The following is a 57,671-nucleotide window of genomic DNA, read 5'->3' as shown; positions in this document are numbered from 1 at the left end:
CTGAAAATTATCGGCATTTCAGGGTCAAGAGGACCTGTGCCTTCTTTATATTCTTCGAGCATGAGGTTCGTGGCAATTCCTATGCCTCCCAGGTACTTTTCATAGAGGTCCGGCCTCTCTTCAATATGATAACTCTGACTGGTCAGGTCAATGTAAAGTACGTTTTTAAGACCCGGAATAGCGTACTGCTCTGTTGTCATTCTTCCCCCTCAGTCTCTTTTTTCCCCTCAGCCTCTTTTTTCCCCTCAGTTTCTTTTTTCCCCTCAGTTTCTTTTTTTCCGTAAAGCTCTTTATGGGATGCGGTAGGGCTTTCAGGACCCGTATCCTCAACCGGGCTCGTATCCGTGACTTTTAATTCCCCGCTGTCTTCGACCTCAATCATTTCAAGTACATCATGCGGGCAGAACTTTGTGCAGACCCCGCAGTGCTTGCAGATTACTGCTTTATTTTCCGCATCCAGATGAATTGCGCCTACTATGCAGGCTTCGATACAGTTTCCGCAGCCGTTGCAGATTTCTTTGTTGAAGTTGACGCCTCCCCCTTTCCTTTTGGTCAGCGCGCCAACAGGGCAGGCCCTCATACACGGAGGGTCAACACAGGCATGACAGACAATTGCAGCATAAGGAGTTTCGATTCCGCCGCGAGTCTGGATATTAATTCTGCTGTTTTTCAAAGATATGGTATCGTACCAGGTCCTTGCGCAGGCCATCATGCAGGAATAGCAGCCTATGCAACGGGCCGGGTTTGCAACTTTTAACCTTTTTGCCATTGCGTCCCCACTCTGAATTCCCTTTTCTGGATTCCCTTTTACGAAAAATAGGCTCCTTCAGTTTATATAATCTAGCTCTTATCAGGGCAGGAAGCCTTTGATCCCGGAATAGTAAAATTACGTTTATCTTTTCTCCGGCGGTACAAAGAATGTGTAAAAAAGTTTGTCCCTGAGCATAAATAGAAAGCTATTTATCCTCATTTTACATAAATATTAATGTAAATTCTGGTTTTTTATAATTATAAATTAACTATCGGAGATATTTTACACATATTTATCTGGAGGTTCCCTATGCAGCAGAACATTCTGATAGTTGGCACATATGGTTTACTGTTTCTGTTAATTTTGATAATCGCCATGTTTTTGTTATAACACTAACTCCTCATGGTGTTTTCACGACGATTTCCGGCCTGCCCTGAAACCGACAACGAGAAACGAGATGGCCTGATATTTTTTGGGGCCTCAGCCTGAAAGTACGTATTTGATTTTCCTGTATAATTATCCCTGCGGATCGAGTTCCTGGAAAGCTTCTGCTGAAGAAGTGGTCGAAAAGAAGGAGCTTTTAGGGTCGATTCAATGTATTTTTCAAAAGGATTTTAGGATATTTTTGTTTTCCCGAGATCTTTTACACACCTTATTTTTCGGAAATCTGCCTCATATATTATATACTGATATTCCCCCGATATCCCCTATGCAAAATTATTTTTTTCTCAGGAATTAATTACATCTTGAAGCTCTTGGTAGTTCTCTAGTATTTGGTTGATGTTATTCCCAAAATACTCTTAATGCCATTTCTCAGACTTTTGTTCCGCACTTCAGTGAGGCTAGAGCACGGATTCGGTACATGAATACGTAAGCAGTCTTTACACTGAAAACGTTAGCATGCGGTGCATGAAAACGTAAGCATTCGTTACACTGAAAACTTAATTATGAAAACATCAACCACGTAATGATGGACTACCAAAAAACAAGAACGTTTATTAATAATCGCTCTCGTGCGGACTATTAATTATAAATACTATTTTTTTCTCTATACTACTCTACAGATAGAAAGAGGAAATTAAAGATAACTTTGTTAGATCATAAATTACATATAAAGTAATTCCAAATGTATTTCATGTTTAAAGTACTTCATTAAGTTTCAGAAAATAACTTTTGTTAAGATATGTTCAACACATATGATGTCCTGTTGTGAGTTTAAGATTATAAGATGCGTGAAGCTCTTAACTGAAAACTTGATTCGCTGGAAAAAATAGAGGTAGTTTAGGGAATGACAAAATATGATGTAATTGTTGTCGGGGCTGGCGTAAGCGGGCTTCTGGCTGCGCTGACGCTTTCCAAGCATGGAAAGAAGGTCCTTGTTCTTGAGAAAGAACGGTATCTTGGGGGAAACTGTAACAGCTACATGGTAGACGGGTATCAGGTGGATACAGGAGCACATGCAATAACCCATCTGATTGAAGGCCCCCTTCCGAGGCTGATTGATAATTATTTTGATTTCCTGCCTGTATTTGAGGACTACGGGCACTACTACGTCAGGACTGAAAATTCTTTTACCAAAGTACCTTCGAATCTGAAGGACTTCGTTACTTTTGATGTGCTTCCGAGAAAGGACAGGCTTGTCCTTTCACAGGCCCTTACGAAAGCCCTTACCCTTTCATCTTTCGGAGTGGACCTCTCGGACCAGTCAGTTTATGAATTCCTTCCAAAAAATCTTTGCAAAGACACCTACGACTTTGTGGATACGATCTCAGGTTTTCTTTCTGGCAAGTCAATGAAAGAGACCTCTGCCCAGCGGATTCTTTCCGGCAGCAGTTTTGTCCGGGACAGCATTACACAGGAGCAGTTTGATGCCATGGTCGGAAAGATCGAGCCGAAAAAACGCCAGTCCACGGAGTCTATTCTCTCTTCGATCCTTCCATACCATCTCCATGCTTCCCTGCAAGCCCGCATGGACAGAGTTGCCCGCCCCTTCACATCCCTTGAAAGACTTGCTACAAACAAGGTAAATTATTCCCAGGGATATCCGAGAAAAGGTTTGAAAGCCCTGCTGAATGCCATCCTGTACTCTCTTCCGGAAACAGTCGACATAAAAAAGGAGTGTGAAGTAAAAAGCATCCTGGTGCAGAATGGAAAGATCTCGGGCGTGGAGGCTGATGAAATCTATTCAGCCGATCTTGTTATCTATACAGGCTTTGCAACCGAGCTCCCAGGGCTTGTAAAGGACCTGCCACCGGCTTATAACGAAGAACTTAAAGGAATCGTGCACACTAAAAGCTTGACTGTCTGGCTTGGCTTGAAGGAAGAGCTTCCTGAGTTCAACTATACAGGTTCTGAGATCTGGTTTAAAGACTTTGCCTATTGGGCAATGCCCATCAGCAACTATGACCCTTCACTTGCCCCAAAAGACAGGCAACTGGTAGGTTTTTCCTTCGTAATAGACAAGGAGCAGACTGAAGAGCATGAGCTCAAAAAAGCCTATGACACTATTTTCCGTGCCCTTCCGAATATCGAAAAATACATCGATATGCAGCACGAACAGATTATGATCCCCGAAAAAGCCGCAGTCACAATTGACGGAAAATTTGCGGAGATCCGGACTCCTATCAAAAATCTCTACATCGCAGGCACGGATACGGACAAACGCAGCATGGGAATTACCAGGGCATCGTACTCGATAATCGAGCTTTTAAAAATCCTCAATGAGGATGGAAATCTCCATTAAACATTAAATGTGAACTACCCCCGCCTGCCTTCTGATGAAGGCGAGGAAGGGGACTTCACGCTGTGCCTCCGCGCTCCCGGAGTGAAATTAAAAACGGAAATTCTCTGTTTGTTTTTTAATCTCTATTTTATTCTCTATTTTATTCTCTTTTTTATTCTCTATTTTATTCTCTTTTTTATTCTCTTTTTTACTTTCTCTTTTATCCTCTCTGTTTCCTTTATTCATCTTTTCTGATTTCAGCAAAACTTATACGGGCAGCCAGCCTAATGATGTGAAAAAGAATTGGAAAGAACTTCCGGAGCAGTAATGCATCAAGAATAAATTGAATCTCATAATTCCGGTCTCTGGTGATTGGTAATATGCCTTCTGAAAAAGTGCCTGAAAAGGGCTCGATTTCTGGTTTTGAGCCCCCCTGGTTTTATGCAGCTGAAGAAAGCAGCCTGAAAGAAGGAAAGCTTCTTCACGTTGAACCAGGAGGAAGAAATGTGCTTCTCCTTAAGGCAGAAGGGCAGATCCATGCGTTCTCAAACCTCTGCCCTCACGCCCGATGCCCTATGGATAGGGGCAGGCTGGAGGAATTCACCCTCACATGTCTCTGTCACGGCAGAAGATTTGACGTAAGAACAGGGAAATGCCTGAACGATTCACTGGAACTGAAGCGATATGAATGGAAACTTGAGGGCGGCAGGATTGGAGTGAAAATCGAAGAATAAACCGTAAACCTGATCTTTTCTCCTATTAATTCAGGATTTACTAAATGAATAGTGTATGATTTTCAGGCAGGAGGGAGCAAAATTAGTAGCATTTCAGGGAATAAGGGGGCTTTGAGCCTTGCATGCGGGCTGATCAGTGTAATATTTTCTCTTTCATTCTGGCTTGGGATAGGGAGCCTATTCCTTACATCCTTTGCAATACCCTTTGCCCTTGCAGGCATCATCCTCGCCAGATCACGTCTGAAACAGGTTCAGGACACAACCGCAAAGGCAGGACTTATAGTAAGCGTGTTTGGTTTTTTGCTAAACATTGCAGCATTCATTATGTTTATTTTCTTATTCAGCTGAGGCAAAGGTAATCAAATTCAAATTTTGTCCTTTTTTTGCAAAATATCTCTATATTTTATTTTACGGATTTTTTGCCCAGGTTCTAAAGAGTCCTCAACCAAACATTTGATATATTTTTTCCTGAAATCCCACGTACTTTTAGGGAAAATTATATATATTACAAATAGGTAAAAAGATTCCGTTGACCGGGAAATAAGAAAAGACCTCTTTACCGGACGAAAAACAATGAAACAGAAAGAAGTGATGATGGGATGACAAATACCGAGATTTTTGACAAGCTAACCAACGCGATAGTAACTCAAAACATCGCAGGCTGTGCACAATTAACCCAGGAAGCCCTGAACGCAGGAATTCCGCCTATTGACATTATCACAAAGGGCCTTTCTCCAGGGATGAAAATCGTTGGGGATAAGTTTGAAGCAGCAGAGATCTTTCTGCCCCAGATCATGATGTCCGGAAAAGCCATGAGCAATGCAATGGAAATCCTTAATCCCGAACTTGAGAAAACCAAAGTGGAAGGAGAGGAAACCGGGCTTGCAATCACCTTTGTTGCGGAAGGAGACATTCACGACATCGGACACCGCCTTGTCACCACCATGCTCGGAGCAAACGGGTTTGAGATCCTTGACCTCGGAGTAGATGTCCTCAATGAAACCGTTGTGGAAAAAGCTGCAAAACACAAAGGGCAAAAGGTACTCCTTGTAGGCTCAGCCCTTATGACGACTTCCATGCTCGGCCAGAAAGACCTCATGGACAGGCTCAAGGAAGAAAACCTCAGGGACAGCGTAAAGTGCATGTTCGGAGGAGCCCCGGTATCCATGAAATGGATCGAGGAAATCGGTGCGGATGCAACCGCAGAAAACGCTGCAGAAGCTGCAAAAGTTGCACTTGATGTAATGAAATAATCCTGAAGAGGCCGAAGAACATGACATTCAGAAAATCATTTGATTGCTACGAATTTTACGACAGGGCAAAAGTAGGGGAAAAGTGCACCCAGGACGACTGGGACCTTATGAAGATCCCCATGAAGACAATGGAGCTCAAGCAGAAGTACGGGCTTGACTTCAAAGGAGAGTTTGTCCCAACAGACAAGGACATGATGGGAAAACTCTTCCAGGCAGGATTTGAGATGCTGCTTGAGTGTGGTATTTACTGTACAGACACCCACAGGATCGTAAAGTACACTGAAGACGAAATCTGGGACGCAATCAACAACGTCCAGAAGGAATTCACCCTCGGAACCGGCAGGGACTCAGTCCGTGTCTCCAAGAGAAGTGTCGGTGACAAGAAGAAGCCGATCATCCAGGGTGGTCCTACCGGGTCCCCGATCTCCGAAGAAGTCTTCATGCCTGTCCACATGAGCTACGCCCTGGAAAAGGAAGTAGACACCATTGTAGACGGTGTTATGACCTCGGTCCGCGGAAAGTCCCCTATACCTGGCAGCCCCTATGAAGTCCTGGCAGCAAAGACAGAAACCAGGCTCATCAAACAGGCAGCAGCAATGGCCGGCAGACCCGGCATGGGCATATAGGGCCCAGAGACTTCCCTGTCCGCTCAGGGAAACATTGCATCTGACTGCTATGGCGGCCAGATCGCCTCAGACAGCCACGAAGTCTCCCAGCTCAACGAGCTCAAGATCGACCTCGATGCAATCGCAGTTATCGCCCACTACAAAGGCAACAGCGACATCATCATGGACGAACAGATGCCAATCTTCGGAGGATACGCAGGCGGCATCGAAGAGACCACCATCGTGGACATTGCAACTCACCTCAACGCCATCGTCATGAGCAGCGCAAGCTGGCACCTTGACGGGCCTGTCCACATCCGCTGGGGATCCACCAACACAAGGGAAACCCTCACAATCGCAGGTTGGGCATGCGCAACAATCTCCGAGTTCACAGACATCCTCTCCGGGAACCAGTACTACCCCTGCGCAGGACCATGTACCGAGATGTGCCTCCTCGAAGCCTCTGCTCAGTCCATGACTGACACCGCATCTGGCCGCGAAATTCTCTCAGGTGTCGCAGCCGCAAAAGGTGTCGTAACCGACAAGACCACAGGTATGGAAGCCAGGATGATGGGAGAAGTAGCAAGGGCAACCGCGGGAATGGAAATCTCCGAGGTCAACAAGATCATCAGCAAACTCGTGCCCCTCTACGAGAAGAACTACGCAAGCGCCCCGGCAGGAAAGACCTTCCAGGAATGCTACGACGTAAAGACCATTACTCCAACAGAAGAATACATGCAGATCTATGACGGAGCAAGAAAAAGGCTCGAAGACCTCGGGCTTGTATTCTAAGCCGAAAGTTTAAGTACTTGATCACCAGGAAATTCAGGCCCGGGAGCTCTATTCCCGGATCGATTTTTTTAACGGACCAGTCATTTATCCCAAACCAATCTTTTCTACAGAATCAACCGTTCCAAACCAATCTTTTCTACAGAAAAACCAATCTACTATTTCTTTTGCGGATTAACGGTCTCAAGTTCCAGAGCGGAAGTTTTTAGTATGTTCTTTTTCAGAACCCCTGGTACAGTAATACATGTATTCTAACCCCATACTGTTTGCTACAGGACAGCTTGGGCATATACATCCCTTTTCTTCGTTTATACATCTGCTTTTCTCTATTGTCTCAAAGCAAAATCCGCCTTTTTCCCCACATTCAATCCACGAAGGACAATCAGGGCAGATACACATTAATGTGACCATTTGTTCCTGTTCAACAATTGATGGAATATGCGTTGCTTCCTCCATATAGTTCCCCCTCTGTTCCAAAAACGTCTTCTTACCCTGTTGTAATATTGTCTTCTATTTTTAAAATACCTATCCTGAGTACCGTGAAATTCAGTATAGATGAATGGAGAGAAAGAAAATAACAGGATCAAAAATAAACGCAGTTTAAATCGTCAAGCTTTAAAAGAAAAGATGGAAAGGGTAATTGCTCACGAGCCAACGTTAGGAACGGACAGGAAGAAGGGATTAAACCTATCCTTCTAAAGTAATCGTTTCGATTCTCGTGTGTGTGAAATGTGGTTTTTATTTACTCGCGAGCAACCGGAATATTATTACCGTATAATACTATATATAAGTTTTTTATAAGGAGGATTTGCCCTTTTTTATATATATCTCGGGGATACCAGACAGGATCAAACAATTTTCTTCTTTCCATTTAAGAAAAAGAGGTAGAATTCTTCAGATTACTTTTCTTCTCTCTTTCATAACAAAGCTAATATCCTCACGTATCCATACTTAATTAAGAGCTAATCTGGGGGTATGAAGGATTCTACCGCTTGATGAAGACGAGGCGTTAGAGATAGGGATGACTTCGGTAGATGAAAAAAACGAAGCCAGTATAGTTGAGGTCCTTTACTACCTGTCAGAACTTGCAGTAAAATATGCAAAAGAAGGACTGGAAAGTGATACTAAAAGATTAATCAAACGTATAAAAGAGATCGGAATAGCGTCAGCTCTCGCTGGATTAGAAATGGTTGTTACAAATGCCCTTCTTCTTTATTCCCCTGTTGCAAAAGAGGCTTGCAGGCAAGGGATGGAAAATGCCGTTGTCAATATAGCTCTTGCTATTGGTGAAATCGGAAAGACGGCAGGGGGACAGAAAATGGAGGTTCCCGCAAAGATTGCAGCTTCCTGCCTTGGAGAAATGGGAAATACTGCAGCCTTCACAAGAACCCGAAAAGAAACAATAGCAGTCATTTTCGCTCTAGGGGAAATTGGAAAAAGTGTAACAAATCAAAGCCTGGGGGATGCCGCAAATTGCACAGTGGCTTTACTTGGGGAAACGGGGAAAATTGCGGCAAGCCAGAACTTCGAAGATGCAGCATTAAACGCCGAACTTCTGTTGCAGGAAATAGGGACCGGGGCAATTGAAAAAAACCTTAAAGAAACTGCTGACACAAGTGTGCGTTTACTCGGGGATATTGGGAGGACTGCCGACAGGCAGGGACTTGAAAGGGTACTACTTCAGGCAGCTTATTCTCTTGAAACCATCAAGTTTGATGCCCAGGACCGCTATCTTGTGAGTGCATCTATTATAGCCGAAGTAGCTCTCATGCATTTTGATGATTTAGGTCTCGAAAAGCTGGAAGAAAAACTGAACAAAAATTTGAGAAGAAAGAGAAAGTTTCCTGATATTGATTGAGGAATTTTTTTCGAATCCTTTAAAGGAACAGTCCGGGCAAAAACTCAATGAGTACCTGAACTAAGTATCATCTTGAACTACGCATCATCTGCTTCTATATAGAAGAGGCCTGAATGCCGGCAAGACTGTCTGATATTGAGATGTTTTTCCGGATATAAGAAAATTGGGGTAATCCAAATGTCTATTTTAAACGAAGCCAGAGCAATAGACCTTGGCTTAAGCTCGGTTAAGGATAATGATGAACTGGGTGTACTGAGATCCATAGATTTTTTAACAGAGCAGGGAACGAAATACATAAATAAAGGGCTTGAGCCCGATGCGAAAAGGGCCATAATCAGCATAAGAGACATTGGAAATGCAGCTGCCCTTCAAAAAATGGAACTTGGGGTTTTAATTTCCCTCATTTCCCTGGGGAGGATGGCTGAGGCCGCAAGAGAACAGAAAATGTCCGATACGGGTTTCAGTATAATTTACTCTCTCCATGCAGTAGGAAAGTCCGCAGTTGGACAGGAAATGGAAGCGGCAGTCAGGATCGCAGTTGCTTACCTCGGAGAGATTGCAAGCTCCGCGTCCCTTCACCAGATGAAAAGAGAATCTCTCGTATCTTCTCTTGCGATAGGAGATATAGGAAAAGAAACATCCAGGCAAAAGATATCCAGGGTTCCGGAGAACGGAGGCCTTCTTTCTCCTGCATCAGGCATACTTCAGTCTCTCCCTCTGGCCAGGGATGAGCCATTCTTCTCTGATGAACTTCAGGGTACTCTGGGCTTCCTTATGGAACACAGGGGAGATATCTATTCTCTCCAGCATATGCCTGTTTCTTCTGAACCCCAGTTTATTAATACCGATTTCAGAAATTTTGAAAATATTATTATAAAGGCTGCTGATGCACTTGGAACGATAATGCTTGAGCCAAAAGAAAAGTTTCTGGTAAGTTATATGCTTGTAGCAAAACTTTCTATTGAAACTTTTAATGGTTCTGAGTACCTACACGAAGCCGAATCCTTTGAATGAGTGAGTTTGACTGAAAAGGCCGGGTTTCCAACCCTTAACTTAAATTTTTTCACTTTTTTACGCGACATACCGGTTTTCCTGAAACTTTAAAGGCGGTTTTTATTAATTCTCTATGAAAAGCTGCTGCTCAGGTCACCGACAGCCTCAAACCTCGGGAGTCTAATAAAGAAGTATCTCCGTTACAAAATAGCAACACTAATAATCTCCTAATTTCATAGAGTAAGCCAGGCAATATCATCCTGAATATTAAGTTTACAAACTGAATTATTTTATGCTGTGTAATGATCTTAAACTAACATTCTGGCATAAAATGTATAACAATGACTATATGAATATGCAGGAAAACGGGCTTGAAGCTTGAATACGCTTGAAGCTTGTAATAATATAGACTTATAAAGAGGGGCAAAAATAATGATCACATTAAACGAGGCAGAGGCAGTCGACGTAGGTTTATCTTCAGTTGAGGAAAAAAATGAGAACAAAGTTTTCCAGGCCCTGGATTCTCTTACAGGGATTGCAGAAGATTTCCTCTCTGAAAATGAAGAGGCAGATGCCGGGAGGGTTATTCTCTCAATTTCGGATATCGCACAGGCAGCTGTACAGGAAGGAATGGAACTTGTTACGATCAACTCAATCCTTGCCCTCGGGAAACTGGCAAGAATGGCAGCAAAAAAAGGATACGGAACCGTTCTGAACAGGACAATGGTAGAAACAGGAAAGCTGGGGAGAACGGCAGCTTCAAATTCGCTTGAAGCAGGTTCAAAGGTAGCTGCTACTACCATGATGGAAATCTGGAACCTTTCCTCTCCTGAGAAGAAAGATCAGGAAGAAATTGTTGCTTTTTCCCTGCTCTTAAGAGATATCGGGTCTGCTGCTGCAGTGCAGGGTATGGAAGACGCTTTGCTTAACGCAATAACCTGTCTTGGAGAGGTCGGAAAAAAGGTAGCCTCAGAAAGCCTTGAGGACGAAACTATCAGCGCCCTTCTGCTGCTTGAGGAAATAGGTAAGCTTGCTGCAGAAAAATACTTTGACAAGGCGCTGAGTTCAGTAGCCCTTTCGATTGAAGATACAGGAAAGCTTTCTTTGAAGAACAAGCTTCATGAGGCTGCACTCCAGAGCCAGTGGGCGCTTGAAACCTTAAAAGTACAGGCTGAAGAAAAAGTCCTGACCAATTCTCCTATTGTTACGGAAATGGCTCTTGACAGCTTTAAATTCCCAGGAGTCACGGAAACCGGTGAAAACACCGGGAAACTTCAGGAGATAAAGGAGCTGCAGAAAAAGGTTTATTCAAGCCTATAATTAGGAAGAGCCCCTTAAATACCACTTTTTATATTTTCTTTTTTTTCTTTTTTTCTTTTCTTTTCTTTTCTTTTCTTTTCATTTAATTTCTTTTCTTTTCATTTATTTTCATTTCATTTCTTTTTTTAACTTATTTTGTATTCCCTTTATGAGTTCATATCATTTCAAATCAAATATTATTAAACAAGATTTTTATTCCAATTCCTGTTTTTGCAGTCCGGCTTTTAATTTAATGAATATATACCAGTAAAATACGAAACAGTAATAACCTGTGGGTTCATAAATTATAATAACGGCTTGAAACTGGAGGCTAAATTTGCTTTTAACAGAAGAAATCCTTCTGCTTGAGCCTGGGCTTGAGGCGGTTAGGGCTCGAGAAGAGGCTCGGCTTTTCAGGGTAATAGATGAACTGGGTGAGCTTGGGATGAGATTTTTTTCAGGTCGGCTCTCGCAGGGGGTAACAGGCGAGACAATCGCGTGCATAAAATCCCTGGGGATGGCTGCGGCTGAGGAAAATATGACAGATGGCGTTCTTAACGCGGCAGCTTCCCTCGGGCTGATCGGGCAGGAAGCAGCAAGAAACGGGGCTAATGAAGCAGTGCTGGAGACTGCTCTTGCTCTAAAAGCTCTGGGGGAAAAAACAGCTGATATGGAAACGATTTTTTCTCTTCGGCTGATAGCTATCTCCCTTAAAGAAGTCGGAAAAGAGGCGGTCAGGCAGGGAATGGAAAAGGAAGCTATAAAAAGCCAGTTTTGTTTAAAGGAACTCCATAATTCTTGCATAGGCTCGGAAAATGAATTTGAAACCTTCAATGAAGATTTTTTTTCTTTAATCAGGGATATTGGAAGATGCGCTGCAGATGCGGGTCTTGAAAAAGCTGCAATAAATGCCGCAGCCCTGATGGAAGATTTTTAATTTACTCTAAAAGATCTTGTCTAGATGCTGTAAAAGCAACTCTTTATTCGTTTTTAAACCCGGACTAAATCCAGAGGATACTCCTTCCGTTTTTAATGCCAATCCAATATTATTCTTCAGATACCCATACAAAAATAATTTAGTCTGAGAGGGGAAAGGTAAGGAGTTGAACCCTTTCCCCTGCCATGGAGGTTGTGTTGTTTTTACTCACAAGGGGAAATATTTCAGAACCCCGGATGAGTTTTTTATTCGTATGATATATATTATGCAAGAAATGTATTTAACTCTTTTCCTTTAATAATAATGTTAGACTGTTTGGATTAATTAGTCCGATACCTTTTTAGAGAACCGAATAGATAAACCATATATAAAAACCCATGACCCTATAAAATCATTTATATACAAAATAAAGTTATTACCTCACTTTTAAATAAATATTCGGTCTTTTATTAGTCGGCCAATCTAATTCGGAATATCCGTAAAGGCACCTCATGTCTTTTGTCCTGCGCTTTGCAGAGCTGAAGCCGGCCTTCCACTTGACGAGGGAACAACCTAAGCTTTGGATTATGTTTCATTGAGGCTTCAAAAAGTTATTTACTTGATTTTCAGGGTTACATACATCTCTTTTTATCATAAATGCCTGAAAACTCTCTATAAATTTCCAAAAATATAGGAAGACTAATATCAGAGTATACCGATATAAATAATTTAATTATTAAAACCGGTATTTATAACAGGATTTGACTGGAAAGGGGTTTAAACATGTTCTCACTGAACGAACAAAAAGCTATTGAACTTGGAGAATCTGGAGAAAAAGCTGTAAGGGAACAAAACGAATATGACGCGCTCCAGTATATTGAGTACCTTCGGGAATTCAGCGAAGAGCTGATAATGGCAAACCTGGAGACAGATTTAAAAAGGGCTATAATCTCACTTCGGAATATAGGTAATAAAGCCGTCCAGAAGAAGCTTGATACCGTTGCAGCTAATACGATACAGGTCCTTAAAAGCCTTGCAGAACCTGCGCTTGAGAAAAACCTTTCAAATGCCATGTGGTCTTTTTCAAAAGCTGTGCAGGAGATAGGGAAAGGGGCAGTGCAGTTTCAGATGCTTGAACCTGCAAAAAATGCAGTGGAGGCACTCGAGGCTATAGGATCAGGAGCCGTTGCAAAGAGAATGGAAGTTGTAACCCTCTGGACTACCCTGGTACTTGAGGAGATGAGTTACCTGGCAGACAGGCAGCAGCTCGAAGACCTCAGCAATATGGCAAAAACTGCAAGAGAAGGAATTATAAAGGCCTCGGAGGAAGGGAAGTTCGTTACAAGGGAACAGATCGAAAAGTATCCTCAGCTTATCGCCCAGACAGTAGGTGAATTCGCAGAACTTCAGAACCTTCAGCCCGCAGGTTACGAAGGCAGGCCCAATGAGGAATTCACAGAAGATGAATTTTTCGAAGAAGAAGCTGAGGAAGAAGAAAGTGAAGGCGAGGCAGAAGAACCTGAAGCCGGAGCTTCTGAAAAGGAAAAATAATAACTACGTGGGTTAGACTACCAGTGGGTTAGCAAAGTTATTAGCTAACAGAATTATCAGCTAACAGAATTATCAGCTAAATAAATACAAGTCCGACAGAAAAATTTAGGGCTGTTTTAAACAGCCTGCTGTCTTTTTTTAAAGTTCCTTGAAATTTCCAGAAATCTTTCTATTATTTTCAACCCTTCAGGAGTAAGCACGGACTCAGGGTGGAATTGCAGGCCGTAGATAGGATATTCTGCGTGTTCGACTGCCATGATGGTCCCGTCTTCTGCTCGTGCAGTAACCTTTATTCCGGGAGCCGGTTTCTCGATCTCAAGTGAATGGTAGCGGCCTGCTTCAAATTGCTCTTTAAGTGGTGTAAAGAGCGCCGATTCCGTATGCAGGACCCTTGAACTTTTTCCGTGTACCGGTCCCACTTTACTTCTCCTGACAGGTCCCCCAAAGGCTACATTGATTGCCTGGTGCCCCAGACAAACTCCCAGAAGAGGGATTTCCCTGCCCATTTCCCTGATGATCTCCAGGCAGTTTCCTATATCCTTCGGGTCCGAAGGGTTTCCGGGTCCGGGAGAAATTACCAGGGCATCAGGCTTTATTTCTCGAAGTTCTTCTAAGGTTACTGTGTTGGGAAGGACCAGGGTATCTTTTTCAAAATACGAAATGTAGTCTACCAGGTTCCACACAAAGGAGTCCTTGTTGTTAATGAAAACAATCTTCACCTGAAAACACCTCCTGAAGCTTTTTCTCCCGGATTTTTACTTCCAGGAGTTCTTTTCCCTGAATTTCCCTGCCCTGAAATCTCCCTCATTAAATGTATTTCCATATATCTCATCTCAAATTTTCATATATCTCAAATTTTCATATATCTCAAATTTTCATATATTTCATCTCAGAGTTCTCCGCCGATAGCCGCAAGCATTGCTGCCATCTTTCGCTCAGTCTCCCTGAACTCATATGCGGGATCGGAATCGGCAACAATGCCTGCTCCTGCCTGCACTGAAGCCTTTTTGCCCTGTACAAGCACGGTCCGGATAACAATTGCAAAATCAGCATCCCCGTTCCAGCTATAGTACCCAACCCCACCACCGTAGATTCCTCTTGGAGTTGTTTCAAGTTCGGAAATAATCTCCATTGCGCGGATTTTCGGAGCCCCTGAAAGCGTCCCTGCCGGAAATACTGCCCTGAAAGCGTCGAACTGGTCGCATTCGGGCCTCAGGGTTCCCGAAACCGTACTTTCTATGTGCTGGACATGGGAATACTTCAGGACTTTCATGAAGTCGGAAACCTTTACCGAGCCGCTTTCCGAAACCATCCGGACATCGTTTCGTCCGAGGTCAACAAGCATTACATGTTCTGCTCTTTCCTTCTCGTCGTTGAGCATGTGTGAAGCCAGAGCTTCATCTTCAGCTTCGGACTTTCCCCTCGGGCAGGTGCCTGCAATGGGGTTTATTATAACAGTGCTTTTGTGTACGGTCAGCAGGGTCTCAGGGCTTGCCCCTACAATTGCAAGGTCTCCAAACTCAAAGATATACATGTAAGGGCTGGGGTTGATTGCCCGGAGCTGCATGTAAAGCTCAAACGAAGACTGCTCCAGTTCGAACTCGCATTCCCTGGAAAGGACTACCTGGAAAATATCCCCTGCAAAAATATGTTCTTTCGCCTGGAGTACGGACTCCTCAAATCCCGCCTGGTCAACGCTACAGACCTGTACGCGTGGACCTGATGCCGTCGATGGGCTCGAAACTTTTGCTCCTGAAACAATTGCTTTTTCGGTTGATGCTTTTGCTATATCTTCCGGCAGGTGAGCTCCCTTAATTCTGGAGCAGAGCCTTTCTGCCTCTGAAAGCGCTTCTTCGTACACTTTTCCTGCATCCGACCCCGGGCTTACGAAGGGGGTGACAACTATGTAGACCTCTTCAGTCAGGTGGTCGAAGACAAAACTTTTTGAAACGAGCAGGTACTGAAGTTCGGGGATGTCGGACTCAAAGCCTTTCTCGACCCCAAGCCAGCTGTCATAGATTGCATCGTACGCTGTATAGCCGATAGCCCCTCCCAGGAAGGTCTGCCTCTCAAAACGTCTGGAATTAAAAAGTTCTATCCCGTTTGCCGGAGGAAAAGCCAGGCGAAGGGCATCGAAAACATCTTTTCCCTCTGGAATTGCAGCTGTAAACTTTTCCGGACCTTCATTTTTCTTCGCTTCTTTATTCTCTGCGGTTTCCGGTCCGCAGACTTCCTCCATCTTTGCGCAGATCGCTTCAAAGAGAGGAGAAGCTTTTGGGTTAAGGAGCTCAAGGGAAATTTTTCGGTCACTTATTTTCAGCACGGCATCGGGGTCGTTTCCAACAAAGGAGTATCTTGCCCTGCTTTCCTGTTTTTCAACGGACTCCAGCAGGTAGGAGTAGCCTGTTGTCCCTGAAACCCGCAGGGCCCCGTAAAGTTCGAGGGGAGAGCAGGCAGGGGAACATCCAGCCTCAACTTTTGCAAAGAGCTGGACCAGGCCCGGCCTTTCGAGCCCGGAGACAAGTTCCAGAAATTCATCTTTTCCAAGGTCAAAGGAAAGCATCGGTACACCTCACTTCTTCAATAAACTTCCTGATTTTCACAGCATCTTTTTTTCCGCAGGTCTCTACCCCTGAAGCCGTGTCCACAGCATAGGGAGAAACTGCCCTGATAGCTTCCTGCACGTTTTCGGGTTTGAGCCCGCCGGCAAGGATCAGGGGAAGTTCTGTTTCTTCTGCAATTCTCCGGCTCAGGTCCCAGTCATGAACAAAGCCTGTACCGCCAGCTTTTCCGGCAACCCCTGAGTCCAGAAGCACGCTGTCAACAGCTCCGCTTTCTTCCAGCTCGCGGACCTCTTCAAGAAGTCGCTTTACAAGGTCCTGGAGTTTAGAAGCTCCCCGCCCGGCAGGCACAGAAAGGGTTTTTATGATGGGGATGTCTGCTTTTTCCCTTATGACTTCAAGTTCGAGAAGGGGCAGACTGGAGTGGATCTGCACTATGTCCGGCCTTACTTTATCGATAAGTTCCAGGGCGCAGGTGGAATTTTCAGGCATTATGACCATTACCGAATCAAGGAATTTCGGGACTTTTGATATAAGGGCAGCAGCGGTGTCCGAATCGAGTTTCCTCGGGCTTTCCACAGGGACTTCCGTGATAAAACCCACGGCATCAGCTCCGTAAAGGGCTGCAAGTTCCATATCTTCAGGACTGCGGATCCCGCAGATTTTTACCCGGGTTTTCGGACTTGTTTTCATGCCCTTTCCCCGGAAGCCGGGCTTAACACAGACGTGTCGGAAGAGGCAAGAAGCGCTTTTCCCGAGCTAGATCCCTCTTTTTTGCCCTGCCTGGAAATTTCGGCAGTGAAATTCCGGAACTGGTTGAACTTGACCATTACTTTCCCGCTGTCAATCGCATCTTCGGCAATGGGGATTGCCTGCCGGATTGAGCCCACTATCCCGCTCACATACAGGGCTGCGGCTGCGTTCAGGATAACAAGGTCCCTCTTGGGCCCTTTCTGTCCCTTAAAAATGCAGAGGAGGTCACGGGCATTTTCTTTCGGGGAACCGCCTTTGATTTCATCGGGCTTTGCCCGCAGCATGCCGAGAGCTTCAGGAGTCAGAGTGTATGTGGAAACTTTTCCGTCCTTTAATTCGGCAACGTAGGTCTCGCCCACGTTTGAGATCTCATCCATCCCGTCTCCGTTCACCACAAGAGCGTGTTCGGCCCCGAGCTCAGCAAGAGCATAAGCTATCGGCTCACAGAGGCTTTTATCAAAAACTCCTACGACCTGCCCTTTCGCTCCTGCCGGATTGGTCAGGGGTCCAAGGATATTGAAAACCGTCCTTACTCCAAGCTTTTTCCTGACCCCTGCAACCCGCTTCATGGCAGGGTGGAAAACCGGGGCAAACATGAACCCTATGCCTATCTCTTCTATAGTCTTCCTGACAAGTTCCGGGGCAAGATCCACTTTGATCCCGAGGGCTTCAAGCACATCCGAACTTCCGGACATTGAGGTGGCAGCCCTGTTTCCGTGTTTGGCTACAGGGACTCCGACTGCTGCAGTCACAATTGCAGCTGCTGTTGAGACATTGATGGTGTTAAGCCCGTCTCCTCCTGTCCCGACGACGTCCACAAGCCTGAAAGGAACGTCCGGCCGGATCATATTGGCGACTTTCTTCATTCCCTTTACAAAGCCTGTGATTTCTTCGGGTTTTTCCCCTTTTGCCTTGAGGGCGAGCAGAAATTTCCCTATCTCCTCATCCCCTGCTGTGCTCAGAATCTCGCCCAGTGCGGCTTCGGCTTCTTCTGAACTCAGGTCGCAGCCTTCTTCCAATTTTTTAATATATACTTTCATTCCCTGCATTCTTCTGCCCCCTCTGAAATTCCTGTTTCAATTTGCTTCAAGTATGCCGGATTTGAGTTCCCTCACGAGGGCTTCCAGCTTTTCGTTTACATCATTTCCTTCTTCGATGATCCTGACAAAAGCCGAGCCGACAATTACAGCGTCTGCTCCAGCTTTTCTGACTTCTGCAGCCTGCTTTCCGGTTGAGATCCCAAAGCCCACGGCTTTCGGAATATCGGTTTTTACCCTGGAAAGCAATTCTTTTGTGGAACCTGAAACATCCGCCCTGGTTCCCGTAACCCCAAGCCTTGAAACCAGGTAGATGAAGCCCGAGCCTCTCTGCAGTATCTTCAGGATTCTTGCATCGGTCGTTGTAGGTGCAACCAGAAAGATCAGGTCAAGCCCGTGTTTCTCACAGCTATTCTTCAGATCAGCTGCTTCTTCTACCGGGATGTCGGGGATGATCAGTCCGCTTATTCCTGCTTCTGCGGCATGGGCTACGAATTTTACCACTCCGTACCTGAACACCGGATTGTAATAGGTCATGCACACAAGAGGGACTTCAACCTCAAGGGCTCTGACAAGCTCGAAGTAACGTTCAATATCCATGCCAGCTGCAAGTGCCCTCTGTCCTGCTGCCTGGATGGTTGGCCCGTCAGCCACGGGGTCTGAAAACGGGAAACCGAGTTCGATAATATCCGCGCCCCCGTTTGCCAGGGCTTTTACAACCCCGGCGGTTGCTTCTGCAGAGGGGTCTCCTGCCATTACATAGCCGATCAGGGCACCTTCTTTTTTCTCCCTGAGTTCGCTGAATTTTTCTGAAATTTTTTGCCTTCTACTTTGCCTTCTAAGTTCAGTTTCCATTTGCCTTTCCATTTTAGATCCCTCTCTTCAGGCTCAGGACAGTTTCCAGGTCCTTGTCCCCTCTTCCAGAAAGGTTTACAACCACAAACTCTCCAAGTTCCCCGGATTCGGCAGCTTTTTTAAGGTAGGCAAGGGCATGTGAGGATTCAAGGGCAGGAATGATTCCTTCGAGCCGGCTCAGTTCGTGGAAAGCTTCAAGCGCTTCATCATCTGTGACATAGCGGGCTGTAACCCTGCCGCTCTCCGAAAGGTAAGCCAGTTCCGGACCTACTCCTGAGTAGTCAAGTCCTGCTGATATGGATTCGGACTCAAGGATCTGCCCGTTTTTGTCCTGCAGCACCTTTGTCCGGGCCCCGTGCAGGATCCCTTCTTCTCCGGCACAGAGAGAAGCTGAGTGGAGAGCTGCTTTTTCCGTACACTTCAGGGCTTTTCCCCCGGCTTCTACGGCAATCAGTTTGACCTCTCTGTCTTCGACAAAGGGATGGAAACTTCCCATGGCATTGCTCCCGCCGCCTGCACAGGCGATGATAGAGTCAGGCAGCCTGCCTTCTTTTTCCATTGCCTGCTCCTTTATTTCACGCCCGATCACGCTCTGGAAATCCCTTACGATCATCGGGTAGGGATGGGGGCCAACCACTGAACCGATCAGGTAGTGGGTGTTTCCTATGTTGGTGACCCAGTCCCGCATCGCCTCGTTGATTGCATCTTTGAGGGTTTTTGAGCCTGTCTCTACGGCTTTTACCTCGGTCCCCATGAGTTCCATCCTGTATGCGTTCATCTGCTGGCGTTTGACGTCTTTTGCCCCCATGTAGACGATAGTCTCAAACCCGAGAGTCGCTCCCACCATGGCAGTTGCAGTCCCATGTTGCCCGGCACCTGTTTCGGCGATCAGCCTGGTCTTTCCCATGAACTTTGCAAGCAGGGCCTGTCCGAGAGCATTGTTGAGCTTGTGGGCGCCCCCATGCACCAGGTCTTCCCGCTTGAGATAGACCTTTGTCCCGTATTTCTTGCTCAGGTTCCGGGCAAAGTAAAGGGGCGTTTCCCTGCCCCCAAAGTCCCTCAGGTAATGGTCAAGCTCTGCAAGGAATTCAGGGTCGTTTTTGTACTTCTCATACCCCGCTTCCAGCTCTTCCAGGGCCGGCATGAGGACTTCGGGTACGTACTGCCCTCCGAATTTCCCGTACTTTCCTTTTACCTGAGATTCTGAAACTTCAGTTCCTGTCAATTTGATTACTCCCTTGTATCTTGATTTCTGATTTTGTGATTCCTGAATTTTTAATTCCTGAATTCTTGATTCCTGAGTTGTGATTCCTGAGTTGTGATTCCTGATTTGTGATTTGTGATTTTATGAAACAGAATTATTACCTTAGTTTTGAAATGAAAGCGGATTTTTCGACCTTATTTCCACAGGCCGAAAGTTCCTGAAAGTCAAGGAAAAGCAGTTGTTAACGCCAGCAAAAGCTCTGGACGAATTCTTTAGTTTTCTCAAAAACGGAGTCACTTTCCATAAGTGAAGACCCTATAAGCACAGCATCTGCCCCTGCCTGCATCACGCGCCTGGCATCTTCGGGACTGTTCATCCCGCTCTCGCTTATAATGATATGGCTGGTCCCGTGATCCAGGTCGTATTCCCTGATGAGTGGGGCAAGCTCTTCAGTGGTTGCCAGGTCGATTTTAAGGGTCTCAAAGTTCCGGTTATTAATCCCGATGAGCTTTGTGCCGGTTTCCAGTGCAAGTTCAAGCTCTTCCCTGTTGTGAACTTCAACCAGCGGCTCAAAGCCCTTTTCAAGAGCAAGATCAACAAAGGCGTCCAGCTCTTTTCCCAGGATGCCTGCAATCAGGAGTATGAGGTCGCTTCCTGCTTCCTCAAGCTGCAGCCTGTCAATAATGAAATCCTTCCTCAGAACCGGTAAACAAACTGTTTTCCTGACCGCGTTCAGGTTTTCAAGTGAGCCCCGAAACACTCCTGGTTCAGTAAGGACCGAAATTGCAACAGCTCCGGCTTCCTCCATCTCCCATGCAAGCTCAGCAGCCACTGCCGGGGGTATATCCCTGAAGCTCTTTCCAGGGGATGCGGGCTTGACTTCCGCAATTACCGGCACCCGCCCGTCTGCTCTTACAGCTGCTACAGCTGCAATAAAGTCCCTTTTCTGGAACTGCAGCTGCGGGTCTTCCTTCTGGACGTCGGCCCCAAAAGCCTGGACCCGGGTCTTTGTTGTGTTGAGGATGTGGAGGATCGAGTCGTGCATATATAATCACTGGTGTATAGTTATGTACAATAATGACTAATACCGTACTTGTTATAAAAAGGTTTTGGATGAGGAGAAGACACGGTGGGTTTAATAAATTCTTATAATTATATATTTCTAGTTTTATATATATCTATGTTTGTAGATAGTATTAAATAAAAAAAGTATGTAAGTTTTGATGTTAAGTAAATTTGCTAAGTGCCTTAATGTAATCGAAGTAACTGGGGAAAGGAAATGGCTAAATTTTTGAATACAACAGGAATTTCCTATAATTTAACAGAGATTATCAAAAATGCGAAGCAGGAAGTCTTTATAATAAGCCCATATTTGAAGATAAACCATCAGATTAAAGATTTAATTGAAGATCAAAACAGAATGAAAATTGATGTAAAAATAGTTTATGGGAAAAATGAACTGCAGCCTGATGAGAATAATTGGCTTAAACAACTTAATTCCGTTCGTACCGGGTTTTGTAAGGACTTACATGCTAAATGCTATTTAAATGAAAATGAGGCAATTGTCACCTCAATGAATCTGTACGAGTATTCACAGGTCAATAATTATGAAATGGGAATATATGTGACAAAAGATGAAGACCCAAAACTATATTCAGATATTTGTGAGCACGCGAGATGGTTATTCAGGAAAAGTGAAGAAATTAAAGTAACAGTTGAAAAAGTGGCGCCAAGAGATAGTGAGATCGGCGATCGGGTTTCAAGGTCAAACGAACTATCAAAAGTAAACGGACAATTGAAAGCAGAAGAGAAAATAGAAAGTGAAAAAGAAATAACAACTTATGATAGTAACTCAAATGACCTGAATCTTTTCGAGAGATTGAGAATACTTCGAAGTAAAGTTGCAGAACAGGAAAAAGTACCTGCGTACTATATATTTACGGATAAAACTCTTGAAGAAATATGCTCTAAGATTCCAAAGAACTCTGACGAGTTTTTAAGTATTACAGGAGTGGGGCAAAAGAAACTTGAGAGGTATGGATCGGCTTTTCTCCGGGAAATTGCAAACTACTATAAAAAGGACCTGATCAGTGATTCTGGATCATGCATTCGTTGTGGGGAAAAAATAAGGTCTAATCCAAATGAACCGTTTTGTAGCGATTGTTATAATTCATGGGCTAGATTTGGAAATCCAAAGTATAAGGAAAAGTATTGTCATAAATGCGGCAAACCGACAGACACTTCTAAAGAGAAACCTGTGTGTTATCAATGCTTTAAAAATGGTTTGTAACAAATGGATTTTAGTTTTACAACAGACATTCCGCAGATGTACACAGATGTAGAATTCATTTGCCGATTTGCCCACTATCCTTCATTATAGGGGAAATTAGTTTTTAAGCTACTGCCATATTGGGAAAAATAGGTGGTATTTTTGTGGACTTCTGCGGAAGGTGGGTTACAAGGTAAATTCACTAAGAGCCTATCCGAAAAGTGCTGTGACCTACTGACCTTTACAAATGGCAATATGAATAACCAGAACGTCTAGTCGGATATTAGATATCTATTCTAACTCTTAACTATTCCATAATTGACTGTTACCATAGGCTGTTAATAGCCATGTTTCTCCATTTCTTTGAGTATCACTGAACTAATATCCGTGAAATTCTGAATCCCACCGGTCCAGGCAGCCATCATCATGGCGTCAGTTATCTCTGCTCTGGTAGCTCCGAATTGATGAAGCTTTTGCAAGATTTTGACTGCACTGTCTGTGTTGTTGTTGGAACAGGCAATAGCAAAGACCGTCAGGTGCTTCTGCTTAATGGAAAGTCCGCCTTCTCTCTCAGCCCATATAGCTTTATAAAAGCCTGCAAGCCCTTCGCCAAAATCCTCATTTATCTTTTCAGCGTACACAACAGACCTGGGCGCAAAGCCCTTTATTTCCTTGATTTCGTGAATATTCTTCCCCATAATTATCCTGTTTCAATACGAGATAATCGGATAAAACAATATCTTTACAACTTTTCATGGATCTGACTTTTCGGATAGGCCCTAAAATGATGAGTTTCAACTACAAGTGGAATTCATATCTTCAGTAAATCCCCATGCACCCTCAACCACTCTTTCCGTTCTTCATAGTCCGGCAGGATTTTCTGTACCTCGTTCCAGAAAGCCTTTGAGTGATCTTTATATTTTGTGTGGCAGAGTTCGTGGATGACCACATAGTCTATGATCGACATTTTAGCCATAACAAACCGCCAGTTGAACCTCAACTGGTTTCTATTCTGGTGAGAATACAAACTGTATGCTAAAATTCAGTGTGTTTAAAAAATTAGCAGACGAAAAGCCAATTGCACCAACAGACTACTGAATTTTGCTCATGATTTCTGAACAGTTGGTACTTGAGTTCTATTATTCCCTAAGGGTGAAGTCTCCGTATTTGTTGTTGATCTTATCACAAACTCAAAATTGATTCATTATAGACCGTGGGCAGTCGATCTAATGACATGATAATAATAAAACTGAACCAAAAAAAATTGTATATAGAAACTTCGATGTGGCTACATATTGGAAAAAAGTAAGTGGAAATAATACAGTCACATTTGGTACATTTAGATGAGTCTATTTTGTCTGGCTCAAAGACTTTTTAAAATATTATCTTTTAGTAGATATTAAATTTGCTCATGTTTATATAGTTATAGAAATATATCAAATTAATTTTATAATAATATTTACAGGATTTATGCAGCTATAATGCTGATTATCAGCATTATAAAGACTTAGAATGTTCAAATAAAAAGGTTATCGTAATTCCTGATGAGTTTAATTTAATTTTTTAAATGCGAAGTTCTATATTGAATATCTAAACCGGGGTGGATTATGGCTCGTCTTTTCCTTATGAAATCAAGAACTACTTTCATCATAGTATCAATGGTAGTGCTGGTCTATCTTTTATGCGGTACCAGTCGAGGTGATAATTGGGTAAAATACGATGATCCATACTTTGGATTCTCAATTGAGCACCCTCCTGGATGGACCGCGAAAATGGATTCCAACAACCACATTATAATCACCAGTCCATATGGAGACTCTACCGTAGTGATTTACCCATTCATTTCGAAAGCAAATATGAATGCTTCAGACTACGTGAATATGTACCCGAGCGCCTCAGGCTACGTAAACACATATTTCAGCGATATTAATTTGAATTCTGATTATGAGGGGATTGCCCCGGGAGTTGTGAGGCAATTAAATAGTAACACGCCTGGCTTAGATCAGGCTGTTGGCTCAATAAATTACACCCGTGCTTCAGATGGGACTCTCTTGAAGGAGGTAGTCCTTGTCAGCATCTATCAGCAAAGTGGGATGTTCTATTCAATCAGGGCTCCTGAGGATAATTTCGAGGCAATGAAAGGAACTCTGACTCAGATACTCCAAACATTATATTTTACTGAGCCATCGTATGTTCAGTGGCTTGAACCCAAGGAGAATGCCTTTACAATGGAAGTTCCGGAAGGATGGAATGTAATTGGAGGAATTGAAAGGTATCCTACTGGAAACATTGGTCTATCTGAAGGCTCTAGAGGAGCTATAGAAGCCACTTCTACAGATGGGATCACCATCACCTGGGGCGATGTTTATTTGCCATATTTCTTCCAGACTCCTTCCCAATTAAGTCAGCAATTAGGTTTCATCGAGGGTGACCTAATGTCAAACCGGGTAATGCTTTTGCGCAAAATGAGTGGGGCTGAATTTAGCAGGTGGTATGTTGAAAATTATCTGGCACAGGCGTATGGCTATACCAACATAGTTATTACACAAAACCAAGATCTGCCTGAGAAATCCCAAGCATTTAACGATTTTTACATCAAATCTGGGTTTCCTATGAACCAAAACGTAGGAGAAGTATATTTCACATGTTCTAAAAATGGAGAGACACTAAACGGATATTACTTAGCAAGCATCAACTCAGTTAACTCGGGGATGGGGTACGAAACATGGGACGTGCAAGGAATATATGGCTATGTAGCACCTGCATCTAAAGATAACGTAGCTAGTTTAGTACTGGCTCATATGGTCTCCTCATCCAAACCCAATATTAGTTGGTTTAACAACGAAATGAATAATGCGATGAGAAATGCAGAGATCTTTATGAGTACTAATAACGAGATTTCAAATATAATTATGGAAAGATACCAGACCACCAGTCAAACACAGGATGAGATTTTCCGTCATTTTGATAATTTCATTCTTGGGCAAACTGACGTGATAAACGAGAACGGTGAGACCTTTAAGGTGGAGGCAGGCCATAATTACTACTGGCGAAGGGGGGATGTCGTCGTTGAAACAGAGACTTACGACCGTCCTGACACCGATTTCGAGCCGTTAATGGAGTTTTAAAATATCTAACATGAGTTTAGTCATTCATGGGTCCGATCCAGGATCCTGAATGATTTGATTATTTTTTACTTCTTGAGACTCCAGTCACAATGAACTGCAGGACAAAATCATGGAGGGGTGCTATAAAACCACTCCTAACACCGCTCGTAAAAATGTTAATCGGGCATCTATAGACAATTGAAAATTCATATCTTCAGTAAATCCCCATGCACCCTCAACCACTCTTTCCGTTCTTCATAGTCCGGCAGGATTTTCTGTACCTCGTTCCAGAAAGCCTTTGAGTGGTCTTTATATTTAGTGTGGCAGAGTTCGTGGACGACCACATAGTCGATAATTGACATTTTAGCCATAACAACCCGCCAGTTGAACCTGAGCTGGTTTGTCTTTGAGCAATTCCCCCACTTGTTTTTCAGGGGCTGAACTTTGATAAGAGACGGTTTCTCTTCAAAGTATTTCAAATACATTCTGGCCCTCTGGTTGAGAACCTTCTCCGCTTTTTCGTGGTAAAAATTGATGAACAAGGGCTGTATGATTCGGGGATAGTCAGATTCCGGGACGCTTGCAGGTACATGAGCTATGAATTTGCTGTGGGTAAAGGTCAGGGTTGGAACTATTTCTTCATTTACCTGTACTACTTTTAACCTGTAGTGCTTGCCTTTGTACGGAAATTTTTCTCCGCTTACGAATTCTTTCCGGGTCTCGTTTCTTATGACCTCGTTCATTTTATCGAGGTTGATTATAATCCAGCTGGCTTTCCGTCGAAGGTTTAAGGCAACCTTTTCTTTGCTCATGCTGCCGGGGGCTTTGACTGTAAACCCGGATTCCAGATCAATTACTAACTCAATGGTTTTCTGCCGGGAAGAATAGATTAAGCGGTAATCAACGAGAGTGTTTCCTATCTTTATCTGTTCCATTCTCGATTCCATTTTTTATTTCAATCTCTTTCTCATTAATCCTTTTATTCTCGGTCCCATTTACAGAAGGTTCCTGGCAAGGTTGAGAATATTATGGCTTTCCCTTTCAGCCGTTTCGACGTCAAAATCAATTTTATATAATTCCCTTTTGATCGTTTTAAGCATTATCTTTTGCTGTTCGGGTTTTTGCCTCCAGTCAATTACTGCAAGCCCGGTTAAGGCTGAAAAAAGTGGGAGAGAAACGCCTGCAAGCTTTTTCTCGTCCTCTTCTATAAGGTGTATGGAAGGGTGCATGGAAGGGTGCAAGGAAGCTTTTTCGGCTCCGGCATGAAGCTGGATATAAGCAGCCCTGACCATCTGGAAAACTGCAAATTCTTCCCTGCTCATGCCGTGTTTTCTTGCAACAACATCGACATCAAGCTCGGCTTTGATTTTGTCAAGTTTGGTCAGGAAATCTGTGGTGGAAATAAGCTCCTGTTCGTGCTCTGCAATCAGTTTTTCGAGCTTTTCGCGGAGGGAGGTGTAGTAAATAGGGTTTGTGTTAAGAAGGTTGCTGATCGTGGTCCTGACCTTGTGCTGGATAAGGCTTGCTTTTGCTTTTGCCGAGGTCTTTTTGTTGACGATGTCATTGAACTCGGAGGAGTAAATGGAAACAGGTTCATGGAAGACCTTGATGCCGTTTGATTCGAGGTATTCGTGGATCAGGACCTTGGCTTTGGGGACAGCTTCAAGCACACTCGGGGCTTTTATGCTGTAGTTTGTCCGCATTGCGTTGTAAATCCTGCCGTAGAGGTAGACGTCCTGCCTGAAGCGGTTTGCTTCGGGATTGGGGATGATGTTGTTTACAAGGGCAACAAATTCCTTGAAAGCCCTTTCAAACCTGATCCGCGCATCTTCGGCGCTCAGGACATCAAGCACGCACCTGTCTACGTATTCAGCAGAATCATAGGTTGTGGGCACGGCTTTGAAGAACCGTTTTACCTTGTTTGCCGCCTGCTCGGCTTTCGGGACATCATCCATAAGGTGTTCAAGGTAGCCTGCAATGTCCCCTTCGTTGAAGATGTCAAGGGCTTCTTTGAGCCGCTTTGAAATCCCGCAGTAGTCGATAATCAGGCCGTAGGTTTTGTTGTCGGTATAGGGGCGGTTCACCCTTGCAACTGCCTGCATGAGATTGTGTTCCCGGAGCGGCTTATCAAGGTACATGACCTGCTCGATTGGCGCATCAAAGCCGGTTAAGAGCATGTCGCAGACAATCAGGAAAGCCAGTTTATTCTCTTCATCAAACGGGTTCCTGAACTTTTTAATTATCTGCCTCTGCTGGGCTTTTGTCCTGTAGTACTTCCGGATTTCGGCGTGAGGGTCATCTTTTGGGCTTGAGGAAATGATGATTTCCGATTCAGGAGCCCCGAGTTCGTCCAGAATCCGTTTGTAGGTAACGGCTGCATCCCTTGATGGGGTCACGATCTGCGCCTTGAAGCCTTCGAGCCTGACAGCAGTTGTGTAGTGTTCGAGAATATCTTTGCAGATGACCCTTATCCTGTCCTCGTCTTCGGCAATCGTTTTGTATTTTCCGGCTTTTTCCTTGATGGCTTCCTGCTCAAGGTCAGTGTAATCAGCAAATTCTGAATCAAAAGCAACATCAAGCTCGCTTCCCAGGATATGGACTTTCGGAAGCCTTGCCTGATATTTGATCTGGACGGTTGCCCCGTCAGCTATGGACTGCTTCGGCAGGTATCTGTCAATATAATCTCCAAATTCCCTGCGCGTGGATTTATCGTTTTTATCAATGGGAGTGCCGGTAAAGCCGATGAATAAGGCTTTCGGAATTGCCGTCCTCATATTCAAAGCCCAGCCCAGGCTGGTGCTTACCCTATCATCCTCTTTGTTTTCCTTCGCAGCCGTTTTCCCGTATCCTGCTTTCCCGTACTGGCTCCGGTGGGCTTCGTCAGCAAAGACAATGATGTTTTCCGAGCGGGACAGTTCAGGGTAAGTCTCGCCGTTTTTCGAGGTAAATTTCTGGATCGTGGTAAAAAGAGTCTTTCCAGTGGGGGTTTTCAGCTCGTCTTTTAGCTGCTCCACGCTTTCCACTGGCACGGGATTCGGGAAGCTGCAATTCTTAAACGTGCCTGAGATCTGAGAATCAAGGTCATTCCTATCCGTTACAATCAGGATGCAGGGATTTTCAAGCGAAGTCCCCGGCACTTTTTCAATCCTGCGGATTTTCAGAGCCGTATAGGTCATGGTAAGCGACTTTCCGCTCCCCTGCGTATGCCAGATTACCCCGCCTTTGCCCTCTGCCATCCGTTCAAGGATTTTATTGCTTGCAATGTACTGGTTGTACCGGCAGAGTTTTTTATTCACACCGTTGTTTTCGGTCTCAAAAACAATGTAACTCCTGAGAATGTCCAGGAAATTCTCCTTTGAAAAAAGCGAGTACAGCAGAATATCCTGTGCAGGCAGCAGGCGGCTCTCCAGTATTTCCTGTTCCGCCAGAATTTCCTGCTTATCCTGCCCCTCCTGCTCTTCCGGTACTTTCTGCCCCTCCGGTACTTTCTGCCCCTCCGACCCCTTTTTTCCAAGTCTCTCAGCCAGTTCCCTTTCGTTTAAAGGATAAGGCTTCTTCCACTCAAGGAAGTATTTTGCAGGCGAAAAAGTGGAAGCATAAGTCGCCCTGTAACGCGCAAGCGCAACAAGGATCTGGTTCGGGTAAAAGAACTGCTCGTTCTTCTCCCTGTACCCGAAAAGCTGGGAAATTGCCTCGTCAATCGGCTCCTGCAAGTTCGGGCTTTTGCACTCAAGCACAGCCAGCGGAATCCCGTTTACAAAAACCACAAGGTCAGGAATGATCGTAAAATCATTATTCTTAACATAAAACTGGTTGACAACCGTAAACTCGTTCTTCCCAGGCTCATCAAAATCAATAAACTTGACAGTCTGCGACTTTTTCCCGAATCCCAGGTCCTGCTTGAAACTGGTATAATTGACCAGCTTGTAATACAGCAGCTCATTAGCCTCAACAAGAGATGCCGCCTGTACAACAGTAATCTCCCTGACCGCCTTATTCAGCCCGACCTCATCAAGCCAGGGATTTATCTCCTGAATCTTCCGTTTCAGGATGTCCAGCAAAAAGAACTGCTGCGGCTCTTTTTTCAGCTTTTTCCCGTCAAGGTAGTTGTACCCCAGCTTATCAAATAAATCAAGAGCCGGTTTTTCCACAAGCGTGTATTCATCAATCTGGAGCTGGGATTCGTCTGCCATTATACGCACACTCTTACTTTTCCTGCCCGAATTGCGCTTCGGGAGCACGCGTCCTTCTCACTACGTTCGAGAGGACAAAAGCTTAAATTTGCCATTACACACACACTCTGACTTTTCCTGTAAGAAGATCCTGCATAAGTCCTTTTTTAAGTTCTTGAAGCCTGGTTAAGTAGTTCTGGTTGTCCCGGATCTGGGAATCCACTTTTGAGAGGATAGAGGTGATTTTTTGCTGTTCTTCTTTTTGAGGTAAAGCAATTTTGAAGTTATTTATATTTTCAAGACTTAGATTTGCTTGTGCTGATTGCACATTTATCCTATCAATATGCTTTTGAATTTGAGGTCCTTTTAAATAGAAATAAACATATTTTATGTCTTTTTTTTGATCTTCTTTTAGTCTAATTATCGCTAAAGCTTGATTTGTATTTGCGGGGAGAATTTCAGAATTTACTATTGCAACTCTACCTAGAGCTCCTGCAATTGAAAAAAGTAAATCTCTGTCTTTTAAGATTGATCTTTTGAGTGCTTTGTTTGCATTCTCACTGATATGAGAAAACATATTTAGCAAGAAATTACCACTTGCACTAATACTTTCAATTTTTACAAAATTGATGCCTGTGTTTTGATAAGAAAACCCAACAGTAGTTGGAGTAGTTCCTTTAGTAATCAATTCGCAAAGAACTCCTAATTTTTCTATGCTCCATTCTTCCGGTATCTCTCCAAGTTCCGTTTTCTTAAACTTCGTATGCCCAATACCTTTTGTAAGCAGTTTCTGCATCAGACCTTTTTTTAAGATTTCAGTTTTCTCAATAATCTGCTCTGTCTGTTCGATTTGTTCATCGACTTTTGAGAGGATGGAGGCGATTTTTTGTTGTTCTTTTAAAGTAGGAAGAATAATATTACATCTCTTTATATTTTCAGCATTAACATTTTGGTTAGAAGCCCCTTGAATCATTTTAAATAACTCTTTACGAAATATATCCCCATTAAAATACCTTATAAAGAATTCATTGTCAGTTACCTCTTGGTTAAATTTGAACTTAATTATGTATGATCCAAAAATGGTTTCTTCGTTATTTCTCACAAGGCCAACTCTTCCAATAGCGCCACTTCTGGCAAAGGCAAAATCTCCCGATTCTAGTTTATAATTTTCATAATCTGTTTTAGAGATATTTAGAGAGGGCATAGTTTCATTTTTGATGTTTCCTCGGTTATCTATATCTGTAATCCTAAGAAATTTTACTCCATTTTCAACATACTTTTCTTTTGTATAGTATCCTTGTTTATGGAAATCCGTTATTTCTTTAAGGCTTATAACTTCCCAATCTTCCGGAATCACTCCTAATTCCGTTTTCTTATAGCCTTCAGGAACTAAAATATTTTTTGTCATTTACAATACCCTTTTCCACTTCAAATCTGAATTCGCCAGTCAGTGCTTGGCGAATTTAAAACTTTACTAAGTTGACTGTTATTTATCTTAATTCGTCACGCAGTGCGTGATGAATTTAAAAACTTACAAAGCTGGCTACCCGTCCTCTTTAATTCTTAATAGATTGTTAACTGCTGGATTGTCAGTAAATTCTTTATTTTTTGATGCTTTCTTTTACAGGGCTTCTAATTTTTTCGTTTTTGTCTTCTCAAAGTCGTTATGTTCCAGCCGCGCTGAGGCGCGGGACAAGAACGACCGAAAGAAGCTATTCAGGTTGCTCCGGAATAGTTATTTCTCTAAAATTCGTCAAGCGGTGCCTGGTGAATTTATAATTTTAAAGTGTCCGTGCGCTCTCCTCTCAATTGGCCACGCAGTGAGTGACCAATTTAATATTTCCCAAAATGAGCCCAAAATTAAGAGATTTCTCATTCATCTTCATTCCTCGTACCCTAAGTCCTTCAAATAAGCCTGCATTTCATTATAAGACTCGTCCCTCTGCCTGATAAGCTCTTTTAATTCTTCGTTGACCGCCGCTACGTCAATTTCAGGTTCGGCTTCGGAGGTGTCCACATACAGGGAAACGTTCAGGTTGTAATCATTTTCGACAATGCTCTCTTTCCCGACAACTGCACAGAACTTTTCAATATCTTCAAAGCCGTCGAAAGCCGAGACAATCTTTTCAACATTGCTGTCCCGCAGGAAGTTCTGGGCTTTTCCTTCTTCATATTCGGAAGAAGCATCGATGAAGAGAATTTTTCCTTTTCTTTCCGGGCGTTTGTTTTTGTTGAAGATTAAAATCGTGCCCGGGCTGCCTGTGTTATAGAAAAGGTTCTGGGGGAGGGCGAGGACAGCTTCGATCTGGTCATCGTCAACATAGCCCTGGCGGGAGACTTTCTCCTGCCCGCCGCGGAAGAGGACCCCGTTGTCAAGCACAATTCCAAGCACGCCCGCCGAGTTCAGGGTTGCTGTCATGTGCTGAATCCACATCCAGTCGGCGGAAGAGGCAGACGGGAGCGCGTATTTCACACGGGAATAGGGGTCGCCTTTGGCGAGCCAGTCTCTTGACCACTCTTTCTGGTTCCACATCGGGTTGGCTAAAACGCGGTCGAAAACCATCAGTTCGCCGTTGTCCAGCAGCTTGGGGTCGGCCATCGTGTCGCCTTTCTCGATCCGCGCGTCGAGGATGTCGTGCAGGAGCATGTTCATCTTGCAGATGGCCCAGGTGTTGAGGTTCTTTTCCTGCCCGAAAAGGGAGATTTTGTCCTGGTTTTTGCCGTGTTCCTGCAAATAGTGGATACATTCGATAAGCATGCCGCCTGAGCCGCATGTGGGGTCGCAGATCCGCATATCCTCGGCGGGCTTGACCAGCTTTACAAGGAGCCTGACCACTTCTTCGGGGGTGTAGAATTCTCCGCCTTTCTTTCCGGCATCGTCTGCAAAGTGTTTGATCAGGTATTCGTAGGACCGTCCCAGCATGTCCTTATTTTCAAGGGAATGGTTTGCCAGGTTGTATTTTCCGAAATGGGTGATAAGCTTCTGGAGGACGGCATCGGAAATGCGTCCCTTGTCGTTAAAATCAATCGCGATCAGGACGCCTTCAAGGGAGCTGTTTTCGTGTTCCAGAGCTTCAAAGGCTTTGTTTATAGCCTCACCTATGTCAGAGGACTTCTTTTCAAGTTCGGACCAGCGAGCGCGAGGAGGGACAAAGAAGCTACCTCCATGCTCTATCGGGTCGGATAGGGCAATCTCCTGTGCTTTGGCTTCAGGCATGCCGTCTTTTACAAGTTCTTCCGTAACCCGACTGACGTTTTCCTCAAACTGGTCAGAGAGCCTTTTTAGAAAAAGCATTCCGAAAATGTAGTGCTTGTATTCGGAACTGTCAATTGAGCCGCGCAGGATGTCTGCGGCTTTGAAAAGGTGAGTGTTTAATTCGTTAAGGGTTAAAGGCATGTTTTTTGGTCCTGTTCTGGTGAGAATGAAAACTGTGTGCTAAAATGTTGTATGTTGGGTGACGGAGTTAGAATCAAATTGGAATTGAATAATATGACAATCTCTTATTAATAATCCAGTAAAAAGCTTGCGATTCCGTTTTACCTTTTCAAGATTGAAGCTCTTCTTTAAAACTCTCCTTTAAAGCTCTTCTCGCAAGCATTAAAACAATCAGTATAATTATTATATTTATTTTTAAGGAAGTGCGGTTGAAGTATTCATTTTTTTCGCGAAAAGCCATTGGACTCAAGCCGCGCCGGATTGCTGGAATAAAAACGTGAGGGGGTTATTCAGGTCCCCCTGAATAATATATCACTAACCACGGAAACCGCAGAAAGCACGGAAATCTCTGTACCCATAAATTGGTCCTCTTGAGCGCAGCGAAAAGGACCGCGTACTGTTGCACTTGCAGTGCAACTCCCAGAAAATCTCCGATTTCCTGAGATCCCGAGGCGCAATTCGGGATCACAAAAATCAGTAAAATCTCACAGATCCCCTCTTCCTTATTCAGCCTCAGATGTTGTCATAAGTCGTAACCATTGCCTTTGTCACCCGGAACAGATCTTCAAGGATCGGTGTTGTGCCCTCAGGCTGCCCGAGGGTCGCATTTGCAGCATCGAGCATATCCTGCGGGTATACAAGGCTTGCGTTCAGGTCCGCAATAGCACCGTCGAAGGTATGCATAGTGGAATTTGCTTTACTCATGTTTGTGGGATCTTCCACGAAAACAATCGTTGAGTCCACTGTTTCTATGCCTGTAGACGTTCCCTCTATTGTGGGCTGCAGGAAAGGATATTCTGCAGAGTGGTCATTGAGGGTTCCATTTATAAGGTTCAGGTTGAGGTCAAGCAGGCGAAGCATGGACCCGAGAAAACGGAGGCCCAGGCCCAGCTCCTGTTCAACGACTTCGGTTTCGTTATATGAAGCCGTAGAGTTATCTATCGGATTTATTTCCGCGGTTTCATTATCAAGAATCGTTCCAGTTTCAAAAGTTGTTTCTGCTGAAGCCGGAAGCACGGACAGAGTGATGAAGAGTCCTGCGGCTATCCACAGGTAAAAAACCTGTAACCAATTCATAACAATTTCCCCCACTGTCGTTTATCGGAACTTAACGGAACGGAACTTAATGGAACGTATTTTCTTCCCCATTAAAAAATAAACCAGCTTGTCTATAAAAAAGTAAGTATTCATATAAAATAATCGAGTGAGTCGAGGGGCCGTGGAGGACAATATAGTGCAGAGTTTGTATAATTTTGTTCATGTTTCGTAAAAGTTAAACCACTGTATACTGAAAGTTTAGAAAATAAAGTATCGAGTACGCCATCAATAAACCGTTCAGGCATCTTAAATCAGGAACAATAATCAGGAGTTTAGACATTTTATCTCTTTGACTTTTGCATCCCGAAATGCCCGAAGTCCCGGACTCTCTCCTGCCTGAGAAAAGCGAAAAGGACTGAGAACTGTTGAAGGTATAATGAATGCAACTAAAAAAATGAAAAGCTGGAACTTTGTAAAGTAGTCCTCTTGAGCGCAGCGAAAAGGACAGCGCACTGCAGAGCCGCAACTCTGCTGGCGAAGCATTTACATGTAAGGCGAGCATACAATGCACAAAAAGCCAACAAAAAGACAGGCACACATAAAAATAAGGTTAAATCAGGTTAAAAAAACCGGAAGAGGAACAGAAATGGCTGTATGGAAGGGAAAGAAAGTGGTTCTGCACACCACTATGGGTGACATCACTCTTGAACTGTTTGAAGACATGCCGATTACGGCAGGAAACTTTGCAAAACTTGTGGACAAGGGCTTCTACGACGGCGTGATTTTCCACAGGATAATTGACAAATTCATGATCCAGGGCGGAGATCCGACAGGAACAGGCATGGGAGGACCCGGCTATGAGATCCCGGACGAGTTTACGAAACACAACCGGAACGACAAGGGCACGATTTCAATGGCAAATGCAGGCGCGAACACAGGCGGGAGCCAGTTCTTCATTAACCTTGTAAATAACACCCACCTTGACAAAAAGCACCCCGTTTTCGGAAAGGTTGTAGAAGGCATGGATGTTGTCGAAGCCATGGGAAAGGTAAAGGTCGACCGCCAGGACCGCCCGAAAACCGAAGTGAAAATCGTGAAGGCTGAACTGGTCTGAAGACTTTTCTATCTTCAGGTCAACCCTTATTTTTTATTTTTTATCCGTGGGGAATCGATTTCCGTAACGGCCTATGATGATTTCAGTTTTGCATCCTCAGATTTTAGGATTTTGGATTACGTTTTAGGATTTTGGATTACGTTTTAGGATTTTGGATTACGTTTTAGGATTTTGGATTACGTTTTAGGATTCAGGATGATTTTTAAGGGTCATGGATTCTACTTATTTGTTAAAATTCTTTTTAGGATTACACTCTCTAACTATTTGTTCTAATCATGTTTAGGATCATGGATTCTAACTATTTGTTCTGATTATATTTTCTCATCAGCCATTCTTATCATGTTTTCTAACCGAGTTTTCGGATAGAATGATAAAAAATCCCGTATAATTATGGAATAGTATTTCTTTTTAGCGAAAAACACCGAAACCTGCTTTTACAGAAGCCTGAGGAGATTCACGGGAGAAACGATTTAGGTGCTGGATACTGAGGAAGGATGGGATGCTCTGATTGCCGAAGCTCTTAAAGCCAGGTATCTGCGCGAAGGGGAGAAAGGCTGGGAGGACATCTGTGAAAGGGTGGCAAAAGCAATTGCAACGGGTGAAGAAGAATATCTGGAATTCAAAGACCTTATGGTCCGTAAAATCTTTCTTCCGAGTTCGCCCACGCTTATGAACGCAGGTACGGAACTGGGCCAGCTAGCCGCATGTTTTGTAGTCCCTGTAGAGGACAGTGTCGAGGAAATTTTTGATGCCCTCAAAACCGCAGCACTTATCCAGAAGACCGGAGGAGGGACCGGGTTTGACTTCTCAAAAGTACGGCCAAAAGGTTCTCAGGCCCTTTGCGTTGACGGGGTTGCCAGCGGCCCGCTCTCTTTCATGAAGCTCTTCAACGAGGCAACGGAAGTCATCAAGCAGTTTGGCAGGCGCAGAGGCGCAAATATAGGAATCCTGGACGTTTCCCATGACGACCTCATACCTTTCATCAGGGCCAAGCACGTTGAAGGAAACTTCAGGAATTTCAACCTCTCAGTAATGGTCCCTGATGCTTTTATCAAGCTTGTTGAAGCAGGCAGCACTGGGGAAGTCTGGAACCCCCGAACAGGCGCAACGGTTGGGGCCATCTTCTCCGAAATCGTTGATGGAGTATGGAGAAACGGGGAACCGGGCGTTCTCTTCTATGACCGTATAAACAGGGATAACTTCACCCCGAAACTTGGGAACATCACTGCCACAAACCCCTGCGGAGAAGAGCCTCTCCTGCCCTATGAATCCTGCAACCTGGGCAGCATTAACCTTTCCCTTTTTGTTGTGGACGGAAAAATCAACTGGGATTCTCTGAGGGAAACCGCCGGAAAAGCTGTCCGTTTCCTGGATAATGAAATTGACATAAATGTGTACCCTGTCCCGGAGATTGGGGAGGCAACCAGAAAGACAAGGAAAATCGGGCTTGGGGTTATGGGATTTCATGATATGCTTTTGAACCTGGGGCTGCCCTATGACTCACCAGAAGCTCTCGAGCTTGCAGAAAAGCTTATGGAACAGATTAGCCGGGCTGCAGTCCGGGAATCAAGAAAACTTGCGGCAGAAAAAGAACCTTTTCCGGAATATGAAAACTCCACCTGGGAACTTCCAATGAGAAACGCCGCATTGACTGCAATTGCCCCGACCGGAACTATCAGTATTCTTGCAGGTTGTTCTGCAGGGATTGAACCTGTTTTCAGCTGGGTTTACAGGCGGACCCGTACAGTGGGAAAAGAATTCCTGCTTGTTCACCCCCTCTTTGAAGCACATTTTAAGCCAGAGCTTTCGGAACCTGATTACCTCCGGCTCCTTGAGCATGTCTACACACACGGCACCCTGCAGGACATAAAAGACCCGAAAATAGTGAGCGAAGACGAAAAAAGGCTCTTCAGGTCAGCCCTTGATATTAGCTGGAAGACTCATATTGATGTACAGGCGGCCTTTCAGCGCCACTGCCATGCAGGGATCTCAAAGACCATCAACATGCCTGCAGATGCCAAAAAGGAAGATATTGAGAAAGCTCTGATTTACGCCTGGAAGCAGGGATTAAAGGGGCTTACAATCTACAGGACCGGAAGCAGACAGCATGTGGTTCTCAACTTGAAAAAGTCAGGAAACTAATTCAGGAAACTAATTCAGGAAACTAATTCAGGAAACTAATTCAGGAAACTGAACTGTCTCTGGCAGGGTAATTTTGGAGTATTGGCCTCCCACTGCAAAATAAAAATACCCTTCAGAACAAGTTCCTTAAGATTTTTAAGAAGTATTATACTACTAGAATTATAGTTATCTCACTAAAAATATATATACATTCGTCCCTCCAGAATATATATGACTGTTTCTGTGACTGCTGCCTCCAAACACCACCTTGAACTGCTCACTGCGTGTGTTATATATGGTACCGTCGGAATTTTCATGGAATGGCTCAAGGATATGTCTGTAGGTTCGATTATTTTCTACAGGGTCCTTTTCGGGCTTTCAGCCATACTATGTTATCTTGCAATTACCGGAAACCTCGGTCAGCTCTCTTTGAAAAGGAAGAAAAAGTACCTCCTTCTTCTGGGAATTCTATACGTTTCACAGATGTTTTCCTACTATTCTGCAATCCGATACCTGGGAGCTTCTTCTGCTGTCCTTCTCCTGTATACTGATCCTATATACCTGACTTTCCTTGCACCCGTTCTTCTAGGTGAAAAGAATACTGGAAAAACTATTCTTGCTCTTTTCCTGGGTCTGGTAGGCGTCTTCTACGTAACAAGGCCTGAAGGCGGTTTTGAACAGCTTGAATTTGGAAGCAGCTATCTGAAAGGTGTAATCTTCGGGCTCGTAGGAGGCCTCTTCAGCAGTGGAGTCATAATATCCGTCCGCTTCCTCAGGGACGAGTATAACGGCCTTACCCAGCTTGTCTGGCAGAGTGTAATCAGTCTGGCCTTCCTCTCTCCTTTCGCAATCTCCCTTCCAGGGCAGGTACTCGCTGCAAACCTTCCTGCCCTCATGCTCTTCGGCTTCCTCATCACCGGTGTAGGTGCAGTGTTCTATATAAGAGGCGTTGCGGGCGTAAGCGCCATTACAGGCAGCGTCCTCACCCTTCTTGAGCCGGTTTCCTGTATATTTTTTGATCACACCGTTCTGGGAAGCCCTGTTCACAGCGGGATGCTTATAGGTTCCTTCTTTATCCTTGCAGCAGCAATCGTAGTAAGCCTGGATAACTCTGTTTTCCTGAAGAAGTTGATTTTCGGGGAAAAGATGGGAGCGCGCAAAAAGATACCTTTCTGGAAAAAAGAACTTTTAAGGGTACAGGGTAAATAAGTACCCTGTTTTCTTTTTTATAATTACGGATTTCTTCCATACAGATTTCTTCCATACAGATTTCTACCATACAGATTTCTACCAGTTTTTCCCTTTTCCAAAAAATATATATCTGCAGTCTTTTATTTCCAGAATGTGGCAGTGCAGGAAAACTCTTTCAAGCCGTACTCCGAGGTCATAACAGGCAGTATCATTTATGGTACTATAGGAGTTTTTCTGGACAGGGTCCAGGACATGTCCGTAGGGTCCATTCTCTTCTGCAGGCTCTTTTTCGGGTTATGCATGATTTTCTTTTATCTGCTGATGAGCGGAAGCCTTGAACAGCTCAGACCTGGCAGGAACAGAAAATATCTTCTGCTGCTGGGTTTTCTAAATGCTGTAACAGGCATATGCTATTTCTCGGCCATAAGGTACAGCGGAATTTCCGTTGCTGTCCTGCTCCTTTATACGGCTCCTGTATATGTCAATCTGCTTGCTCCTTTAATCCTTGGAGAAAGAAGCAGCAGCAAAAGCCTTCTGCCTCTTTTCATCTCAGTTGCAGGGGTATTACTCATTACCCGTCCCGGAGAGGTCCTGGCAAGCCTGAGTACAGGGTCCGATTTTATGAAAGGCCTGTTATTCGGCCTGCTTTCAGGGCTCTCCTTTGGCACCACCATAATCACGATCCGCTACCTTAGGCATGACTATACAGGGATATCCCAGACTTTCTGGCTGACCGGAATAAGCCTTCTCTTTATGCTGCCGTCTGCCCTTTCGACCCCCATCCCTGTCTACTTTAGAAACTTCAGTACTCTGCTTCTCTTCGGTTTGACCATTACACTTGCTGCCATTCTCTACCTCAAAGGAATTTCGGGCATAAGGGCGCAGACAGGCAGCATTCTTGCCCTGCTAGAACCTGTATCGGGAATTTTCTTTGACACTGCCGTCCTGAGAAACCCTCTCTATATCTCGACTTTTCTGGGCTGTGTCCTCATCCTGACAGCGGCTTATCTTGTGAGCCAGGCCAGGGACGCAGAAGAAGTCCCTGAAGATTCCCTCCCCTCATCGCTTGCCTGATTTATTCTGTCCCTTTTCGTGAAAGAAAGCTTCCAGAGGTGCGACCGTCGGAAGGGAGAGGTCCTCTCCTGCCCTGTACCCGTAGAGTTCCTGAAGCTCCACAGCAAAGGAATGCATGAAAAGCGCATTGGGGATGTCCATTGGACAGAGTTCCTCGCACTGCCCGCAGTTGATGCAGGAATCCGCAACAAGGGAATAGCGAAGCGTGTGGAACGCAAAAGCGGGAGGGACCTTTCCGGAAGCGTCTACTGTAAAATCGGAGGGTTTTGCATGGGGGAGGGCAGGACAGACTTCAATGCAGGTGTAGCACTTGATGCAGCGGGAAGTTTCATTTATTAGCTGTTTCAGGCGAGCCTTCCCCTCTCCCAGCGCCCGGAAGTCTTTTTCCCTCCATTCCTCAGCCAGGTTCAGCATCGACTGCTCTATTTTACCCCGGACCTCCAGCCCTTTCGGAACGGGCAAAGAGGCTTCGATAGCTCCTGAGGCTTCAGCTTTTTCAAGCAGCTCTGCACCCTTTGCGCTGCAGACCTCAACAAAAGTTGCTTCCGTGCCAATAACACCCCATTCCCCACAGGCAAGGTCAGCCTGTCTTGGGATTTTCAGCTTGCAACGCCTGCAGTTACTCCTGCGCCCATAGCCTTCCTCTTCAAGTTCGTCCATGGGCACTGAAAATTCCCCTTCAGGAGTCTTGAAGATGAACTTCCCCTTTGAAATCCTTTCCTTTTCAACCGAATCAGGGTCCACTGCAAACTTTTCTGCAGCCATTTTCCTTGCCATTTCCGGACTGACCGAACCTCCGCAGTTCAGCCCCAGCATGAGGATATTTTCCAGCCTGACCTCTCCCCGCTTTGCAAGCTCGTAAAGCCCCATTACATCGCAGCCTTTCAGGGCAACTGCAACCTTCAGGTCCTTTGCCCCACCCAGGTAACTGCTGAAAAGCCTGGAGAGAAGAAGAGTCCCACAATGCAGGGAACCCGAAATGTCCGAAATTTCCGCCGGGTCTGTGATCAGCACCGGAACAGCGTCGTAGAGGTCTGCACCTTTCCTTACCCCAAGTACTGCGTCCACGCTTCCGCTTTCAAGGGCGAACTTCAAAAGGGCTGATACCGCACCCCCGGACTCGCCTTTTTCCAGGAACTCCCGGTCACAGGCCCGGACATAAAACTTGTCTCCTTTCAAAGGTTTCAAAGTTTTCCCTCCACCGTTTCTACTTGCTCTACCTGTTCTACTTGCTCTACCTGTTCTAATGGTTCTACCTGTTCTAATGGCTCTATTTTCTCTACCCTGACTGCACAGGCCTTGTACTCCGGAATCTTTGCCACGGGGTCAAGGGCTCCGCTGGTCAGCAGGTTGGCCGCACATTCCTTAAAATGGAAGGGGATGAAAACAACCCCAGGTTTTATGTCTTCCGTAACCATCGCAGGGATTTCGATTTTCCCCCTCCGGGAAAGTACGCGGACTTTTTCCCGGTTACTGACTCCAAGTTTTTCCGCATCCTCCGGGTGAAGCTCCACCCAGCCGGTCCTGACTTCGGAATCCAGGGTTTCTGACCTGCGTGTCATGGTCCCGGTGTGCCAGTGCCAGATATTCCTTCCTGTGGTAAGGATGAGGGGATATTCCGCATCCGGGACTTCGGCAGGAGGCTTCCATTCAACGGCGGAAAACTCCCCCAGTCCGTCAGGGGTGGCAAATTTTTCGGTATGCAGGATGGGCGTTCCCGGATGGGACCTGTCCGGGCAGGGCCACTGGAGAGAGTCAGGGTTTTCAAGGCGCTCGTAGCTCATACCCCCATACAGGGGAACAACCTTTGCAATTTCCTCAAAAATCTCAGCTTCATTCAGGTAGGAAAACTGAGGCCTGTACCCCATACGCCCGGCAAGTTCGCAGATAATGCGCCAGTCTGCTTTAGCCTCTCCCGGCGGGTCAAGGGCTTTTCGGAGCCGCTGGACACGGCGCTCGGTGCTGGTCTGAGTCCCGTGTTTTTCTGCATAACAGGCTGCAGGCAGGACGACATCAGCAAACTTTGCAGTCTCGCTCAGGAAAATGTCCTGTACGACCAGAAAGTCCAGGTGTTCCAGGGCTTTTTTGACCCTGTTAAGGTCCGGGTCCGAGAGCATGAAATTTTCTCCCATAACGTACATGCACCTTACCGGCGATGTCCCTTCCGCAAGCTCTTCCATCAGCTCTGTGACCGTGACTCCCGCTTTTTCAGGAAGTCCGCCAACTCCCCAGATAGATTCCATCTTCCTGCGGACTTCAGGACCTGAAACCTTCTGATACCCGGGATACACGTCCGGAAGGCATCCCATGTCACAGGCGCCCTGTACGTTGTTCTGCCCCCGCAGGGGGTTGACCCCTCCTCCGGGAACGCCAAGGTTTCCGGTCAGCAGCATCAGGTTTGCCGTGGACTTCACATTGTCTACCCCCACCGTATGCTGGGTAATTCCCATGGAGTAGAGAAGTGCAGAAGGCTTTGAGTGGGCGATCCACTTAGCTGCGGTTTTTAAGTCTTCCTCAGGCACTCCTGTGATTTTCGATACATTAGGCAGGGAATAGGCCTCCTGCATGACAACGGTTTTCATTACTTCAAAATTTTTTGTCCTTTTCGCGATGAATGCCGAATCTTCCCAGCCGTTTGCTATGATGTGGTGCATGAGCCCGTTCAGGAGAGCCACGTCTGTTCCCGAGTACATGGAAAGGTAGAGGTCCGCCTGTTTTGCCGTGGGTGTGAAGCGGGGGTCCGCATAGATGATTTTAGCTCCCTTCTTCTTTGCAAGAATTATCCTCCTGCCTATAAGGGGGTGCTGCTCAAAGGTATTGCTCCCGATAATGAAGATGCATTTAGACTCTTCCAGGTCCGCAATTGAATTCGTCATGGCTCCAGAACCGAAAACTGCAGCAAGGCCAGCGACTGTAGAGGAGTGGCAGAGCCTTGCACAGTGGTCAATGTTGGAAGTCTTAAGGACAACCCGGGCAAATTTCTGCATAAGGTAGTTGTCCTCGTTTGAGGTTTTTGCCGAAGAGAGACAGGCAATTTCCTCATGGAGAAAAGTAGTGAACTTCCCTGCAACCAGGGTCAAAGCTTCTTTCCAGCTCGTTTCCGCAAGCTGCCCATTTTTCCTGACCAGCGGCTTTACAAGCCGGTCCTTGCTGTGGATGAACTCGTGGGCATACCTGCCCTTCTGGCAAAGCTTCCCTGAATTGACAGGAGCCCGGTACCAGGGCTCGATACCTGCAACCCTTTTGTCCTTAACCACAAGATTAAAACCACATCCTGTTCCGCAGTAGGGACAGGTTGTGGGGACATATTTCAATTCCATGTTCTTCCTCCCCTTAAGATGATGGATCTGATAAGCTGTTAATCATGAATATTGATTAATCCTTCATAAAAGAGTTAATCTGGCAGTAAAGATAGGATCAGGAGTAAAAATAGGATCAGGAATAAAGATCGGATCAGGAGTAAAAATAGGATCAGGAATAAAGATGGGATCAGGAATAAAGATGCAGAAATGATCGTTCGGTAAAAATTTGAAACTGTATTGTGAATTTTCAGTCTATCTAGAGTCTCTGATACTTTGCGGGAATCTTACCGGGCTCGATCAGCCTGTTTGGATTCCAGAGCTTCTCCTTATTCCCGGCTTTTGCCTTTCTGCCCAAAAACTCTTTACTTAAGAAACCCTCTATTTTGAACATAAAAGTTATGAAAATGCAGGAAAAGCATGACAGACGGAAGCCCAATTATAGAGCTTAAGAACCTGACCAAAGTTTATAAAAACGGAGTGGAGTTTCGCGCGCTCGACAATGCAAACCTGAAAATTAAAAAAGGGGAATTTGTTGCAATTGTAGGGCCTTCTGGTTCAGGTAAAAGCACACTTATGCATCTCATAGGTCTGCTCGACACACCCAGTTCAGGCACCCTCCTGATAGACGGCAATGACGTGACTAAAATGTCGGATAAGGAGCGTTCCGGGATGAGAAACAGGATGCTCGGCTTTGTCTTCCAGTATCACCACCTGCTTCCGGATTTCACTGCTCTGGAAAACGTAATGATGCCGCTCTTGATTGCGGGAAAGAGTAAGGACGAAGCAAAGGATATTGCCGAAAAACTTCTGAAAGAGGTAGGGCTTGAAGACAGGATGGACCACAGGCCAGGAGAACTCTCCGGAGGGCAGAACCAGAGGGTTGCGGTAGCCCGGGCTCTTAGTTGTTCTCCGGCAATCGTACTTGGGGATGAGCCCACAGGCAACCTGGATACTAAAGCAGGAGATTTGATCTATGAACTGCTCCGCAAACTGAACAAGGAATATAACCAGACCTTTATTGTGGTAACCCATAATGAGGAACTGGCCGGAAAAGCCGATAGGATAATCAGAATTGTAGACGGAAAAATAACGGATCAGTGAGGGGGAAATAATGGAGTACTCAAAAGGAAGGATAGGCAGGGTCTTTACTGTCAGGGTTGACCACGGGGATGACCTTCTCCTGGAACTTATTAAACTTGCAGAAATGGAGAAGATCGAATCAGCTGTGTTTATGCTGCTTGGCGCGCTGAGGAAAGGAAAGCTTGTTACAGGCCCGAAAGAAAACAAAAGGCCTCCGGAACCTGTCTGGTCTGGCTTTAATGATGCCCATGAGATTCTCGGGATAGGAGATATTTTCCAGGAGAACGGAAAGCCCAAAATACACCTTCATGCAGGAACAGCCAGGGGAGACAGCATTAAACTGGGGTGCCTGAGAGGTGAAAGCGAAGTTTTTATGGTTGTTGAGGTATTCATTTTCGAGTTGGAAGGAATTTCTGCCAGAAGGGTAATGGATGCGGAGCAGGGCTTTGCTCCTGTGAGCTTTGTGAATGTCCCTGATCAGGAATGACGCATTGAATAGAGTAAGCGTTAAAAGGGCTCGATAATTGGAGTAATTAAAGCTGAAAACGATTTATGGAAAATAAGATCTGGCAGATCTCCTTACATTTATTTTTTGTGAACTTATTTTTTGTGAACTTATTTTTTGTGAACTTATTTTTTGTGAACTTAATTGCGGTGAATTTAATTTTGCAGTATAATTTCCAGTTCCCTTAGCCTTTTGAGCGCGATCATTTTCTCGTTGTTGTATTTTAAAAATTCCTCTTCGAGAATCTGTACTATCTGTGGGAACGGTACTGTTAACTGGTAGTACTTCACAGGTCTGCCTTTTCCCTTATTCTTTTTTTCGGACCTTTCATCCACCCAGCCCCTATCCCTGAGAGGGCGCATAGCTACACTCACTTCAGGCTGCCTGAGCCCGGAAACAAGTTCGATATGAAGAGATCTGAGTTCTCTGCAGTCTTTTAAGCACACGATTGCGGTGGCCTCTGTCCTCGGGAGTCCCAGGCTCTGGAGCTTATCAATAATTGAATACTCTTTTTCGGTTAAATTAACTGGAGAATCGTCGGTCATCGAGAATGAATAATACTTTCAGGTTTATATATTTTATGTAGATAAAATTATTTTTTTAATAAATGGAGTATTGTCAGTAAGTAAAAAAGGCATCTAACCCTAGTAAGGCTTTTTTTCTGGAGTTTTTATATAAAAGACTGTGGGGATTCATCTTAAGAAAAAAATGTACCCTGTAGTTTTAACCAAAACCTTTAAAGCAAGTGTTTGCAGGAATAAAACATCCTTTAAGTAGGAAATAGGCTTTCCAGAAACAAAGAGATAGTTTTTGCCATATAGAATATTGAGGCTCCTGAAAGTTGGAAATTAGCCTTTCTGAGAAATGAAATACCCGGTTTTGAGCGCAGGGATATCTTCAATTCTTTAAGAGGGGAAAATTCACTCAAAAAGAAGAAAGAGTAAATCCTTAAAATCTGGACTCCTTAAATACTGCTGCTCTAAGGTAGACAGGATACTGGAAGCGTGAAATAGAGGAGTCTCTTCTATAAGAAACACGGGTATAATTCAGGTAAATTGATTAATTCAAACCGGATAAACAGTTAAATACCATTCGGACATGTAACGGTTAAGTTAAGTAAAAGTCAAGTTCAAATAACAGAATATATCTATAGATAGATCAGAGATTTAGAAAGGGTGAAATGATGTCGTATATCGGTTTACAGCAGGATTCTGGAGAATATAAGATCCAAAAGATACATGCTCGGGAGATCCTGGACTCAAGGGGAAATCCCACTATTGAAGTTGATGTGTTTACACCGAAGGGATTTGGCAGAGCAAGTGTCCCTTCAGGAGCTTCCACGGGTACGAACGAAGCCCTTGAACTGCGCGATGCAGACCCCAACAGGTACGGTGGAAAGGGAGTCCAGACTGCAGTCAAGAACGTAAATACCGTTATCCAGAAGGAATTGCTTGGACTTGATGTGCGAAACCAGCGGGAAATCGATGAGCTGATGATCGAGCTCGACGAAACCGAAAATAAAGCAAATCTCGGAGCCAACTCAATTCTTGGCGTATCCATGGCGGTTGCAAAGGCTGCAGCTGACTCCCTTAACATGCCCCTTTACCGCTACTTCGGCGGTTCTAATGCTTTTACCCTTCCTGTACCCACAATGAATGTCCTGAACGGAGGCAAGCATGCAGGAAATGAGCTTGCAATCCAGGAGTTCATGATTCAACCCAAAGGCGCAGACACCTTCTACGAGGCCCTGCAAATCGGGACAGAGATCTACCAGACCCTGGGGAAGTTTCTGGAGAAAAAATACGGACGCTCTTCTATTAACGTGGGCTATGAAGGCGGGTATGCTCCCAAAATGAGCGAGTCTACAGAAGCTCTTGACGCCCTCGTACAGGCAATTGAAGAAGCAGGTTATACTGAATCCGAGGTTACAATAGGGCTTGATGCGGCAGCAACCGAGTTTTATGAAGATGAATTATACGCAATTGATGGAAAGAAACTGGCTGCTCCGGAACTGCTTGACTACTATGTAGAGCTTGTAAACTCTTATCCCATCCTTTCTATCGAAGACCCCTTCCAGGAAGAAGCCTTTGATGATTTTGAAGCCCTTACCAATGAACTCTGGGACACGATCATTGTAGGTGACGACCTCTTTGTCACAAACATAGAAAGGCTCTCAAAAGGCGTGGATATGGGAGCAGCAAATGCCCTTCTCCTCAAAGTCAACCAGATCGGCTCAATCTCCGAAGCCTTTGATGCCGCAAGCATGGCTTCCAGAAACGGCTACACCGTAATCGTAAGCCACCGCTCTGCCGAAACCGAAGACACCACCATCTCAGATCTCGCAGTTGCCATCGGTGCAGAAATGATCAAGACCGGAGCTCCGGCCCGTGGCGAGAGGACTGCAAAATACAACCAGCTCCTCAGGATTGAAGAAGATCTCGGTGAAGTTGCACATTACGTGCAGCTCTAACCCTTTTTTTAGTTAACTTTTTAACTTTATTATTTATTTTTTATCTGTTCTATTCACTTTTTTAACTTTTGCCCCCTTAGTCCTTAATCTTTTAGCTCTATTAATCTTTTAGCTCTATTTTTCATTGATTCCTGATTTTTTTAGTATTTTTATGGTTTCTGAATTCTGGCAGTTCATGAGAAACCGGTTATGAGAAACCGGTAAATACTGCTACGGTACTGCCTGAATATCATTATCCTCCGTTCCGGTCCCGAGTCGAAAAGCGGCTGGAGTCCCCCTTTTTGATGAAATGGAAAAGCGAAAATGCCCCTGCTTGTTCGAAAAGTACTTCTCTTTACCCCAGAAACCGGTTTAAATCCATGCATTATAGGATGCCTCCGCCAGCTTGCATTTCTACCTATTAGTTAATTACAGGTGTTCTCAGTAGTTTTCATTGTATTTTCCGTCTCTTTTTTCCCGGTATCAGAAACAGATTTATAATCAGCCCTCTAAAAGTGAATACAGAAGTCTAAAGATCTGAAAATCCTAACAATTTAGAATCCCTTGAAGTTCAAATATCTCAAAGCTTTGAAATGTTGAGCAAATTGAACTTTCCTGATACTTTGAAGGTTTGAGGCTGCCTGAAAATTCAGATAATCTGGTCGGGTCCAGGAGTTTATCCAGATGTATGAACTGAGAATCGCTTTGAGGCAGGTATTATCCAGAAGAAGACAGACCCTTTTTGCCATACTTGCTGTTGCTCTGGCAGTCGCCGTGATCACGGTAATGATGGCAATGCTGTCTGGTTTCCAGGATGAACTTGTAACCTCAAGTATTGAAAACAATCCACATATTGTTATCAATCCTCAAGATGAAGAGGAAGAGTTCATCCACCTTTACAGGCATACATCTGCCCGAATTGCTGAAAAGGAAGGAGTTATAGCCGTATCCCCTAAATACCTGGGCCAGGCGGCTCTTGAATACAGGGACAACGCAGAAGGGGTTTCTCTTCAGGGAGTTGACCCTGTGGCTGAAGAGAATGTTATGAGGGTAAGTGAGGATGTTGTAGAAGGGGACCTCATGACCCTTGTTCACACAAGGTACGGGATTCTGCTCGGAGATAAGCTTGCGGAAAACCTTGAAGTCCATGTGGGAGACAGGGTTGACGCCGTTTTTCCGGGCTCGCAAACAACTTCTTTTAAGGTTATAGGACTGGTTCATACCGGCACTGCTGCGGACGAGGTAACAGCCTACACAAGGCTGGATTCAGCGCAAGACTTTTTTAACGAACCCGGAGTTGTGAGTACCATTGGAGTCCGGGTTGCAGATCCTTACCAGGCCGAGGTTATTGCAGCTTCGATTGAGGGAGAAACCGGGCTTGATGCCGTAAGCTGGAGCGAAGCAAATGCCGAAATCCTCAGCCTCCTTGATACCCAGATGGTCTTTGTAAATATCTTCTATCTCCTGATCTACGGGATTGCCGGTTTCGGGATTGCAAATACCCTGATCACCATCGTTGCCCAGAGGACCAGGGAAATCGGTATTCTGAAAGCGATGGGGGCTTCTCAAAAAAGCATAATGGTTGTCTTTCTTTTCCAGTCCCTGGTCCTTGGAGCCATAGGTCTGGTGCTCGGCACTGTTCTGGGTTACATTGTGACTGTTGCCCTGCAGAACTATGAAATCGAAGTCCCTCAGGAAATGTATTTCGGGCTTCAGACCCTTCCTCTTGAGGTAAAGCCCCTTAATTTTGTATATGCCTCATTTTTTGCTTTCATAATAAATATAATCTCAGGCATCTACCCTGCAAGGAAAGCTGCAAAACTTGACCCTGTAACAGCTATTGAAAGCGCCTGAAAAGAGCGGAATATTATTTCTAACAGTTCTTATTTCTAACAGTCCTTAATTTTAACAGTTCTTAATGTTAACAGGTCTTAATTTTAACAGTTTATGAAATTCCCTATCAGCAGTTCTGTTTATTCTGTTTTCAAATAACTCCGATCATTTTTAGCCCTACGTAGATCATCAGAAGTACAAAAAGATGTTTTAAATACTCCGGGTTTACCAGATGGGCAACTTCTGCTCCTTTTCTTGCTGCAAGAAATCCCGGAACTACAAGTAAAAACCAGTTAAGGAGATTGATATATCCAAGAGAATGAGGGGGAAGCCCTGTTTGCCCCCAGCCGTTGATGATGTATCCGACCGATCCTCCAAAAGAGGTAAAGATCATTATTGCAGCCGAGGTTCCAATGGCTTTCCTCATATCAAAATGCAAAAAAACCAGCATGATTGGAATTCCAATTACCCCTCCTCCGATTCCAAGAAGTCCTGAAAAAAAGCCTATAAAGATACCGGAAAAAATATAAGATACCGGATTGGAGCTAATTTCAGTCTTTTCCTTTACAGCCGGCGTGGTATAAGTTTTCAGAGCTCCCAGTATGATCACAACCCCGAAAATTGTACTCAGTGTAGAGGCAGGCAGGTAAGAAGCTACCGCTGCTCCCCCGAAACTGGCAATTAATCCGGAGGCTCCCATAATCGTAGCCTGTTTCCAGAGCACTGCTTGCTTTCTATGATATTTTAGGGTAACAATTATGGAGTTTATCAAGATCACGAAGAGGCTTGTCCCGAGAGCTGCCCTTATAGCCAGGTCTGGCTGCATTCCTGTTTCCTGCAAAAGCCAGTACTGGACAGGAGACATAATAAAGCCTCCTCCCACACCCAGAAGACCTGAGATAATGCCCGTAAAAGCACCTGTGAGAACGAGGATACCAAGATAAAGGGGGTCTGTAGGAGTCATTTTCAGATTAGTATATTATATTTATTTCCTGATTTTTCCTGATTTAAACGTATATTTCTGGCTGATCTCTACATGAAACTGCGAGTTTATTTAAGTTAACAGTATCGTGCTGAAAATTAACAGTATCATACTGAAAATATGCAGGGCTGCCACTGATGGTAAAGTGGAAAAATCCGGAACTTGCAGAAAGATTGTACTTGAAGGGATAAATCATGGGTTAAGAGGGTAACTATTTTTCTTAAATAATTTCCCCTCGGAATAATTCTTACTTTCTTTAAATCAGCCTGAATTTCTCAGGTTTCCCTGCTGAATATTCAAGGAATAAATCGAGTAACTGTAAAATTAAAAAGTGAGCATGCTGCGCAACAAATATTTAAAATGAGTTATTATTTATTAGCCAGAAGCAAGTTATTAGCCAGAAGCAGGTTTACGAACTATTTATCTATATAATGTATTTACCAGACCGGATTTATGTTTTATTTACCACAACCGGGTTAAAGAGGCGCTTTTATGATTGAAATGAAGTTACATGGGACATACAACATTTATTTTGCGATTCTTGGAATGCGGAACCCTATGAATTCCTGGCACCTGATGGACAGCAGTGAGCCTGATCAGGCAGGGAACTGCAGACTCGGGGAAAAGGACCTTAACCTGGCCAAGCGCCTGACCCTTGCAGGAAACGAACACGGAAAGTTTCTCAGGTTCATTACGGTCTGCTTTGACCTCACAGCCCCCCTCTATTGGTGGAAAGAGTTTGATACTTACAAATTTACGGAAAAGAATTCAACCTCTACAATGCATAAGCTGACCAGCAGGGACCTGGCTCCCCACGACTTTTCCTTTGATACGATGACGGACTACAGGAACTCCCAGATCCGGCATCTCAATGACCTTATCAAAGCTTACAAGTCCCGCGAAGGGGATAGTGAAGAGGACAATGCATACCGGAAATCAATCTTTCGGGAACTTATTCAGGACCTTCCGAGTGCTTACATGCAGAAAAGGACAGTCATAACCAACTATGCCGAACTCCGGAACATTTATTTCCAGCGCCGCCATCACAAGCTTGATGAGTGGCGGGAGTTCTGCGACTGGATGAAAAAGGAACTCCCGTACTGTGAAGATCTTATCTGCCTGGAAAAAGATGAAACCAAAAACTAAATTGTAACTATTCACTATTACCTAGAAATGCCAAATGATATTCATTGATTCCAATGCTAATGCCGTAAATGGAAACAAAGCTGAATGGCACATGCTCAAGGTATCACAGATGAGAGAAATCTATGCAAAGTGTGAAACACCATTTTTGCCTGGACTGGGAGTATTCAGTACTTTGTGTATTCTATTGACAGTGTTTATTCTGATTAAGAAGAAGTAAACCAGTTATATACTAGTGTCGTGTCAATCCTCAAGGATTAAAGGATTCTGAATAGCTGTAATCGACTATATGCGACATTTTACTGCTGACGCAACACTAGTGTTATATTTTTATTTCTGGAAAAAAAAAATCAAATGGTGTGGAAGTTTATGAAATTCGGCTTCAGAAAACCATCTTTGAAAAAGTCTATTAAAGCAAGGACTACAGGCAAATTAAAACGCAAAGTAAAAAAGGCTGTAGTACCATTTTATGGAAAAAAGGGAACGGGAATTGTAAAGAATCCAAAAAAAGCAGTGTACAATAAGGTTTACCATAGGACATCGTTTAGTATATTCGGTTTATTTAAGAAGCTATTTAAAAAATAAATTCAACATTTCTATAGAATTTAATAGTTCCAAATTAAAGCCATACAATTAAATATTTTTTTAAAAGGAACTGGGCTCTTCAACAAAGCTCTGTTTCCTCTCGATTTAAAGCCTTCCATTATATGCAGATGTTTTTTTCTTTTCGTGCCCTGGATCTATTGCCTTTTTTGAAGTAAGCTGCATATGAACCTGCAAAGGGATAATATTTAACCTGCACAGGTAAAAAAGCGCAAACATTATAGGGCTTCAAAGTGTACCTTCTGTTTCTTTATCTTCACTTTTGTGAATTATCCGGGACAGAAAGGATGAAAAATGACCGAACTTGAAAAAACAGTTACTCTGGGACGTGGAATTGTTCTGGCCATCCTCATGGTCATAGGTTCCGGACTTCTGGGCCTGCCAGGGCTGGTTGCGGATGTCGGGACAGTGCAGGAAGTGGTTTTCGGCTGGCTCCTGATTATTCTGGCAGCAATGCCTCTTATTCAGATCTGCGCAAGGCTCGGAAAGAAATTCCCCTGTTCAGGGGGCCTTTTCCATTATGCCCGCGAAGCGGTAGGAGAGTGGGGAGGATATGCAGTGACAGCCCTTGTCTGCGGCTCCTTTATTCTGGGAGAGCCGGCAGTTGCCCTCATTGGCGGCGAATACCTGCAGCACCTCTTTGACCTGCCTGATTTTGGAGCCCATTTGCTGGCTTTTCTCATCATCACGGCCATGGCCCTTATAACGGTTGCCGGGGTCAGGCTTGTCTCTTTTTTCAACTACGCAGCTGTTGCTGTATTGCTTTTCCTGATTGCAGCCCTTACCTTTTATAACTTCAATTTCTTTTCTTCAGGGCTCGCGTTTTCAATACAGGCTCTTGGAAGTGGTTTATCCGCTATTCTGGAAATGAATTTTGAAGCTTTTGACCCTTATAGTGTCTGGAAAATTTCTGCTCTTCTCTTCTGGGCTTTCCTGGGCTGGGAAAATATGTCTTTTGGCATTGGAGAACTCCAGAACCCGGAAAAAAATGTCCAGAGAGTTTTCTGGCTCAGTTTTGTCCTGGTAATCTTCATTTACCTGATGCTGGCAATCACAAGTATAGGGGCTGATGCAGCCGGAATTCCTCTCTCCGGGGCATCCGGACTCGTGGAACTCGTTAAGTTCACACCGCCAGGGAATCTGCTCATCTGGCTGATGGCAGTAGTTATCGTGGCTAATGTAACCTGCTGGAATTTTGCTTCAAGCCGCCTTGTCTACGCATCGGGAAAGGAAAAAGTGCTTCCGGTTTACCTTGGAAAACTTTCAAAGCACGGACAGCCTATGGCAAGCATCTTGAGCATGTATGCTGCTTTCGTACTGGTGCTCCTGGGGACTTATGTATTTAAGGTCCCGGTTTCTTCCCTGCTCATGCTTACAAACCAGAACTTTCTCTTTCTTTACGGCTTTATCCTGCTCTCCTACTGGAAAACCGAAACCGGCTGGAGGCGCTGGATCTATTCAGGACTTTCCTTCCTGTCTCTCTCATTCCTGGTTTCAGGGTTCACCTGGAAGATCCTCTATTCCGTTGCCCTTACGGGACTTGGGTATTATGGGTTTGTGAGGAAAACAAGAAAGAATGATAAGGAGGAAAAAGCAGCTTCTCGGACTCATTCAGAGCTGTAAATTTTCGGAGCTGTAAATTTTCGGACATTTAATATTCTGCAGATCGGGGAGAAATAACCTGGATAAAACGCTGGCATATAAATAAATATTACAAAATATATTTACTGATCTACTTAAGGGGAAAAATGACTGAACTTGGAAAAACAATTACCCTCAGGCGGGGTCTTGGGCTTGCAATCTGCATGCTCATAGGAACAGGAATCCTGGCACTACCTGGTCTGGCGCTTGATGCTGGCAGTGTCCATGAGGCAGTCCTTGGCTGGTTCCTCATTTCTCTTATCGCAGTCCCTCTTATCCAGATCTGTGCCCGCCTTGGCTTGAAATTCCCTTCAACTTCCGGTCTTGCAGGCTATGCTGAAGAAGCTGTGGGTCCCTGGGGTGGGTATGCAGTCTCATATCTTGTAGGTGGGTCTTTCTTTTTCGGGCTTCCTGCTGTTGCGCTTATCGGAAGCGAGTATATGGGACAGCTCTTTACCCTCTCCGAAGCAGGTGTCGCCCTTTTTGCAGTTCTCCTCGTCACCCTGATGCTCCTCTCAAACCTTGCCGGAATGAGGGCTATTTCCCTTATCAATTACATGGCCCTTGCTGTACTTTTTCTGCTTATCGGCCTGCTTATCAGCTTCAACCTGGACTTCTTCGGCTCAGGCGTGGGGATTGCAAGGGAAGCTGTAAACGGTAGTGGAAACGTAGACCTGAGCAATGTCTGGAAGGTTTCAGCTCTCCTTTTCTGGGCCTTTCTGGGCTGGGAGAACCTCTCTTTCTCCCTGGGAGAAATTAAGGAACCTGAGAAAAACGTGCCTCTCCTCTACTGGCTGAGTTTTGCCCTGGTGACCTCCGTCTATATTCTCCTTGCCCTTATCAGTTCAGGAGCCAGCGCTGCAGGCGTCCCTCTTCGGGGTGCTGCCGGGCTTTCGGGGCTTGTCCTCTTCACTCCAGGAGGAGACTTCCTTGTGTGCCTAATGGTGATAGTTGTTGCAGCAAATGCATGTTCCTGGAATTTTACGGCAAGCCGCCTGCTCTATGCAGGGGGCAGGACAGGCATTTTCCCGGCAGTTTTCGGAAAGCTTTCAAAGAGGGACATTCCTGTGTCCGGCCTCGTCGGGTTATATGTTTTGTCCATTATCCTGATTATCGGAAGTTATTTCTTCAAAATCCCGGTTTCAGCCATGATCCTGCTCGTAAACCAGAACTTTGTCTTCCTCTACGCCTTTATCATAGTTGCCTACTGGAAGACCGAGGTCGGCTGGAGGAAATGGGTCTTTTCGGCACTTTCGCTCGTATCCCTGAGCTTTCTGGTCTCCGGTTTTACCTGGGAGGTCATTTATCCGATATTCCTTATCGGTTTCGGGCATTACAGGTTTCTCGAAAAAAAGAGACAGTTAAAGAAACAGTTAAAAACACTGCAGTCTGGTAAGGACCTCCCATTATGTGAAGACTACATGGAACTTCCCTGCCCCACTCAGCACTGAAAAACCTTATTTTTTATGGTGGTCGAATCCTTTCCGGGGAAAATCCTGTTCATCTGGCCCAAGCTCTCCTGCTTACTTTTATTCTTTTTTGAATTTTTTGTGTGGCAGGCTATAGATAGCAGAATGATATAATTGATTAATTGGGAAAATATGATTTATAGGGAAAAGAGAGTCGAATAAGAAAAAGAGGGTAAAAGTGTTTTGTGGGGACCATTTTGAAGAACCAAAACATCATGAGCACGGATGAAGCAAAAGAAGTATCTGTAGCTGAACTCCTGGAAAAACTTTATTCAAGTGAAAGAGGGCTCACTGATTCGGAGGCAAAAGAACGGCTTCAAAAATATGGGCCCAATGAAATTACGGAAAAGAAAACCAGTGTTATTGTCAAGTTGTTAGGCTATTTTTGGGGCCCTATTCCCTGGATGATCGAGGTTGCAGCAGTCCTTTCGGCAGTCCTGCATCGGTGGGAAGATTTTGCAATTATTCTTGCGCTGCTGCTGCTGAATGTAACGGTGGGCCTCTGGCAGGAGCACAAAGCCGATAATGCTATTGATTTATTGAAGCAGAAACTGGCCTTGAAAGCAAGGGTACTCCGCGACAACAAATGGCTTGAAGTATCCGCCAGTGAAATAGTTCCCGGAGATGTAATTCGCCTCCGGCTGGGGGATATTTTCCCTGCTGATGTCAAACTCATAGACGGAGATTACCTGCTGGTAGATGAATCCGCATTAACCGGAGAATCTCTCCCTGTAGAAAAACATGTGCCCGATGTTGCATACTCAGGTTCCATTATCCGGCAGGGGGAAATGGATGCACTGGTAGTTGCAACCGGCATGAACACCTTCTTTGGCAAAACTGCAAGGCTGGTAGAAGAAGCCAAAACCCGGAGCCACTTCCAGAAGGCTGTCATCAAAATAGGGGATTACCTTATTGTTTTTGCCCTTGCGCTTGTAGCCTTTACTTTTCTTGTGGTGCTCTTCCGCCACGAAAGCATGCTTGAATTTTTCCAGTTTGCGCTTGTCCTGCTTGTAGCAGCAATCCCGGCAGCTCTGCCTGCAGTTCTATCGGTGAGCATGGCAGTAGGCGCAATTACCCTGGCCAGAGATGGAGCGATCGTCAGTAAACTTGCTGCTGTCGAGGAAATGGCCGGAATGGACATCCTGTGTTCGGATAAGACAGGAACCATTACCAAAAACGAGCTTGTTCTGACTGAAATAAACCCTTTAAAGGATTTTTCCGAAAACGATGTGCTTCTTTTTGCCAGCCTGGCTTCAAGGGGAGAGGACCGGGACCCGATTGATGATGCAATTCTTGCCGGAGCAAAAACCATGCAGGGTTTTTCCGGGCTGGCCGAAAGGTACAGGATACTTTCATTCAAACCATTTGACCCTGTTTCAAAAAGGACAGAGGCCACAATAGAGGACCCTGCTGGCAACAGATTCCTAGTAACAAAGGGAGCACCTCAGGCAGTTTCGGCTCTCCTGAACAGTAAAGTTACCATGGACAGTAAAGTTACACCCGGGTCCCAGGTTGACGAATACATTAACGAATTTGCTTCCAGAGGGTACCGGGCACTGGGGGTTGGCAGAACAGATGCTCATGGGAGCTGGCATTTTGCAGGGCTCATTGCTCTCTACGACCCTCCCCGTGAAGATTCCGCAGAAACCATCAGGACTGCACAGTCGATGGGCGTGAATGTAAAAATGATTACCGGAGATCATATTGCTATTGCAAAGGAGATTTCCAGGCAGGTAAACTTAAAGTCGGACATCATGCTTGCAACGTCATTTCTGGATGTGCCTGACAGGAAAGCAGAGGAAATAGTCGAAAATTCAGATGGTTTTGCCCAGGTTTTCCCTGAGCATAAGTACCATATAGTGGAATTACTGCAGCACAGAGGTCACATCATAGGCATGACGGGAGACGGAGTCAATGATGCGCCAGCCCTGAAAAAGGCTGATGCAGGTATTGCGGTTGCCGGGGCTACGGACGCAGCCAAGTCCGCTGCTGACATCGTGCTGACAAAGCCCGGACTTTCCACCATTATCAATGCGATCAAAGAGAGCCGTAAGATATTCCAGCGGATGAACAACTATGCTCTGTACCGTATTACTGAAACAATTCGAGTGTTGCTTTTCATAACACTTTCAATCCTTGTATTTAAGTTCTACCCCGTTACTTCCCTGATGATAGTTTTGCTGGCGCTTCTAAATGATGCCCCAATAATGACTATTGCTTATGATAACGTCAAATACTCCGATCTGCCGGAAAAGTGGGACATGCGGACTTTGTTGAGTATGGCTACCATACTTGGAATTGTTGGAGTTATTAGTTCATTTGGAATCCTTTACATAGGCCTGCATACTTTTCAGCTGACTCCTGAAGTCCTCCAGTCTTTCATATATCTGAAGCTTTCTGTAGCAGGCCACTTAACAATGTTTGTGGCAAGGACAAAAGGTCACTTCTGGTCTGTAAAACCGGCAAAACCCTTATTCACAGCGATAGTAGTTACACAAATAATTGCCACGCTCATTACCGTGTATGGGTTCTTGCTGCCTGCAATGGGCTGGAAACTTGCACTTTTTGTATGGGGATATGCGTTGACTGCCTTTGTTATAACAGATTTTATCAAAATCCGTGTCTACAGCTTGCTGAACCACACCGGGATAAAATTTCATGTATAAAATGGGCCGCAATTTCGTTGGAGTCTTCCGGAGAATCTTTCGAAGGGAAACTTTTAAATTCCTTGCATTCTCAAAATAGTGCAATAGTTAACAGGTAATTTATAATAATTACAGGAATCTGATCAAATGTCACTGATAAGTGTTAAAGGCGCACCTGGAAAAGGTAGAGGCGTATTTGCACAGAGAAATCTCAAAAAAGGTGAAGTAATAGAAACCTGCCCTGTGATCGTTCTTCCTCCTGAAGAAGTTGATACTCTTGAGCTTACCCAGCTTTATAATTACTACTTCGCATGGGGGACAGATTCAAGAGCAGCAGCGATTGCTCTGGGGTATGGGTCTCTTTATAACCACTCTTATACCCCCAACGCAAAATACCAGAAAGATTTCACTAACGGCCTTTTGAAATACGTCTGTATAAAAGATATCCAGGAAAATGAGGAAATCACTATAAACTATAACTGCGACCCTGAGGATAAAACTCCGGTCTGGTTTGATGTTGCGAGCCAGAACTGATTTTTCGGGTTTTAGATTCTGGGAGATAAATTTTACTCTTTCTATGCCAATTTATTTTTTATTTTTATTTTCATTTTTATTT

Annotated in this window: 48 protein-coding genes and 1 pseudogene (1 of these 49 running past the window's edge); 27 read left to right on the top strand and 22 right to left on the bottom strand. The window is 44.6% G+C overall.

The annotated features are described in order from the left end of the window. Both EO93_RS01325 and EO93_RS01320 read right to left on the bottom strand, forming a co-directional pair. Positions 1-200 carry the beginning of an aldehyde ferredoxin oxidoreductase family protein gene (locus tag EO93_RS01325; protein WP_048160762.1) on the bottom strand. The gene continues 1,564 nt to the left of window position 1, outside the view, so the window shows 200 of its 1,764 coding nt (coding positions 1-200); it begins with the start codon at positions 198-200; the stop codon falls past the left edge of the window. Continuing rightward, positions 197-769 carry a 4Fe-4S binding protein gene (locus tag EO93_RS01320; RefSeq protein ID WP_048160760.1) on the bottom strand — a complete coding sequence of 191 codons (573 nt, stop codon included), beginning with the start codon at positions 767-769 and terminating at the stop codon, positions 197-199. The genes EO93_RS01325 and EO93_RS01320 overlap by 4 nt, the downstream gene beginning before the upstream one ends. A gap of 1,270 nt (positions 770-2,039) precedes the next feature. Here EO93_RS01320 and EO93_RS01315 point away from each other — a divergent pair. After that, positions 2,040-3,494, top strand: a complete 1,455-nt coding sequence (locus EO93_RS01315) for an NAD(P)/FAD-dependent oxidoreductase (protein WP_048160758.1) — start codon at positions 2,040-2,042, stop codon at positions 3,492-3,494. A gap of 87 nt (positions 3,495-3,581) precedes the next feature. Here EO93_RS01315 and EO93_RS17145 read toward each other — a convergent pair whose 3' ends face one another. Then, positions 3,582-3,719, bottom strand: a complete 138-nt coding sequence (locus tag EO93_RS17145; RefSeq protein ID WP_156161197.1) for a hypothetical protein — start codon at positions 3,717-3,719, stop codon at positions 3,582-3,584. Between the two features lie 134 nt (positions 3,720-3,853). Between EO93_RS17145 and EO93_RS01310 the strand changes: the two genes are divergently transcribed. From EO93_RS01310 to EO93_RS16675, 4 genes and pseudogenes are all read left to right on the top strand, one after another. Further along, complete coding sequence (locus tag EO93_RS01310) at positions 3,854-4,207, top strand: Rieske (2Fe-2S) protein (protein ID WP_048133381.1); 354 nt, start codon at positions 3,854-3,856, stop codon at positions 4,205-4,207. Between the two features lie 111 nt (positions 4,208-4,318). Continuing rightward, positions 4,319-4,555 (top strand): hypothetical protein, encoded by a 237-nt coding sequence (locus EO93_RS17140; RefSeq protein WP_048160757.1) that lies wholly within the window; start codon positions 4,319-4,321, stop codon positions 4,553-4,555. Between the two features lie 251 nt (positions 4,556-4,806). Then, positions 4,807-5,460 (top strand): methyltransferase cognate corrinoid protein, encoded by a 654-nt coding sequence (locus EO93_RS01300; RefSeq protein WP_048160756.1) that lies wholly within the window; start codon positions 4,807-4,809, stop codon positions 5,458-5,460. Between the two features lie 20 nt (positions 5,461-5,480). Further along, positions 5,481-6,857, top strand: a pseudogene (locus tag EO93_RS16675) (monomethylamine:corrinoid methyltransferase). Between the two features lie 180 nt (positions 6,858-7,037). On the opposite strand, the gene EO93_RS01285 reads toward EO93_RS16675, so the two are convergent. Further along, a complete protein-coding gene (locus EO93_RS01285; protein ID WP_048160751.1) occupies positions 7,038-7,310 on the bottom strand; it encodes a DUF2769 domain-containing protein in 273 nt (90 codons plus the stop codon). Positions 7,311-7,409: 99 nt separating this feature from the next. On the opposite strand from EO93_RS01285, the gene EO93_RS17135 reads away from it, so the two are divergent. The 6 genes from EO93_RS17135 (at position 7,410) to EO93_RS01260 (ending at position 13,471) form a co-directional block, all read left to right on the top strand. Further along, positions 7,410-7,553 carry a hypothetical protein gene (locus EO93_RS17135; RefSeq protein ID WP_156161196.1) on the top strand — a complete coding sequence of 48 codons (144 nt, stop codon included), beginning with the start codon at positions 7,410-7,412 and terminating at the stop codon, positions 7,551-7,553. Positions 7,554-7,875: 322 nt separating this feature from the next. Beyond that, entirely contained in the window at positions 7,876-8,712 is an 837-nt protein-coding gene (locus EO93_RS01280; protein WP_048133394.1) for a hypothetical protein, read from the top strand. Positions 8,713-8,889: 177 nt separating this feature from the next. Beyond that, positions 8,890-9,726, top strand: coding sequence for a hypothetical protein (locus EO93_RS01275; protein WP_048160748.1), 837 nt, complete (start codon positions 8,890-8,892; stop codon positions 9,724-9,726). Between the two features lie 411 nt (positions 9,727-10,137). Further along, positions 10,138-11,025, top strand: a complete 888-nt coding sequence (locus EO93_RS01270) for a hypothetical protein (protein WP_048160747.1) — start codon at positions 10,138-10,140, stop codon at positions 11,023-11,025. Between the two features lie 316 nt (positions 11,026-11,341). Next, positions 11,342-11,941 carry a hypothetical protein gene (locus EO93_RS01265; RefSeq protein ID WP_048133400.1) on the top strand — a complete coding sequence of 200 codons (600 nt, stop codon included), beginning with the start codon at positions 11,342-11,344 and terminating at the stop codon, positions 11,939-11,941. Between the two features lie 762 nt (positions 11,942-12,703). Next, a complete protein-coding gene (locus EO93_RS01260; protein WP_048160746.1) occupies positions 12,704-13,471 on the top strand; it encodes a hypothetical protein in 768 nt (255 codons plus the stop codon). Between the two features lie 116 nt (positions 13,472-13,587). On the opposite strand, the gene EO93_RS01255 is transcribed toward EO93_RS01260, so the two are convergent. The 7 genes from EO93_RS01255 to EO93_RS01225 all read right to left on the bottom strand — a co-directional run bounded on the left by EO93_RS01255 (position 13,588) and on the right by EO93_RS01225 (position 20,926). Next, positions 13,588-14,190, bottom strand: a complete 603-nt coding sequence (locus EO93_RS01255; protein WP_048133406.1) for an aminodeoxychorismate/anthranilate synthase component II — start codon at positions 14,188-14,190, stop codon at positions 13,588-13,590. 170 nt (positions 14,191-14,360) lie between these two features. Further along, complete coding sequence (gene trpE, locus EO93_RS01250) at positions 14,361-16,034, bottom strand: anthranilate synthase component I (protein ID WP_048160745.1); 1,674 nt, start codon at positions 16,032-16,034, stop codon at positions 14,361-14,363. Next, a complete protein-coding gene (locus tag EO93_RS01245; protein WP_048160744.1) occupies positions 16,021-16,725 on the bottom strand; it encodes a phosphoribosylanthranilate isomerase in 705 nt (234 codons plus the stop codon). The genes trpE and EO93_RS01245 overlap by 14 nt, the downstream gene beginning before the upstream one ends. Next, positions 16,722-17,834: an anthranilate phosphoribosyltransferase gene (gene trpD / locus EO93_RS01240; protein WP_052735354.1), complete on the bottom strand. Its 1,113-nt coding sequence runs from the start codon at positions 17,832-17,834 to the stop codon at positions 16,722-16,724. The genes EO93_RS01245 and trpD overlap by 4 nt, the downstream gene beginning before the upstream one ends. Before the next feature lie 27 nt (positions 17,835-17,861). Further along, positions 17,862-18,677: a tryptophan synthase subunit alpha gene (gene trpA / locus EO93_RS01235; protein WP_048160879.1), complete on the bottom strand. Its 816-nt coding sequence runs from the start codon at positions 18,675-18,677 to the stop codon at positions 17,862-17,864. A gap of 13 nt (positions 18,678-18,690) precedes the next feature. Further along, positions 18,691-19,902 carry a tryptophan synthase subunit beta gene (gene trpB, locus EO93_RS01230; protein WP_048160743.1) on the bottom strand — a complete coding sequence of 404 codons (1,212 nt, stop codon included), beginning with the start codon at positions 19,900-19,902 and terminating at the stop codon, positions 18,691-18,693. 220 nt (positions 19,903-20,122) lie between these two features. Further along, positions 20,123-20,926: an indole-3-glycerol-phosphate synthase gene (locus EO93_RS01225; protein WP_048160740.1), complete on the bottom strand. Its 804-nt coding sequence runs from the start codon at positions 20,924-20,926 to the stop codon at positions 20,123-20,125. A gap of 234 nt (positions 20,927-21,160) precedes the next feature. Here EO93_RS01225 and EO93_RS16420 point away from each other — a divergent pair, with 234 nt between their 5' ends. Further along, entirely contained in the window at positions 21,161-22,171 is a 1,011-nt protein-coding gene (locus EO93_RS16420; RefSeq protein WP_052735353.1) for an HRDC domain-containing protein, read from the top strand. A 317-nt stretch (positions 22,172-22,488) separates the two neighbouring features. On the opposite strand, the gene EO93_RS01215 is transcribed toward EO93_RS16420, so the two are convergent. Both EO93_RS01215 and EO93_RS16670 read right to left on the bottom strand, forming a co-directional pair. Next, entirely contained in the window at positions 22,489-22,848 is a 360-nt protein-coding gene (locus EO93_RS01215) for a carboxymuconolactone decarboxylase family protein (RefSeq protein WP_048135401.1), read from the bottom strand. A 113-nt stretch (positions 22,849-22,961) separates the two neighbouring features. After that, entirely contained in the window at positions 22,962-23,177 is a 216-nt protein-coding gene (locus tag EO93_RS16670) for a M48 family metallopeptidase (protein WP_255350188.1), read from the bottom strand. A 580-nt stretch (positions 23,178-23,757) separates the two neighbouring features. On the opposite strand from EO93_RS16670, the gene EO93_RS01205 reads away from it, so the two are divergent. After that, a complete protein-coding gene (locus EO93_RS01205; protein WP_048160738.1) occupies positions 23,758-25,278 on the top strand; it encodes a hypothetical protein in 1,521 nt (506 codons plus the stop codon). 185 nt (positions 25,279-25,463) lie between these two features. Here the strand turns inward: EO93_RS01205 and EO93_RS01200 are convergent, their stop codons facing one another. The 5 genes from EO93_RS01200 to EO93_RS01180 form a co-directional block, all read right to left on the bottom strand. Then, complete coding sequence (locus EO93_RS01200) at positions 25,464-26,192, bottom strand: M48 family metallopeptidase (protein WP_048160736.1); 729 nt, start codon at positions 26,190-26,192, stop codon at positions 25,464-25,466. 60 nt (positions 26,193-26,252) lie between these two features. Further along, entirely contained in the window at positions 26,253-29,450 is a 3,198-nt protein-coding gene (locus EO93_RS01195; RefSeq protein ID WP_052735352.1) for a type I restriction endonuclease subunit R, read from the bottom strand. Positions 29,451-29,544: 94 nt separating this feature from the next. After that, the gene (locus EO93_RS01190; RefSeq protein WP_048160735.1) at positions 29,545-30,837 is read right to left on the bottom strand and encodes a restriction endonuclease subunit S; all 1,293 of its coding nucleotides are present in this window, start codon (positions 30,835-30,837) and stop codon (positions 29,545-29,547) included. Between the two features lie 474 nt (positions 30,838-31,311). Next, entirely contained in the window at positions 31,312-32,826 is a 1,515-nt protein-coding gene (locus tag EO93_RS01185) for a type I restriction-modification system subunit M (RefSeq protein ID WP_048160733.1), read from the bottom strand. Positions 32,827-33,378: 552 nt separating this feature from the next. Beyond that, positions 33,379-33,942 (bottom strand): hypothetical protein, encoded by a 564-nt coding sequence (locus EO93_RS01180; RefSeq protein WP_048160728.1) that lies wholly within the window; start codon positions 33,940-33,942, stop codon positions 33,379-33,381. A 607-nt stretch (positions 33,943-34,549) separates the two neighbouring features. Between EO93_RS01180 and EO93_RS01175 the strand changes: the two genes are divergently transcribed. The 4 genes from EO93_RS01175 (at position 34,550) to EO93_RS01160 (ending at position 39,403) form a co-directional block, all read left to right on the top strand. After that, positions 34,550-35,017 carry a peptidylprolyl isomerase gene (locus EO93_RS01175; protein WP_048160874.1) on the top strand — a complete coding sequence of 156 codons (468 nt, stop codon included), beginning with the start codon at positions 34,550-34,552 and terminating at the stop codon, positions 35,015-35,017. 474 nt (positions 35,018-35,491) lie between these two features. Continuing rightward, positions 35,492-37,159 (top strand): adenosylcobalamin-dependent ribonucleoside-diphosphate reductase, encoded by a 1,668-nt coding sequence (locus EO93_RS01170; RefSeq protein ID WP_048160726.1) that lies wholly within the window; start codon positions 35,492-35,494, stop codon positions 37,157-37,159. A gap of 210 nt (positions 37,160-37,369) precedes the next feature. Continuing rightward, positions 37,370-38,347, top strand: coding sequence for a DMT family transporter (locus EO93_RS01165; RefSeq protein WP_048160725.1), 978 nt, complete (start codon positions 37,370-37,372; stop codon positions 38,345-38,347). Between the two features lie 135 nt (positions 38,348-38,482). Then, a complete protein-coding gene (locus tag EO93_RS01160; protein ID WP_048160723.1) occupies positions 38,483-39,403 on the top strand; it encodes a DMT family transporter in 921 nt (306 codons plus the stop codon). On the opposite strand, the gene EO93_RS01155 is transcribed toward EO93_RS01160, so the two are convergent. Together EO93_RS01155 and fdhF are read right to left on the bottom strand one after the other, a co-directional pair. Continuing rightward, positions 39,389-40,591: a Coenzyme F420 hydrogenase/dehydrogenase, beta subunit C-terminal domain gene (locus EO93_RS01155; protein WP_048160721.1), complete on the bottom strand. Its 1,203-nt coding sequence runs from the start codon at positions 40,589-40,591 to the stop codon at positions 39,389-39,391. The two genes, EO93_RS01160 and EO93_RS01155, sit on opposite strands and share 15 nt — an antisense overlap. Continuing rightward, on the bottom strand, positions 40,588-42,723 hold the full coding sequence (gene fdhF, locus EO93_RS01150) for a formate dehydrogenase subunit alpha (RefSeq protein ID WP_082107521.1): 2,136 nt from the start codon (positions 42,721-42,723) through the stop codon (positions 40,588-40,590). Before fdhF ends, EO93_RS01155 begins: the two co-directional genes overlap by 4 nt. Before the next feature lie 399 nt (positions 42,724-43,122). Between fdhF and EO93_RS01145 the strand changes: the two genes are divergently transcribed. After that, a complete protein-coding gene (locus EO93_RS01145; RefSeq protein WP_048160719.1) occupies positions 43,123-43,806 on the top strand; it encodes an ABC transporter ATP-binding protein in 684 nt (227 codons plus the stop codon). Between the two features lie 10 nt (positions 43,807-43,816). Beyond that, complete coding sequence (locus EO93_RS01140; protein ID WP_048160717.1) at positions 43,817-44,272, top strand: PPC domain-containing DNA-binding protein; 456 nt, start codon at positions 43,817-43,819, stop codon at positions 44,270-44,272. A 173-nt stretch (positions 44,273-44,445) separates the two neighbouring features. On the opposite strand, the gene EO93_RS01135 is transcribed toward EO93_RS01140, so the two are convergent. Next, on the bottom strand, positions 44,446-44,835 hold the full coding sequence (locus tag EO93_RS01135; protein ID WP_048135509.1) for a transcriptional regulator: 390 nt from the start codon (positions 44,833-44,835) through the stop codon (positions 44,446-44,448). A gap of 638 nt (positions 44,836-45,473) precedes the next feature. On the opposite strand from EO93_RS01135, the gene eno reads away from it, so the two are divergent. Continuing rightward, positions 45,474-46,760, top strand: a complete 1,287-nt coding sequence (eno, locus tag EO93_RS01130; RefSeq protein WP_048135511.1) for a phosphopyruvate hydratase — start codon at positions 45,474-45,476, stop codon at positions 46,758-46,760. Between the two features lie 663 nt (positions 46,761-47,423). Then, positions 47,424-48,593: an ABC transporter permease gene (locus EO93_RS01125; RefSeq protein WP_048160716.1), complete on the top strand. Its 1,170-nt coding sequence runs from the start codon at positions 47,424-47,426 to the stop codon at positions 48,591-48,593. A 130-nt stretch (positions 48,594-48,723) separates the two neighbouring features. On the opposite strand, the gene EO93_RS01120 is transcribed toward EO93_RS01125, so the two are convergent. After that, on the bottom strand, positions 48,724-49,536 hold the full coding sequence (locus tag EO93_RS01120) for a sulfite exporter TauE/SafE family protein (RefSeq protein WP_048160714.1): 813 nt from the start codon (positions 49,534-49,536) through the stop codon (positions 48,724-48,726). 510 nt (positions 49,537-50,046) lie between these two features. Between EO93_RS01120 and EO93_RS01115 the strand changes: the two genes are divergently transcribed. The 6 genes from EO93_RS01115 (at position 50,047) to EO93_RS01085 (ending at position 57,589) form a co-directional block, all read left to right on the top strand. Then, a complete protein-coding gene (locus EO93_RS01115) occupies positions 50,047-50,700 on the top strand; it encodes a hypothetical protein (protein ID WP_048160712.1) in 654 nt (217 codons plus the stop codon). 366 nt (positions 50,701-51,066) lie between these two features. Then, positions 51,067-51,282, top strand: a complete 216-nt coding sequence (locus EO93_RS01105) for a hypothetical protein (RefSeq protein ID WP_048160869.1) — start codon at positions 51,067-51,069, stop codon at positions 51,280-51,282. Positions 51,283-51,594: 312 nt separating this feature from the next. Then, positions 51,595-52,923 carry an APC family permease gene (locus EO93_RS01100; protein WP_048160710.1) on the top strand — a complete coding sequence of 443 codons (1,329 nt, stop codon included), beginning with the start codon at positions 51,595-51,597 and terminating at the stop codon, positions 52,921-52,923. A gap of 125 nt (positions 52,924-53,048) precedes the next feature. Next, positions 53,049-54,392, top strand: coding sequence for an APC family permease (locus tag EO93_RS01095; RefSeq protein ID WP_048160709.1), 1,344 nt, complete (start codon positions 53,049-53,051; stop codon positions 54,390-54,392). 215 nt (positions 54,393-54,607) lie between these two features. Beyond that, complete coding sequence (locus EO93_RS01090; RefSeq protein ID WP_235284068.1) at positions 54,608-57,076, top strand: plasma-membrane proton-efflux P-type ATPase; 2,469 nt, start codon at positions 54,608-54,610, stop codon at positions 57,074-57,076. 126 nt (positions 57,077-57,202) lie between these two features. Further along, a complete protein-coding gene (locus tag EO93_RS01085) occupies positions 57,203-57,589 on the top strand; it encodes an SET domain-containing protein (protein ID WP_048136195.1) in 387 nt (128 codons plus the stop codon). Positions 57,590-57,671 lie beyond the last annotated feature (82 nt).

It is taken from the genome of Methanosarcina sp. 1.H.A.2.2 (assembly GCF_000979975.1).
Classification (GTDB): domain Archaea; phylum Halobacteriota; class Methanosarcinia; order Methanosarcinales; family Methanosarcinaceae; genus Methanosarcina.
The sequence above is the reverse complement of the archived record's forward strand: the minus strand, read 5'-3'. Positions and strand labels throughout refer to the sequence as shown.

Coding starts and splice junctions, on each gene's coding strand:
- EO93_RS01320 (WP_048160760.1), bottom strand. CDS start 769: ATGGCAAAAAGGTTAAAAGTTGCAAACCCGGCCCGTTGCATAGGCTGC.
- EO93_RS01315 (WP_048160758.1), top strand. CDS start 2,040: ATGACAAAATATGATGTAATTGTTGTCGGGGCTGGCGTAAGCGGGCTT.
- EO93_RS17145 (WP_156161197.1), bottom strand. CDS start 3,719: ATGAATAAAGGAAACAGAGAGGATAAAAGAGAAAGTAAAAAAGAGAAT.
- EO93_RS01310 (WP_048133381.1), top strand. CDS start 3,854: ATGCCTTCTGAAAAAGTGCCTGAAAAGGGCTCGATTTCTGGTTTTGAG.
- EO93_RS01300 (WP_048160756.1), top strand. CDS start 4,807: ATGACAAATACCGAGATTTTTGACAAGCTAACCAACGCGATAGTAACT.
- EO93_RS01285 (WP_048160751.1), bottom strand. CDS start 7,310: ATGGAGGAAGCAACGCATATTCCATCAATTGTTGAACAGGAACAAATG.
- EO93_RS17135 (WP_156161196.1), top strand. CDS start 7,410: ATGAATGGAGAGAAAGAAAATAACAGGATCAAAAATAAACGCAGTTTA.
- EO93_RS01280 (WP_048133394.1), top strand. CDS start 7,876: ATGACTTCGGTAGATGAAAAAAACGAAGCCAGTATAGTTGAGGTCCTT.
- EO93_RS01275 (WP_048160748.1), top strand. CDS start 8,890: ATGTCTATTTTAAACGAAGCCAGAGCAATAGACCTTGGCTTAAGCTCG.
- EO93_RS01270 (WP_048160747.1), top strand. CDS start 10,138: ATGATCACATTAAACGAGGCAGAGGCAGTCGACGTAGGTTTATCTTCA.
- EO93_RS01260 (WP_048160746.1), top strand. CDS start 12,704: ATGTTCTCACTGAACGAACAAAAAGCTATTGAACTTGGAGAATCTGGA.
- trpE (WP_048160745.1), bottom strand. CDS start 16,034: ATGCTTTCCTTTGACCTTGGAAAAGATGAATTTCTGGAACTTGTCTCC.
- EO93_RS01245 (WP_048160744.1), bottom strand. CDS start 16,725: ATGAAAACAAGTCCGAAAACCCGGGTAAAAATCTGCGGGATCCGCAGT.
- trpD (WP_052735354.1), bottom strand. CDS start 17,834: ATGCAGGGAATGAAAGTATATATTAAAAAATTGGAAGAAGGCTGCGAC.
- trpA (WP_048160879.1), bottom strand. CDS start 18,677: ATGGAAACTGAACTTAGAAGGCAAAGTAGAAGGCAAAAAATTTCAGAA.
- EO93_RS01225 (WP_048160740.1), bottom strand. CDS start 20,926: ATGCACGACTCGATCCTCCACATCCTCAACACAACAAAGACCCGGGTC.
- EO93_RS16420 (WP_052735353.1), top strand. CDS start 21,161: ATGGCTAAATTTTTGAATACAACAGGAATTTCCTATAATTTAACAGAG.
- EO93_RS01215 (WP_048135401.1), bottom strand. CDS start 22,848: ATGGGGAAGAATATTCACGAAATCAAGGAAATAAAGGGCTTTGCGCCC.
- EO93_RS01205 (WP_048160738.1), top strand. CDS start 23,758: ATGGCTCGTCTTTTCCTTATGAAATCAAGAACTACTTTCATCATAGTA.
- EO93_RS01200 (WP_048160736.1), bottom strand. CDS start 26,192: ATGGAACAGATAAAGATAGGAAACACTCTCGTTGATTACCGCTTAATC.
- EO93_RS01195 (WP_052735352.1), bottom strand. CDS start 29,450: ATGGCAGACGAATCCCAGCTCCAGATTGATGAATACACGCTTGTGGAA.
- EO93_RS01190 (WP_048160735.1), bottom strand. CDS start 30,837: ATGACAAAAAATATTTTAGTTCCTGAAGGCTATAAGAAAACGGAATTA.
- EO93_RS01185 (WP_048160733.1), bottom strand. CDS start 32,826: ATGCCTTTAACCCTTAACGAATTAAACACTCACCTTTTCAAAGCCGCA.
- EO93_RS01180 (WP_048160728.1), bottom strand. CDS start 33,942: ATGAATTGGTTACAGGTTTTTTACCTGTGGATAGCCGCAGGACTCTTC.
- EO93_RS01175 (WP_048160874.1), top strand. CDS start 34,550: ATGGCTGTATGGAAGGGAAAGAAAGTGGTTCTGCACACCACTATGGGT.
- EO93_RS01165 (WP_048160725.1), top strand. CDS start 37,370: ATGACTGTTTCTGTGACTGCTGCCTCCAAACACCACCTTGAACTGCTC.
- fdhF (WP_082107521.1), bottom strand. CDS start 42,723: ATGGAATTGAAATATGTCCCCACAACCTGTCCCTACTGCGGAACAGGA.
- EO93_RS01145 (WP_048160719.1), top strand. CDS start 43,123: ATGACAGACGGAAGCCCAATTATAGAGCTTAAGAACCTGACCAAAGTT.
- EO93_RS01140 (WP_048160717.1), top strand. CDS start 43,817: ATGGAGTACTCAAAAGGAAGGATAGGCAGGGTCTTTACTGTCAGGGTT.
- EO93_RS01135 (WP_048135509.1), bottom strand. CDS start 44,835: ATGACCGACGATTCTCCAGTTAATTTAACCGAAAAAGAGTATTCAATT.
- eno (WP_048135511.1), top strand. CDS start 45,474: ATGTCGTATATCGGTTTACAGCAGGATTCTGGAGAATATAAGATCCAA.
- EO93_RS01125 (WP_048160716.1), top strand. CDS start 47,424: ATGTATGAACTGAGAATCGCTTTGAGGCAGGTATTATCCAGAAGAAGA.
- EO93_RS01120 (WP_048160714.1), bottom strand. CDS start 49,536: ATGACTCCTACAGACCCCCTTTATCTTGGTATCCTCGTTCTCACAGGT.
- EO93_RS01115 (WP_048160712.1), top strand. CDS start 50,047: ATGATTGAAATGAAGTTACATGGGACATACAACATTTATTTTGCGATT.
- EO93_RS01105 (WP_048160869.1), top strand. CDS start 51,067: ATGAAATTCGGCTTCAGAAAACCATCTTTGAAAAAGTCTATTAAAGCA.
- EO93_RS01100 (WP_048160710.1), top strand. CDS start 51,595: ATGACCGAACTTGAAAAAACAGTTACTCTGGGACGTGGAATTGTTCTG.
- EO93_RS01095 (WP_048160709.1), top strand. CDS start 53,049: ATGACTGAACTTGGAAAAACAATTACCCTCAGGCGGGGTCTTGGGCTT.
- EO93_RS01085 (WP_048136195.1), top strand. CDS start 57,203: ATGTCACTGATAAGTGTTAAAGGCGCACCTGGAAAAGGTAGAGGCGTA.